The sequence below is a fragment of the Sphingomonas sp. 2R-10 genome (assembly GCF_030062225.1).
Taxonomy (GTDB): domain Bacteria; phylum Pseudomonadota; class Alphaproteobacteria; order Sphingomonadales; family Sphingomonadaceae; genus Sphingomonas.
Map to the genome: position 1 here is coordinate 1 of NZ_JASCXF010000029.1, position 57338 is coordinate 57338.

A 57338-nucleotide genomic window follows, 5' to 3' on the forward strand; every position below is an offset into this window, starting at 1 on the left:
GGGTAGGGGTTGGGGTTATGCGTTGAGGGCGCCGGGGGGTACCCCTTGAGGGTGCGTTGCGCGATGAGTGCCGGTCATGCGGTTCCGTACGACGGTGTCGGGCACCGTGAAGGCGTGCGCCGCGCAGATGGCGCATGACCTGTATCTGGCTCGCGATCGGCGCTAGGAGGCGAGGATGATGCCCGTGAACCCAGTTGCCCGGCGGATCGACCGGTTGCCGGCGTGCGGCGCGGCGGAGGCGGTGGCGTTGGTCGATCGGGCCGGCGTCATGACCTATGCTGCACTGGAAGCGGCCGTTGCGGCGATGGCCGGCGGACTGCGCGCGATGGGCGTGGCGGCGGGGGACCGGGTGGCGACGTGGTTGCCCAAGACGCGGGCCGCGTGCGTGATGCCGCTGGCGGCGGCGCGGATCGGGGCGGTGCACGTGCCGGTCAATCCGGCGCTGAAACGGGCGCAGGTCGCGCATATCTTTGCCGATAGCGGTGCGACCATGCTGGTCACGGCGGAATCGCGGGTGGCGTCGCTGGAAACCGGCGACGTACCGGCGGACTGTCGCGTGGTGACCGATACGCCCGAAGGTCCGCCGGTCGTCGCCCTCGACGTCGATACCGATGCGCTGGCGGCGATCCTCTATACCTCCGGATCGACCGGACGGCCCAAGGGGGTGATGCTGAGCCATGCCAATCTGTGGCTGGGGGCGGTGTCGGTCGCGCATTATTTGAAATTGACGCCGGTCGACCGGGTGCTGGCGGTGCTGCCGCTCAGTTTCGATTACGGGCAGAACCAGCTGTTTTCGAGCTGGGTGGCGGGCGCGGCGGTGGTGCCGCTCGACTATCTGACCGCGCGCGACGTGGTGAAGGCGGTCGAACGGTTCGACGCGACGACGCTGGCCGGGGTGCCGCCGCTGTGGACGCAGTTGCTGGAGGCGGCTTGGCCCGATGCGGTTGCAGCGCGGCTGCGGCGGCTGACCAATTCGGGCGGGGCGCTGACGCCGCGGATGGTTCGGGCGTTGCGCGCGCGGTTCGGCGGGGCGGACCTGTACGCGATGTACGGGCTGACCGAGGCGTTCCGGTCGACCTATCTCGACCCCGCGCTGGTCGACGCCCATCCCGAGGCGATCGGGTCGGCGATCCCTCTTGCCGAGGTGGCGGTGGTGCGTGCCGATGGCAGCCGCGCGGACATCGGCGAGGCGGGCGAACTGGTCCATGCCGGGGCGCTGGTGGCGCAGGGCTATTGGCGGGATGCCGAACGGACGGCGGCGCGGTTTCGTGCCGCCCCGGACTGGATGGAAAGCGGGGGGATGGCGGTGTGGTCGGGCGATACCGTCGCGCTGGGCGTGGACGGGCTGCTGCGCTTCGTCGGGCGCGATGACGAGATGATGAAGGTCGCGGGCAACCGGATTAGTCCGACCGAGGTCGAGGAGGCGGTGCTGGCCGGCGGCGAGGTGGCCGAGGCGGTGGCGGTTGGCCTGCCCGACGAACGGCAGGGGCAGGCGATCACCGTCGTCGCGCGGGCGGCGGTGGCGGACGCGGAAGGTGCGGTGCGTGCGCGGCTGCGGCGGGAACTGCCGAATTTCCAGCAGCCGTCGCATTATGTCTGGGTCGAGGCGCTGCCGCGCAACGCCAATGGCAAGCTGGACCGGGTGGCGATTCGCGCGCTGGCGCAGGCGGCGGTCGCATGAAGCCGATCGGTCCCATTCCGCCTGCCTTTTCCGGCCAGTCACGTCTGATCGTCGGCGGCGAGGATTTCGCGGCGTTGCTGGCGCAGGCTGGGGATACGCCAGCGTTCCTGTACGATGGCGGCGCGATCGCGGCGCGGGTGGCGCGGCTGCGCGCGGCGCTGCCGGGCGGGGTCGGGGTGCATTATGCGATCAAGGCGAACCCGCACGGCGACCTGCTGAACGCGATCGGCCCGCTGGTCGACGGGCTGGACGTGGCGTCGGGGGGCGAGCTGGCCATGGCGCTGGCGGTGAAACCGGCGGCGGCGATCAGCTTTGCCGGGCCGGGCAAGCGCGACGACGAACTGGCGCAGGCGATCGGCGCAGGCGCGACGCTGCATGTCGAATCCGAGGGCGAGGCCGACCGGGCGCTGGCGATCGGCGAACGGCTGGGGCTGACCCCGCGCATCGCGGTGCGGGTGAACCCCGATTTCGAGCTGCGCGGGTCGGGGATGCGGATGGGCGGGCGGGCGTCGCCGTTCGGGATCGACGCGGTGCGGCTGCCCGCGCTGGTGCGGCGGCTGGTGGCGGCCGGTGCCGACTGGCATGGCTTCCACATATTCGCCGGATCGCAGACGCTGGATACCGCGGCGATCATCGAGGCGCAGGCGGCGACGCTGGCGCTGGCCGGGCGGCTGGCGGACGAGGCGGGGGCGGCGCCGGCGTTCGTCAATCTGGGCGGCGGGTTCGGCATCCCCTATTTCGCGGGCGATCGGCCGGTGGATGTCGAAGCGGTCGGCGCGGCGCTGGGCGAAGCGCTGGCCACGCGCGGCGCGGTGCTGGCGGAGACGGGGTTCGCGGTCGAGCTGGGGCGGTGGCTGGTCGGCGAGGCGGGGGTGTATTGCACCCGGGTGGTCGATGTGAAGGAGAGCGGCGGCGAATGGTTCGTCGTGGTCGATGGCGGGCTGCACCATCAGCTCGCGGCCAGCGGCAATTTCGGTACGGTGGTGCGACGCAACTATCCGGTGGCGGTGGCGGAGCGGATGGATGCCGGGCCGACGATTACCGCGTCGGTGGTGGGGTGCCTGTGCACGCCGCTCGACCGGCTGGCCGACCGGGTGTTGCTGCCGCAGGTCGCGGTGGGCGATACCATCGTCCTGTTCCAGGCGGGGGCGTATGGCGCAACCGCAAGCCCATCGGCGTTCCTGGGTCATGCGCCGGCGCGCGAGTGGTTCATTCCGGGAAAGTGCTGAGACGAACGGTATGCGGCGGTGGTGCGTTGGGTGCGAAAGCGGGCTATACTCAACCCTATCTTTACCCCTTTGGCAGCATAGCAGGTGAAGTCCTGCGCAGTACCCCAGCGGCTGCGCTTGTTGGTTACGAGGTATTCGAATGCGTCGCAGGCATGGTTTTGGCACGGGTGTAGCACTTTGCGCGGTGCTGGGCGGGTGCGCCGGGGGGGCGACGCGCCCCGAACTGCCGCCCGCCGCGTTCGTGCAGGCGAAGGAAGCGCCGGGCGAGGCCTATGTCATCGGCCCGCTCGACCAGCTGAGCATCTTCGTATGGCGCAACCCCGAACTGTCGACCAAGGTACAGGTGCGCCCCGACGGGCGGATCACCACGCCGCTCATCAACGACATGCCCGCCACCGGCAAGACGCCGGCGATGCTGGCCGACGACCTGAAGCTGGCGCTGGGCGAATATGTGACGAACCCGTTGGTTTCGGTGATCGTCGAGAATTTCTCCGGCACGTTCAGCCAGCAGGTGCGGGTGGTCGGCGCGACCGAGAAGCCGGCGTCGATCCCGTATCGCGCCAACATGACGCTGCTCGACGCGATGATTACCGTCGGCGGGCTGAACCAGTATGCGGCGGGCAATCGCGCGCGGCTGGTCCGGTACGACCGGGCGACGGGCAAGCAGTCGGAGTTCGGGCTGCGTATCTCCAGCCTGCTCAAGAACGGCGATTCGTCGGCCAATGTGAAGCTGCAGCCGGGCGACGTCATCATCATTCCCGAAAGCATGTTCTGAGATGGACGGGCTGTACGACGAACTGAAGCTGACGCTGCACGCGATCTGGCAGCGGCGCTGGATCGCGCTGGCGATCGCATGGGTGGTGTGCCTGGGCGGGTGGCTGGCGGTCAGCCAGATTCCCAACAGCTATCAATCGACCGCGCGGATCATGGTGCAGATGCGCCAGGTGCTGCCTGGGGCGGAAGCCGCCGTCGCGCAGAACGATCAGGCGAAGAATATCGACCGCATCCGCCAGACGCTGACGTCGGCCGTGAACCTAGAAAAGGTGGTGCGGGGCACGTCGCTGAACGACACCGTCGCCAGCGACCGCGACGTGGCGGACCGGGTGGCGTCGCTCCAGAACGCGATCAAGCTGACCGCGCAGCAGGACAATCTGTTCGAGATTTCGGCGACGTCGGGCAATCCGAAGGTCGCGCGCGAGGTCGTGCAGAAGATGATCGACATCTTCGTCGAATCCAATCTGGCCAGCGACCGCGACGCGACGGTGCAGTCGCTGCGCTTCCTCGACCAGCAATTGTCGCAGCGGCAGAAGCAGCTGGCCGATGCGGAAGCGCGGCGGCAGGCGTTCCAGGCGCAATATATGGCGATGCTGCCGGGTACCGGGTCGCTCGACGACCGCATGTCGAACGCGCGTAGCGAGCTGGCACAGATCGACGGCGATCTGGCGGCGGCGCAGTCGAGCCTGAACGCGGCCAATGCGCAGATGGCGGGGACCGCGGCGACGCTGCCGGGAGCGGCGGGAACGGCGATGGTCGGGCCGGCACGCGCGCGGCTGAACGCGATCGAGGGGCAGATCGCCGAGGGGCGCAGCCGCGGCTGGACCGACGCGCATCCCGACATGGTGGCGCTCAACCGGCAGCTGGCGTCCGCACGGGCGGCGGCGCGCGGCGAAGGGGGTGGCGTGAGCGGCGGGACCGCGGCATCGCCCAATCCGTTCTACCTGCAGCTGCGCGCGACGCAGGGCGACCGGCAGGCGCGCGTCGCGGAACTGCAGCAGCGCAAGCAGCAGATCGAAGGGCAACTGAACGGCTTGCAGGCCAAGATTTCGGCCGATCCGCAGGCGGCGGCGCAGCAGTCGCAGCTGGACCGCGATATCGCATCGCTCAAGTCGAACTATGACGAGCTGTTCCAGGACCGCGAACAGGTGCGGCTGCGCAGCAGCGTGCAGACCGATACCGATGCGGTGAAGTTCAGCGTGATCGACCCGCCGACCCAGCCGCGCGCGCCGGCAGCGCCGAACCGGCCGCTGCTGCTGCTGGGCGTGCTGGTCGTCGGCATCGGGGCCGGCGTCGGCGTGGCGTTCGCGCTCAGCCGGCTGCGGACCAGCTTCGCTACCGCACAGAAGCTGGAAAAGATCAGCGGCATGCCGGTATTGGGCGCGATCGGCGAAGTGGTGACCGATGCGGTCAAGTCCGAACGCAAGCGGCGGCTGAAGCTGTTCGCGGGCGGGGCGGGGGCGCTGATGGCGGCGTTCGTGCTGTTGCTGGGGCTGGAATTCGCCCAACGCGGGCTGGTGGCGTGAGTGGGGAAACGCAAGTGAACGACCAATCGCACCGGGCCATGCGCGCCTCGTTGCTGGAACGCGCGGCGGACCGCTGGCAGCTGGGGCCCAAGGCCGGCCTGCCGCCCGTCGCCATGCCCGACCTGCCGCCGGCGCCGCCGGCCCCCGTGCCGGTGGCGAAGGCACCCGCGCGCAAGATGCCGCCCGCGCGCATCCGCCCGGTCGAACCGGCGCGGATCGATCGCGAGATGCTGGCCGAGGCCGGGATGCTGGTACCCGGCGGCCCGGTCACCGCGCTGGCGGAGGAGTTCCGGCTGGTGAAGCGCCAGCTGCTGACGACCGCAGCGGATGTCGAGAAGCGCGACCCGGAGGCGGCGCGGATGGTGCTGGTGTGTTCGGCGCAGCCGGGCGACGGCAAGACGTTCTGCGCGATCAACCTTGCGCTGTCACTGGCGGCAGAGCGCGACCTCCACATCCTGCTGGTCGATGCGGATTTCGCCAAGCCCGACATTCTCGCCCGGCTGGGACTGCCCGCCGGACCGGGATTGCTCGACGCGCTGGGCGATCCGGCGATCGATATCGAACAGCTGGTCATTCCGACCGACGTGCCGCAGCTGTCGCTGTTGCCGGCGGGCAAGCGGACCCATGCTGATACCGAATTGCTGCGCAGCGACCATGCGCACGACGTGCTTACGCGGCTGCTGACCGCCGATCCCGACCGTATCGTCATCTTCGATTCGCCGCCGGCGCTGGCGGCATCCCCCGCCGCCGTGCTGGCATCACTGGTCGGGCAGACGGTGCTGGTGGTCCGCGCCGATCGCAGCAGCGAATCCGACCTGCGCGAGGCGGTGGCGCTGCTCGATGGATGCGAGGAAATCCAGCTGCTGCTGAATGCCACGACGTACCGCGCGGAGGGTGCGCGCTTCGGCTATTACGGACAGGACGCCGAATGATGCGCTGGCTGGCATTTCCCGTCGCGGTCGCCGCCACGGCGACGCCGGCCTTAGCGCAGCGGGTCGAGATATCGCCCTATGTCGAGGCGGGGCAGGTGCTGCTCGCCGACCTGAAGGATGGCGACGTCGTCACCTATACCCAGCTGACCGCGGGCGTCGATGCGACGGTCACGACGCAGCGGGTGCAGGTACAGGCCAATTACCAGTATCAGCGCCTGGTCGACTGGGGCGACAGTTTCGGCAGCGGCAGCATCCATTCGGGTCTGGCGCGCGCCAACGTCGCGATCACGCGCTGGCTGAATCTCGAGGGCGGCGCGATCGCGACGCGGGCGCAGGGCGACACGCGTGGCGGTGGCTTCGGTCCGCTGGTCAATGCCAGCAACGTCAACACCGCGCAGGTCTATGGCCTGTATGCCGGTCCCAGCATCAACACGCGCGTCGGGCCGTTCGCGGTCAACGGCACCTATCAGTTCGGCTATGTGAAGGCGGAGACGCCGGGTGTCGTCGATCTGGCGCCGGGTCAGCGACGGCTGGACTATTACGACGAAGCGACCAGCCACCTGGTGATGGGCAGCGCCGGCACGCGCGCGGGCACGCTGCTGCCGATCGGGTTCACCGTGTCGGGCGCGTGGCTGCGCGAGGATGCGGGGCAGCTCGACCAGAAGTTCGAGGGCACGTACGGCCGGGTCGATACCGTCGTGCCGATCACCCGCACGCTGGCCGCGGTCGGCGGGGTCGGGTACGAGAAGATCGAGGTGACGCAGCGCGACCCGCTGCGCGATGCGCAGAACAACCCGGTGCTGGACGGGGCGGGGCGGTTCGTGACCGATCCGGCGTCGGCGCCGCGCATCGCGTACGACACCGACGGCATCATCTGGGACGCGGGCGTGCTGTGGCGGCCGAGCCCGCGCACCGCGCTGGAGGCGCGGCTGGGCCGGCGCTATGGGTCGATGAGCTATACGGGGTCGCTGCAATGGCAGGCGGGGCCGACATCGGCGTTGCAGGTCGGCGTCTATGACAGCGTTACGACGTTCGGGCGCCAGCTGACCGGTTCGCTGTCGCAGCTGCCGGTCAACTATATCGGCGGCGAGGACCCGTTCGGGGCACGCTATGGCGGCTGCGTGTTCGGCGGCGGGGTGACGCCGGAGGGTTCGCCCAATGCTGGCGGGTGCCTGACCCCGGTATTCCAGTCGGTCAGCGCGGCGACGTTCCGCGCGCAGGGAATCGATGCGGTCTATTCGATCACGCGGGGACCGACGCGGCTGGGGCTGGGCGCGGGCTATGCCAGCCGGCGCTTCTATATCCCGCCGGTGCCCGGTGCGGTCATCTATCGCACGCGCGACCAGAGCTATTACGTCCAGGGCTTCGGCCAATGGGCGCTGGACGGCCGGTCGTCGATCACCGCCGACGTCTATACCAATTATTTCGCCAGCGGAATCGAGGGCGGGCTGGACGCATGGGGCGGCGGGGCGCAGGGCGGCTATTATCGCAGCTTCGGCCGCGCCTATGGCAGCCTGACCGCCGGGGTGTACGGTTTCGACGTCGAACGCAGCGAATCCGATCTGATCGCGCAAGCTCTGTTGGCGGTAGGGTTCCGTTTCTAAACGAACATTCAACCGATCGGGGGTTAGATACTCCCAACGGAGATGAAGATGTACGATGACCATTATGGCCTGACCGGTCGCCCGTTCCAGCTTACGCCCGATCCGGCGTTCTGGTTCGACACCGCCACGCATCGCAAGGCCATGGCGTATCTCGGCTATGGATTGAGCCAGGGCGAAGGGTTCATCGTCATCACCGGCGATCCGGGGACGGGCAAGACGACGCTGCTCGGCCACCTGATGCAGACGATCGATGCCGAGCGGCTGAACGTGATCCGCATCGTCACGACGCAGATCGAGGCCGACGACCTGCTGCGGCTGGTCGCGGCGGGCCTCGACGTCGATCATCACGGGCTGACCAAGGCGCAGTTGCTGGGCGAGATTGAGCGCGGCCTGCACAATGTCGCGCGCGCAGGGCGGCGCACGCTGCTGGTGATCGACGAGGCGCAGTCGCTGCCGGTCGGGTCGATCGAAGAATTGCGTATGCTGTCGAATTTCCAGGCGGGCGGCTATGCGCTGTTGCAGATATTCCTGCTCGGCCAGCCCGAGTTCCGCCAGCGACTATACGGGTCGGACCGGCTGGAACAGCTGCGCCAGCGGGTGATCGCGATGCACCACCTCGACCCGATGGGGCTGGAAGAGGTCGGGCCGTATCTGGAACACCGGCTGGGCGTGGTCGGGTGGACCGGCAGCCCGAGCTTCGGCCACGAATCGCTGGCGGCGCTGCACCACTGGTCCGGGGGAATCCCGCGCCGGCTGAACCAGCTGGCCAGCCGCGTGCTGCTGTACGGTGCGATCGAGGGGATCGATCGGTTCGGGGCGCTGGACGTGGAGCAGGTGATCGCCGACCTCGACGGCGACGGGCTGGGCACGACCGCGCCGGAAGCGGCCCCGGTGATGCGCGCCGTGGCGCCGGTCGCCGAGGCGACCCCGGTGGTCGATGCCGATCCGCTGCCGATGACCCCGCCGCCGCCGCCGATGCCGCCGCGTCCGATCCACCTGTCGGTGGTCGAGCCCGACAACTGGTCGGTGCCGGCCGGGACGGAGCCTGTGGTCGCGCCGGTCGGCGATGGCGATACCGCGGCGCTGACCGCGCGGATCGCCGCGCTGGAGGAACGGCTGGAGGAGCAGGATGCGGCGTTGCGCCGGGTGCTGACGCTGCTGGTCGATTGGGTGGAAGGCGATCAGCGCCGCCCCGACCTGACGTCGATGCGCCACGCCGGCTGACCGCGCCATGTCCCCTCCCTTGCGCAACGCGATGTCGGTCGACGTCGAGGACTGGTTCCAGGTCGGCGCGTTCGAAAAGGTCATCGACCGACGCGACTGGGACGGGCTCGAATGCCGGGTCGAGGCGAATACCGACGCGGTGCTCGACCTGTTCGCCGCGGGCGGGGTCAAGGCGACGTTCTTCACGCTCGGCTGGGTCGCGCACCGGTTTCCGGCGCTGATGCAGCGGATCGTCGCGGGCGGGCACGAGCTGGCGAGCCACGGGTGGGACCACCAGCGGGTGTTTACCTTCACGGCGGATGAATTTCGCGCCGATCTGGCCCGGGCGAAGGCCGCGCTGGAGGATGCCGGGGGCCAGGCGGTGACCGGCTATCGCGCGCCCAGTTTCTCGATCGACAAGCGCACGCCATGGGCGCACGCCGTGCTGGCGGACGAAGGCTATGCCTATTCCTCGTCGGTCGCGCCGCTGCGCCACGATCATTATGGCTGGACCGATTCGCCCCGCGCGCTGCACCGGCCGGTGGCCGGCAGCGACCTGATCGAATGGCCGATCACGCTGGCCAGGGTGCTGGGGCGCGAGGTGTCGGCCGGCGGCGGGTTCTTCCGCCTGCTGCCCAACCGGGTAGTCGAGGATGCGGTGGTGCGCAGCAACCGCGTCGAGGCACATCCGGCGATGTTCTATTTCCATCCGTGGGAGATCGATCCGGGCCAGCCACGCGTGAAGACCGCGCCGCTGAAGTCGAAGGTGCGGCATTATTCGCGGCTGGGGGCGATGGCGGGCAAGCTCGAACGGCTGATGGCGAACCATGAATGGGGCCGGGCCGACGCGATCGTCGCGGACCGCGCGGGCGCGTTGTGACCCCTGTCGTGCGGCAGGCGCGACTGGACGATCCGGGCGAACGCGCGCGGATCGCGGCGTTCGTGGCGGCACAGCCCGGGGGCACGCCGTTCCACCTGCCCGTTTGGGGCGAGGCGACGGCCGCGGGATGCGGGCAGCGGTTCCGGATGTTGCTGGCCGAGGCGGAGGGCGAACTCGTCGGGCTGGTGCCGCTGACCCGGATACGGTCGCCGTTGTTCGGGGCGGCGCTGGTATCGACCGGGTTCGGGGTGGGTGGCGGTATCCTGACCACCGATCCGGGCGCGGCGCAGGTGCTGGCGGCGGCTGCGGTCGCGACGGCGCGGGAGCTTGGCTGTCCGACGATCGAGATGCGCGGGGGCGCGCCGGTCGAAGGCGCAGGCTGGACGTGGGACGATACGCGCTATGTCGGGTTCGTCCGGCCGCTGGCAGTCGACGACGACGCCGAATTGCTGGCGATCCCGCGCAAGCAGCGGGCCGATGTGCGCAAGGCGCTGGCCGAGCCGTTCGAGATCGCGGTCGGGCGGGACGAGGCGGCGCTGGCGGAGCATTTCCACGTCTATGGGACTTCGGTGCGCAACCTCGGCACGCCGGTGTTTCCGCGACGGTTGTTCGCCGAGGTGATCGAGCGGTTCGGCGCGGATGCCGATGTGCTGACCGTGCGGCATGACGGCGTCGCGGTGGCGAGCGTGCTGTCGGTCTATTGGCGGGGCACGGTCTATCCCTATTGGGGCGGCGGCACGGCGGCGGCGCGGGGATTGCGCGCCAACGAGCGGATGTATTTCGAACTGATGCGCCATGCCCGGCAGCGCGGATGCACCGCGTTCGATTTCGGGCGGTCGAAGGCCGGGACCGGGCCGGCGGCGTACAAGAAGAACTGGGGCTTTGCCGGCGAGCCGCTGGGCTATCCGACGTGGACCGCCGATGGCGCAAGCCCCCGCGATGCGAGCCCGCTCAACCCCCGATACCGGCTGAAGATCGCGGCGTGGCAGAAGCTGCCGGTCGCGGTCGCCAACCGGGTCGGGCCGTTCATCGCGAAGGGGCTGGGGTGAGCGAGATCCTGCTCCTCGCCCACCGCGTTCCCTATCCCCCCGATCGTGGCGACAAGGTGCGCAGCCACCATGTGATGCGGCATCTGTCGACGCTGGGGCGGGTGCATCTGGCGAGCTTTGCCGACGATCCGCGCGACCTGGGTCATGACGATGCGCTGCGGCAATGGTGCGCCAGCGCGACGGTCCTGCCGCGGACCAAGGGCAATGCGCGGGCGGCGGTGGAAGCGCTGGCGCAGGGGCGGACGGTGTCGGAGGCGGCGTTCGACAGCCCCGCGATGCGCGCGGAGGTGACGCGGCTGCTGGGCGAGCGGCGCTATGACGCGGTCTATGTCTATTCGGGGCAGATGGCGCAGTATCTGCCGGCCGATGCGCGGTTCGTGATGGATTTCGTCGACGTGGATTCGGCGAAGTTTGCCGCCTATGCCGATGATGCGCGTGGGGCCATGCGCTGGATGATGCGGCGCGAGGGGCGGCTGCTCGGCCGGTTCGAGCGCGGGATCGCCGACCGTGCGGTCGCGACGCTGCTGGTCAGCGAGGCGGAGGCGGCGCTGTTTCGTGGACAGGCGGACGACGAGGCGGTGTTCGCGATCGAGAACGGGATCGATACCGCGTTCTTCGATCCGGCCGGGGTGACGCCGGTCGAGGCGGCCGGACCGCTGATCGTGTTTACCGGGCAGATGGATTACCGGCCGAACATCGATGCGGTGCGCTGGTTCGTGGGCGAGGTGCTCCCGCTGCTACCCGGCGCACGCTTCGCGATCGTCGGGCGGGGGCCGAGCGCGGCGGTGCGGGCGCTGGCGGGCGAGCGGGTGATCGTGACCGGCGAGGTCGCCGATGTGCGCGGCTGGATCGCCGCCGCCGCGGTGGTCGTCGCGCCGCTGCTGCTGGCGCGCGGTATTCAGAACAAGGTGCTGGAGGCGATGGCGATGGCCCGCCCGGTCGTGGCGTCGAGCGCGGCGGCGGAGGGGATCGATCATCGGGGCACGATCCGCGTCGCCGGCGATGCGGCCGGGTTCGCGCGCGAGATCGCGGCGGTGCTGGACGATCCGGCGGGGGCGGCGGCACTGGGTGTGGCGGCACGGGCGCGGACGATCGAGCGCTATGGCTGGGAAGCGCGACTGGCGCCGCTGGCCGGACTGCTGGGACTGGCATGACCGGTATCGCCCTCGATCAACCGACGGTCGCCGATCCGGCGTGGCGGCGGTCGTTGCCGGCGCTCGGGGGCATGTGGGCGGCGCTGCTGGCGATCTTTCACCGCGATGTCGCCGACATGGTCGATATCTGGTGGAATTCGACCACCTATGGCCATTGCCTGTTCGTGCCGCCTATCTTCGGCTGGCTGGTATGGCAGCGGCGGCGCGAGCTGGCGCAGCTGACCCCGCAGGCGTGGTGGCCGGGGCTGGCGATCGTCGCGGCGGGCGGGGCGACGTGGCTGGTCGGGGAGGCGGCGGCGGTCGCGCTGTTCCGCCATGCCGGGCTGGTAGCGATGCTGCAGGGCGCGGTCGTCACGCTGCTGGGCGCGCGGGTGGCGCGGGGGCTGGCGTTTCCGCTGGCCTATATCGCGTTTCTGGTGCCGTTCGGCGACTTCCTGGAGCCGTGGTTGCAGGGGGCGACGGTGTCGCTGACCATGCCGATCCTGCACGCGCTGGGCGTACCGGCGGCGGTCGACGGGGTACTCATCACCATCCCCAACGGCTATTTCGAAGTGGCGGAGGCGTGTTCGGGGTCGAAGTTCGTCATTGCCATGGTCGCGTACGGCGCGCTGGTCGCCAATGTCTGCTACGTCACATGGCGCCGGCGGGCGGCGTTCATGGCGCTGGCGCTGGTGGTCCCGGTGCTGGCGAACGGCCTCCGCGCGGCGGGGACGATCTATGCCGCGCATCTGACCTCGGTCGAGGCGGCGACCGGGTTCGACCATATCGTCTATGGCTGGGTGTTCTTCGCATTGACCATGGCGGCGGTGCTGGCGATCGGGTGGCGTTGGTTCGATCGCGATCCGGATGCGCCGTGGTTCGACGTGGCGAGCGTGCAGGCGATGCCGATGCGCGGCGCCGACGGCACACTGGCGGCGGCGGCGGTACTGGCGGTCGCGGTCGTGTTCGCCGGATGGGGCTGGATCGTAGACCGGCGGGTGCAGGCATTGCCGGCGCGGATCGAACTGCCGGCGGTGCCGGGGTGGCAGCGGATCGCGGTGGATGGCGAGCCGTGGGTGCCGAACTATCCGGGTGCTGACCATTTCCTGATCGGGCGCTATGGCGACGGGCGGGGGCGCAGCGTCGACATGGTCGTCGCCGTCTATGGATCGCAGGGCGAGGGGCATGAATTGGTAGGGTTCGGAACAGGCGCGATCCGCGAGAACGACCGCTGGGTACGGATCGCCGACACCGCGCCGATCGCCGGCAGCGCCACGCTGCGCATGGCCGCGCCCGGCCCGGTCGAACGCGAGGTCGCGACCTGGTATCGCATCGGGTCGACGACGACCGGCAGCGCCGACCGAGTCAAGCTGGAGACGCTGAAGGCCAAGTTGCTGGGCGGGCCGCAGCGCGGGGTCGCGATACTGCTGTCGGCGCGCAAGGACGGGCATGATCCGCGCGCGGCGATCGCCGACTTCGTGGTGGCCGCAGGCCCGATCGACCGGATCGCCGACCGCGCGGCGGGGATGCAGTAGCATGTGCGGCATCGCCGGGCTGTTCCACCCGACCAATCCCAAGCCGATCGATCCGGCGCGGATCGTCGCGATGACCGACGCGCAGGCGCATCGCGGCCCCGACGGATCGGGCGTGTGGACCGCGCTGGGCGTGGGGCTGGGCCATCGCCGGCTGTCGATCATCGATGTCGGCGGCAGTCCGCAGCCAATGGCGTTGCCGGGCGAACAGGCGATCATCACCTTCAACGGCGAAATCTACAACTTCGCCGAGCTGCGCGCCGAGCTGCGCGCGAAGGGCGCGGTGTTCCGGACGCAGGGCGATACCGAGGTGCTGCTCCATGCCTGGACGGCATGGGGGCCGGACATGCTGGCGCGGCTGAATGGGATGTTCGCCTTCGCCATCTATGATGCGGGGCGGCAGGCGCTGTTCGTCGCGCGCGATCGGATGGGAGTGAAGCCGTTCCATTATGTCGAGCTGTGCGACGGCGCGGTGGCGTTCGCGTCGGAACTGAAGGGACTGCTGGCGCATCCGATGGTGCGGCGGACGCCCGACTTGGCGGCGATCGAGGATTACATGGCGCTGGGCTATGTGCCCGACGATTCCTGCATCGTCGCCGGCGTGAAGAAGCTGCCGGCCGGGCATTTCCTGCTGATCGAGCGTGGGCGTTCGCTGCCGCAACCGGTGCGGTGGTGGGACATCGATTTCTCGAACCGGGCGCGCGGCAGCACGCGCGAGTTGCAGGCCGAACTGGTCGAGCGGATGCGCGAGGGGGTACGGTCGCGGATGGTCGCCGACGTGCCGCTGGGCGCGTTCCTGTCGGGTGGGGTCGATTCGTCGGCGGTCGTCGCGCTGATGGCGGAGGCCAGCCGCGCGCCGGTGCAGACCTGCACCATCGGGTTCGACGAAGCGGGACATGACGAGCGCGGGCCGGCCGGGCTCGTCGCCAGGCGCTTCGCCACCGACCATGCGGTGCGCACCGTCGCGTCGGACGACTTCGCGTTGATCGACACGCTGGTCGACGCGTTCGACGAACCCTTTGCCGATGCGTCGGCGCTGGCGACCTATCAGGTATGCGCACTGGCCCGCGAGCGGGTGACGGTGGCGCTGTCGGGCGATGGCGCGGACGAGGCGCTGGCCGGCTATCGCCGCTACAGATTTCATGCGGCGGAGGAGCGGGTGCGTTCGCTGTTGCCGCCGGGACTGCGCGAGCCGGTGTTCGGGGCACTGGGCGACGTGTATCCCAAGGCCGACTGGGCACCGCGCCCGTTCCGCGCCAAGACGACGCTGCTGGCGTTGGCGCAGGACGGCGACGAAGCCTATGCACAGGCGGTCGGGGTGACGACGCCGGCGGTGCGCCAGGGGCTGTACGGACAGGCGATGGCGCGGCAGCTTGGCGGCTATCGCGGCGAGGAGCGCTATGTCGCCACCATGCGGGCCGCCCCGGCGCGCGACGGGCTGGACCGCGCGCAATATGCCGATTTCCGGCACTGGTTGCCGGGCGACATCCTGACCAAGGTCGACCGGACCAGCATGGCGGTGGGGCTGGAGGCGCGCGAGCCGTTGCTGGACCACCGGCTGATCGAGTTCTGCGCCACGCTGCCGGCCAAGCTGCGGCTGCGCGGCGGTGAAGGCAAGTGGTTGATGAAGAAGGCGCTGGAGCCGTGGCTGCCGCGCGAGATCCTGTACCGGCCGAAGATGGGGTTCGTCACCCCGGTCAGCGCGTGGTTCCGCGCGAGCCTTGCCGACGAGGCGGCGGCGCTGGCGCGCTCACCGGTGCTGGCGACATGGTTCGACCCCCATGTGGTCGAGCGGATGGCGGCCGAGCATCGTGCCGGGCGGGCAGAACATGGCCGGACGCTGTGGCAGCTGGTGATGCTGGACCGCAGCGCGCGGCGGCTGTTCGGGTAGGCCAAAGGTCACGAAAGTCACACTCGTGCGCCGTTGGGGTGGGTGACGTTCCCTCCTCCAGCCATCATCGTCACCCCAGCTTGCGCCGGGGTGACGGTTAGGCCAGGTGAGCTGTTGTAGGACAGCCCTATTTGCGCTCCCCGATCCACCGCGTGAACAGGTCGGTCCAGACGCGCTGCGGGCTGTCCATCGGTGCATGCAGCGCGCCCCAGCCATGGCCGCCGCGTTCGAACAGATGCGCCTCGACCGGCACCTTCGCGCGGCGGCAGGCGGCGAGCATCGCCAGCGACTGATCGACCGGGCAGACGGGGTCGTCGACCGAATGGGCGAGGAAGACCGGCGGGGCCTGCGCGGTCACCCGGGCGGGGATGTCGTAGCGCCGATATACCTGCATCGGGCCATCGGGCCGGCCGGCGCCGCCGCGGTCCATCGCGGCGATGGTGGTGACCGGATAGACCAGCCCGGTGAAGGCGGGGCGGGCCGATTGCCGGTCGGCAGCGTCGACGGGGGCATAGACGCGTTCGTCATGGGCGATGGTCAGCGATCCGGCGAGATGCCCGCCCGCCGAAAAGCCGCATGCGCCGAGCCTGGCCGGGTCGATGCCGTAGCGCGCCGCGTCGGCGCGGATCAGCCGCATCGCGCGCTGTGCGTCCTGCAACGGCACGTCCTGCGCCCCGTCCCAGCCTTCTCCGGGCAGGCGGTAGGCGAGGACGAAGACGGTGATGCCCGCGGGGTTCAGTGCCCTGGCGACGTCGATCCCCTCATTTTCGATAGAGACGAAGCCGTAGCCGCCGCCGGGGATTGAGAGGACGGCGGTGCCGTTGGGCTTTGCCGGGCGGAAGATGCCGACGACCGGATCGGCGACGCCACGCAACCACAGCTCGCGCATGTCGGGGCGGCCGTTCATCGACGGGGCGTAGGCCGGCAGGTTCGCCGGCGCGCCGGGCGGCTTGCCCGGCCAGAGGCGGAAATGTTCGCGCGGGGGCCATGGGGTCAGGGGGGCCGTCCCCGGCCGGGGCGCAGGCTGCGCCGCCGCGGCCCGCCCCGCGACCGGCAGCGCGAGCGCGGCTGCCAGCATCGTCCGTCGATCGACCATCTCCGTTCCTCTCCCATCCATGTTGCGCGTGATCCTATCGGTGCAGGCGGTGTGGAGGAAGCATGACGTTCCGGTGCGGACGCGGTTTGCCCCTCGACAAGCCCCGCCGGGTCGATAGACCTTGGCCAACCACCGGCGGGGGCCGGTGCGACAGGGGGATGATCGTGACGCGTGTGGCGGTAGTGAAGGCTGCGATTCTGGCAGCGGTGTGTGTTCCGGCGCTGGCATGGGCGAGCGATACGCCGCTCTATCAACCCGCGCCGGCATGGGTGGCGGCCCCGCCCGCGATGCCGGCCGGGCCGGTCGACGAGCTGCCGCCGCTGGCGCTGCTGGATTTCCAGAAGCGGATCGATGGCGACCGGCTGACCTCCTATGTCCACCAGCGCACCCGGATCGCGACCGCCGAGATGCTGTCGCAGGCGGCGACGCTGACGCTGCCCTGGGCGCCGGACAAGGGCGACCTGATCGTCCACGGCCTGTCCATCCTGCGCGGCGAGCAGCGGATCGACCTGCTGGCCAAGGGGCAGAAGTTCACCGTACTGCGCCGCGAACAGTCGCTGGAGCAGCGCGAGCTGACCGGTATCCTGACCGCGACGATGGCGGTCGAGGGGCTGGAGGTTGGCGACCTGCTCGACTTGCGCTTCTCGGTCACGGCGCGCGACCCGGCGCTGGGCGGGCGGGTGCAGGACGTCGTGGCGCTGCCCGCGCTGCCGATCCGGATCGGCGCCGGACGGGTGAGGTATCTGTGGAACAGCGACAGCGCGCCGAAATGGAAGCTGCTGGCCGATGGCGTGGCAGCGACGCCGGTGCGCAAGGGCGACGTGACCGAGCTGAGCTTCGCCATGCCGCTGGCGAAGGCCAAGGAGATGCCGGAGGACGCGCCGTCACGCTTCCGCCATCCGCCGCTGCTGGAGGTCGCGAGCTTCGCCGACTGGGCCGACGTGTCGAAGACGTTCGAACCGCTGTACCGCACCGACGGACTGATCGCGGCCGGCAGCCCGCTGGCCGGCGAGGTCACGGCGATCGTGAAGGCGGAGCCGACGCCGATCGGCCGGGCGCAGCGCGCGCTGGAGGTGGTGCAGGACAAGATCCGCTATCTCGCGGTCGGGATGGATGGTGGTAACTATGTGCCACAAACCCCTGCAAGGACGTGGGAAGTCCGTTACGGCGACTGCAAGGCCAAGACGGTGATGCTGCTGGCGATGCTGCGAACGATGGGGATCGAGGCGGAGCCGGTGATCGCCAGCGTCGGTCTGGGCGATTTCGTGCCCGAACGCCTGCCGAGCGCGGCGGCGTTCAACCATGTGTTCGTGCGCGCGACGATCGGCGGCGAGACGCTGTGGCTGGACGGGACCGGCAGCAATGCGCGCATCGCCGATATCCGCGATACGCCCGGCGTCGGCTATGTCCTGCCGCTGCGAGCCGCCGGTGCCCAGCCGATGAAGATCGAGACGCACGCCGCCGCGCGGCCGATGGTGGAGCTGACGATCGATGCCGACGAGAGCGGTGCGGTCGACCTGCCCAGCGCGGTCAGCGTCACGATGGTGACGCATGGTGCGATGGCGGCACAGCTGCGCGCGGCGAAGAGCCAGGTCGGGCCGAAGGAGCAGCGCGAACTGATCTCCACGGTTCTGCAGGGCACGATCGGCGAGGGGCAGTTCGCCGATGGCAGCATCACGCCCGACGCCGCGACCGGCGACGTGACGATCCGGGCGCGGGGCGTGGTCAACACCAGCTGGTCGGTCGAGGACCGGCGGCGCAAGCGGTCGCTGGGCGGTGCGCTCGACGACATGGACTTCTCGCCCGACCGCAGCCGGCCCGACTGGAAGGACATTCCGGTCGCGGCACCGCCGCCGATGGCGATGGTGCGGCATGTCCGGGTGACGCTGCCCGATGGCGGGCGCGGCTTCACGCTCGACGGGACGCCCGATGCCGACCAGACCCTGGCGGGGATCAAGGTACGGCGGACGACGCGGCTGGTGGGCGGGCTGCTGACGATGGACGAGCGGTTCGACCTGACCGGGGTGGAGGTGCCGGCGGCACGCATTCCGGCGGAACGCGATGCGGTGGCCACCGCCAAGGCGAATATCCCGCGCGTCGTCGCCCCGGTCGATACGCCGCGGCGCTGGACGCTGGACCCGGCGACGTTGGCCAAATCGAGCCAGGTCGCGGCGATCCGCAGCGTCTATGGTAAGGCCATTGCCGCCGACCCCGACGAGATGAGCGGCTATCAGAGCCGGGCGACGTTCGAGGCCGGGATCGGCGATTATCGCGCGGCGGTGGCCGACCTGGACAAGATCATCGCCACCGAACCCACCGTCGATCTGTATCTCCAGCGGTCCTATGCCCAGTTCAACATGGGCGACATGGCCAGGGCACTGGCCGATGCAGAGCGCGCACGGGCGCTGGACCCGTCGGCCAACAATGCGATCGGACAGGTCGTACAAACTCGGGCGGAGACCGGCGACCTGAAGGGGGCGATCGCGCTGCTGGACGAACGCATCGCGCTGGGCGGCGAATCGCGCGCTTTCCTGCGCCAGATGAAGGCGAGCCTGCTGGGCGAGTTCGGCGATCCGAAGGAAGCGGTGGCGCTGTACGACAGCCTGATCGGCGAGAAGCCGGGGGCGCCGGTCCTGCTGAACGGGCGGTGCTGGGCGAAGGGAACGCGCGGCGTCATGCTCGACACCGCGCTGAAGGATTGCACCAGCGCGATCGAACTCAGCAACGACACGATGGCCGCGCTCGATAGCCGGGCGCTGGTCTGGTACCGGATGGGCCGCTATCCCGAGGCGCTGGCCGACCTCGACACGGTGCTGGCCGCCAATCCCGACATGGCGGGCAGCCGGTATCTGCGTGCGGCGGTGCTCAAGGCCAGCAAGCGCGATGCCGAGGCGGCAAGCGACCTTGCGCTGGCGCGGCGGATGCAGCCGATGATCGACCGGCAATATGCGCGCTACGGGTTCAAGCTGTAGGGGGCGGCCTTCAACTGGGCCGGGGTCTTCGCCGGGGTACGGGGCGGACGTGGCTTAGGTGTTTGATCCACCCTGTTCAAACCGGGCGTCATCCCAGCGAAGGCTGGGATCTCCCGGTGGTAGCACGCAGCAGGAGCCGCTTGAGGCCCCAGCCTTTGCTGGGGCGACGGTTCCTGACAGATGGATTAGGCTGTAGGGCCGAGGAAGCAGCGGGACCCCGGATCAGGTCCGGGGTGACGGGAGGTGGCTGTCCGGGAAGGATGGCGGGTCGCCGGGAAATGGCGAGCGTCGATCCGCTTCCGGCGACGGAACGCTTCGGGAACTGCCCAAACAAAAACGGCGGGGGATCGCTCCCCCGCCGTTCCCGTTTCGCTGTCGGATGATCAGTCGAACATCTTGCCGAAGGCGCGCTTGGCGCGGTTCTTCCACGCGCCGCGATGATATGCGTCCGAGGCGAGCAGCGGCATGACCGAACCCGCTTCGGCGAACACCATCTGTTCGAGCGCGGTGTCGACCTTGCCCCAGCTGGCCGCTTCCTTGAGCGTCGACGACGAGCAGGCGCCATCGCGCACGTCGGCGACGGTGATCTGCACTGCGTATTTGTGCATCTCGACATCGTCATGGCCGAGGATTTCGGCGCAGACGACGGTGTCCTGGATGAAGTTCTTCGGCACGCCACCGCCGATCATCAGCAGGCCGGTGGTGCCCGCCTTGATCTTGATATCGGTCAGTTCGCGGAAGTCGGCGATGGCGTCGAGCACCATGTACGGCTTGCCTTCCTTCGCACGGTCGACCTGATGCTTGACCAGACCGAAGCCGGCCGAGCTGTCGACGAACGCCGGGCAGAAGATCGGCACGTCATGCTCGTAGGCCAGCTTGACGAGGCTGTTTTCCTTCTTGCCGTGCTCCGACAGATATTTGCCCATCTCGCGGATGAAGGCGCGCGACGAATAGGCCTTGGGCTCGAGCGAATTGGCGATCTCACCGATGGTGTGGTCGCAATCCTGCAACTGCTCTTCGTCGATATAGGTGTCGTAGATGCGGTCGATGTAGAGCGAGCGCAGCACGTTGTCGTCGGGGATTTCCAGCGCCTGATAGTGCTTGTGGCCCAGACCTTCGAAGAAATCCATGTCGACGATCGACGCGCCGGTGGCGACGACGCCGTCGATCATGTTCGAGCGCAGCAGTTCGGCATACAGGTCCATGCAGCCGCCGGCCGAGGTCGATCCGGCGATCACGAGGAAGATCGAGCAGTCCTTGTCCTCCAGCATCTGGTTATAGATGCGGGTGGCGCGGGCGAGATCACGGCTGGTGAAGCTCATCTTGCCCATGGCGTCGATGATCGGGCGGGCGTCGAACGTGGTGATGTCGACATGCTCGACCGTGGTCGAAAGCAGTTCGGCCTTGCGGGTGTCGTTGATCGTCGTGTCGGTCATGATGGTCCCATCATCATCGATAAGCCGTCGTCGTTATGGGGACGCGGAAACCCGGTTTGGCCTCCTGCCACGCACGCGCGAGAGGAGCCGAAGGCGGTCGCATAGCGGCAATGCCATGCGTTGCCCACCCCCGGCCCCTCCCGCGACAAGCGGGAAGGGGGAGGGGAATGCTTAGGATCGAGTGGTTACAGCTTGACGACGTTGTTCGACGCGAACGCCGGTTCCGCTTCGAGTTCGACGTACATCGACTCCATCGGTTCGTCGTCGGTCACGACATTCTCGCCGTTGCCGAAGCCGTTGAACGCGGTGCGCATGGCCGAGCCATAGGCGCCGAGCATCCCGATCTCGAAATAATCGCCGCTGCGGGTATCGGCCGGCAGCGGGAACGGGCCCTGCATCTGGTCGATATCGTCGCAGGTCGGACCCCAGAAGCTGAAGTCCATGTCGCGCGCGTCCGATTCCGGCTGCCGCAGCAGCTGCACCGGATATTTCCAGCCGATATGCGCCGCATCGAACAGCGAGCCATAGGCACCGTCGTTGATGAACAGCTCCGACCCGCGGCGATGTTCGACGCGCACCACGACCGAGGCATATTCGGCGCACAGCGACCGGCCCGGTTCGGCCCACAGCTCGGCCGAATAGCTGATCGGCAGGCTTTCGAACGCGCGATGGATCGTTTCGAAATAGCGCTCCAGCGGCGGCGGGGTCATGCCCGGATAGCGCGACGGGAAGCCGCCGCCGACATCGATCACGTCGACGGTGACGCCCGCGTCGACGATGGCGGCGCGGACGCGCTCCATCGCCCCGGCATAGGCGTCGGGCGACATGGTCTGGCTGCCCACATGGAAGCAGATGCCGAGCGCATCGGCGACCTGGCGGGTCGCGATCAGCAGTTCCCTGGCCTCGGCATGGCCGACGCCGAACTTCGAGCCGAGCGACAGCTTGGCATATTCGGACGACACGCGCAGGCGGACGCACAGCGTCAGGTCGGTCGCACCGTCGGTGGCGCGCACGATCTTGTGCAGTTCGTCCATGCTGTCGAGCGAGAAGGTGCGCACGCCATGGTCGAAATAGGCCTCGGCAATCGCTTCCGGAGCCTTGATCGGGTGCATGAAGTGGCAGGTCGCGTCCGGCAGCGTCGCCTTCACGAGGCGCACTTCGCCGATCGACGCGGTGTCGTAATGGGCGATGCCGTTATCCCACAGGATATGCAGCAGGTCGGGCGACGGATTCGCCTTCACCGCATACATCGAGCGGCCCGGAAACTTCTCTGCGAAGAAGCGGGCGGCGCGCGCTGCGGCGTGCGGGCGAACGAGCGTTACCGGTTCGACCGGTCGGCGCTCTGCAATGTCGATCCCACGCTCGAAGGAGGAGCTACGGGCGATAAAGGGGGCAGCTAGCCCCAGCGCGCTATTGTGCTTGGCCAATTCAAGGGACCTCCAATTGCCTTTCGGCATACGGTGACAAAAGCTGCCTTGCGGTTGGAAGTCCCATGGGGCAGCGGAGGCGCGATCTATGACCCACAAACCTTGATGTAAAGTGCTTGTGCGGCAGAAAGTGCAATTTATGACGATTATGCGACAACCGACCCGCGCCGGGGTGCGCGATGCCGCCGCGAAGATCGCGGAAATCCTGCCGCCATCCCCACTTATGATAAGGGAACTCAACGGGTTGCCGGTCGCTTTGAAGATGGAGTCATTGCAACCGGTCGGCGCGTTCAAGTTGCGCGGGGCATGGCACCGATTGACGGCGTTATGCGACGAATCGCGGGCGCGCGGCATCGTGGCGTTTTCGTCCGGCAACCACGCGCAAGGAGTCGCGTGGGCCGCGAAGCGGCTGGGAATCGCCGCGACGATCGTGATGCCCGCCGATGCCCCGCCGACGAAGCTGGCGGCGACGATGGCGCTGGGCGCTGAGGTGGTTCGCTACGACCGGGCGACCGAGAGCCGCGAGAAGATCGCGGCGCATCTGGCCCATGCGCGCGGCGCGACGCTGGTGCCGAGCTTCGACGATCCGTGGGTCATCGAGGGGCAGGGATCGGCGGGTATCGAGGCGGCGGCGCAGATGGCCGCGGCCGGGTTGCCCGCGCCGGTCAGGGCGATCGTCCCGTGCGGCGGCGGTGGGCTGGCGGCCGGGATCGCACTGGCGCTGCCCGAGGCGGAGGTGGTGACGGTCGAGCCCGAGGGCTGGGACGACATGCGCCGCAGCCTTGAGGCGGGATGGATCGAGCCGGTCGGACCGGACGCGCCGCCGACCGCGTGCGACGCGCTGCGAACGACCCGGGTGGCGGAGCGGACGTTCGACGTGCTGTCGCGGCGTGGCGCAACCGGCGTGGCGGTCAGCGAGGGCGAGATCGCGGCGGCACAGCGCTGGGCGATGCAGCACCTGCGCGCCGTCGTCGAACCCGGCGGCGCAGTCGCGCTGGCAGCGCTACTGTCGAAACGGGTTACGGTCGTGCCGGGTACGCTGGTGCTGGTATCGGGCGGGAACGTCGATGCCACCGCCTATGCGAAGGTGCTGGCGGCATGAACCGGGGACCGGCGGGGACGCTGCTCGCGATCCTGATGGTGGTTGCGATCCTGCTGATCGTGTTCGGCATCCGCATGATCGCGCGTGGCGAACGGCGCAACGGCAGCCTGATGCTGGCGTGCGCCGTCGTCATGATCGGCAATGTCGCGATCTGGACGGTGTGATCAGTTCCCGTCGCGCGTGGAGGTCATCGACGTACCGGCGTTGGCGCGCTGGCGCAGTGCTTCGGCGGTGACGTCGGCGGCGGCACTATCGACCTGCGACCATTCGCTCTGCGTGCGGCAGGTGCGCATCGTCATGATCGATCCGGTCGCGGCATCGCGGCGGCAGATCTTCTTTTCGGCCTTGGGCTTTTCGGGCGTGGCGGGCGGCTGCGGGGCAGGTGCCTGAAGGGCGAGGGCGAGGAGGGCGGTCAGCATGATGAGGTCGTCCGATCGGATGGGATGGAAGCCATCCTATGCCGGTATTGCAATATGGCAAGCTGGATAAAGGGGGGGGGGATAAGCGTGGGCGCGACGCGGCGAAGCCGCGTCGTCGGTCGGCGCGGTTCGCGCCGCCGGCCGGCCCGGCGCGAAGGCGCGGGTCGGCGTAGCGACCCGCGGCGCCGGGCTCACTTGATCGGCGAGTTCGGGTCCAGCCGCATGTCCAGATACTTGTCCACGCTGCCCATCAGTTCGGGCATCTCGTTCTGGAAGAAGTGGTTGGCGCCCGGGATCGTGTCGTGATGGATCGTGATGTGGCGCTGGGTGCGCAGCTTGTCGACCAGCTTCTGCGTGGCGGCCGGCGTCACGACCTCGTCCGCATCGCCCTGGATGATGATGCCCGACGAGGGGCAGGGCGCGAGGAAGGTGAAGTCGTACATGTTGGCCGGCGGCGCGATCGAGATGAAGCCGCGGATTTCCGGGCGGCGCATCAGCAACTGCATGCCGATCCACGCGCCGAAGCTGACGCCCGCGATCCACGTCGTCTGCGCTTCGGGGTGGAAGCTCTGCACCCAGTCGAGCGCCGAGGCGGCGTCGGACAGTTCGCCGACGCCGTTGTCGAACGTGCCCTGGCTCTTGCCCACGCCGCGGAAGTTGAAGCGCAGCGTGGCGAAGCCGCGGCGCTGGAACGTCTTGTAGAGTTCCTGCACGATGCGGTTGTTCATCGTTCCGCCCGACGAGGGATGCGGATGCAGAATCATCGCGACCGGTGCGCGCGGACGCGGTGCGGGAGCGAACCGGCCCTCCAGCCGACCTTCGGGACCGGGGAAGATGACTTCGGGCATGGGACGTCCTGTTATGTTTCGGGCGCGGCGATGGCGCGAATAGGGATCGCGGCTATATAGGGTCAAGCAATCGGAACGGAAGTGTTTTGACGACCCGCATCTATCTGGACCATGCCGCGACGACCCCGATCCGCCCCGAAGCCGCTGCCGCCGTGGCGGAGGGCATGGCGCGCTGGGCCAACCCGTCCAGCCCCCATGCCGAGGGGCGTGCGGCGCGCCGGACGCTGGAGGATGCGCGCGCGCGGATCGCCGCGGCGCTGGGCTGGCATGGCGAGGTGATCCTGACCGGCGGGGCGAGCGAGGCGCTGGCGATCGCGCTGGGCGGTGCCGATGCGGTCGCGACGTGCGTCGAACATGACGCGGTGCTGCGCGTGGCCGGCGCGGACCGCCTGGAGGTCGGAGGCGACGGGCTGGTCGATGTGGCCGCGCTGCCCGGGGGGCGGCGGATCGCGGTGCAGGCGGCGAACAGTGAGACGGGCGTGGTGCAGCCGCTGGACGGCGTCGCGGTCCGTAACGGGGTGCTGGTGGTCGATGCGTCGCAGAGCGCGGGCAAGCTGCCCTTGCCGGACGCCGACCTGATCGTGGTGTCGGCGCACAAGCTGGGCGGGCCGCCGGGGATCGGCGCGTTGCTGGTGCGCGACTTCGCGTCGCTGACCCCGACCGGCGGGCAGGAACAGGGCTATCGCGGCGGGACCGAGAATGTGCCGGCGGCGCTGGGCTTCGCCGCCGCGCTGGAGGCGCCGCGCGACTGGTTCGAACGGGCGGCGGCGTTGCGCGCCGGGCTCGACGCGGCGATCCGGGCGGGCGGGGGCGAAATCGTCGCCGATGCGTCGCCCCGGATCCCGACCATCGCCGCCTATCGCCTGCCGGGACGATCGGCAGCGGCGCAGCTGATGCGGCTGGATTCCGCCGGGTTCGCGGTGTCGGCGGGAAGCGCGTGTTCGTCGGGAACGCTCAAGACCAGCCACGTCCTGTCGGCGATGGGCATGGAGGCGAAGGCGGCGAGCGAGGTGATCCGGGTCAGCTTCGGGTGGACGACGACGGCGCAGGACGTCGATGCCTTTGCCGCGGCATGGAGCGCGATGGCGTGACCTATCTCGACTATCAGGCGACGACCCCGCTGGCCCCCGAAGCATTCGCGGCGATGGTGCCGTGGCTGCGCGACCAGCACGCCAACCCGCATTCGCCGCATCGCGCGGGGCGGCGGGCGAAGGCGGCGGTCGAGGTGGCGCGGGGGCAGGTGCTGGCGGCGCTGGGCGCGCCGGGTGGGCGGCTGTTCTTCACCAGCGGCGCGACCGAGGCGGCGAACTGGGCGATCGCCGGCACGTTCGAACGGCTGTGCGCGTCGCGACCGAAGGTGGTGACGATCGCCACCGAACATGCCTGTGTCCTCGATACCGTACAGGCGCTGGCACGGCGCGGGGCGGAGGTCGTGGTGCTGCCGGTGGGGGCGGACGGGCTGGTCGATCGCGACGCCGCGCGGGCGGCGATCGACGGGCGGACGGCACTCGTCGCGGCGATGCTGGTCAACAACGAGATCGGGGTGGTGCAGCCGATCGCGTGGCTGGGCGAGCTGGCGCGGGCGGCGGGCGCGGTGATGGTCTGCGATGCGGTGCAGGGGTTCGGCCGGGTCGCGCTGCCGGCGGATGCCTGCGACCTGATCGCGGTGTCGGCGCACAAGGTCTATGGTCCCAAGGGCGTCGGTGCCTTGTGGGTCCGCGACGGGGCCGAGCCCGAGGCGATCCTGCATGGCGGGGGGCAGGAGGGCGGCCTGCGGTCGGGGACGCTCAGCCCGGCGCTGTGCGCGGGGTTCGGCGCGGCGGCGGCGTTGCTGGCGCAGGACGATCCCGCGCAGGTCGATCGGCTGTGGCGCGCCGCGTGGGCGGTGCTGGGGGACGATTGGGTGCTGAACGGGGCGGCGGACCCGCGCTGGTACGGCAACCTCAACGTGCGCAGGCCGGGGCTCGACGTCGCGCGGTTGATGAGCGAGTGCCGCGACATCGCCTTTTCGGCCGGCTCCGCCTGTTCGAGCGGGTCGGGGCGCAGCAGCCATGTGCTGCGCGCGATCGGGCTGGACGAGCGGGCGGCGCGGTCATCGATCCGGATCGGGTTCGGACGCTATACGCAGGAGGCGGAACTGGTGGCGGCATTGCAGGCGATCGATGGTGCGGCGCGGGGTCAGTGGTGATCGTTCGCTTCGTCCGTGCCGATGGCCGTATCGAGGAAGCGCGCGGGGCGGCGGGCGACCGGCTGCTCGATCTGGCGCAGGCATACGACCTGCCGCTGGAGGGGACGTGCGGCGGGCAGATGGCGTGTTCGACCTGTCACGTGATCGTCGATCCGGCCGATGCGCCGCGCCTGCCCCCCGCCAGCGAGGACGAGGAGGACATGCTCGATTTCGCCGAGGGTGCGGTGGCGACCAGCCGGCTGGCGTGTCAGATCGTACTGGATGATTCGCTCGACGGGCTGACGGTGCGGGTGCCGCCGGCGGCGCGCGACGCGCGGCGGTAACGCTCGACCAGCAGGACGAGGATCGCGCCGCCGGCATAGGCGACGAAGTCGACGAGGTCGAACCCGCTGCCAAGGATCATCCGCGCCCAGCGGTTCCCGCCGAGGCCGACATGGTCGAGCAGGCGGAGATACTGGCTGCATTCGATCACGACCGCGATACCGAAGGCGACCAGCACCGCCGGAACGACCCGCAGCGTCGTGACTGCCCGCAAGCCGGCATAGACCAGCACCACCGCCAGCGCGTCGCCGACATAGGGCCGGACGATCGCATCGCGTACGAACAACGCGATGGCGAGTTCGATCGCGAGCAGCGCGACCGTCAATAGCGCATAGCCGATGTGGAGCCGCATGATGTCCTCCCTTCGGCGTTGGCATGGCGTGCGACGGACGGTCCTGCAACCGCTTGCCCCGACGCCGCCCCACCGCCTAAAGACCCGCGATGACCGTGAACGTCGATATGGGGACGGACCCGGCGGGCAAGACCGTTCCCCTTGATCTCGAAGAATTGTTGGCGACCCGATTGCTGGTGCAGGGCAATTCGGGGTCGGGAAAATCGCACCTGCTGCGCCGGTTGCTGGAGCGCAGCGCGGGCCATGTCCAGCAGGTGGTGATCGATCCGGAAGGCGATTTCGTGACGCTGGCCGGCGCATACGGCCATGTCGTGATCGAGGCCGCCGACCATAGCGAACGCGAGGTCGCGAAATTCGCGACGCGGGCGCGGGAACACAGGGCATCGGTGGTGCTGAGCCTCGAAGGGCTGGAAGCGGAGGGGCAGATGAAATGCGCCGCCGCGTTCCTCAACGCGCTGTTCGATGCGCCGCGCGAGCACTGGTATCCGGCGCTGGTGGTGGTCGACGAGGCGCAGCTGTTCGCGCCCGCCGGGGGTGGCGAGGTCGTGGAGGAGGTCCGCCGGGCGTCGTTGTCGGCGATGACGAACCTGATGTGTCGTGGGCGCAAGCGCGGGCTTGCCGGGGTGATCGCGACGCAGCGGCTGGCGAAGCTGGCCAAGAACGTCGCGGCGGAAGCATCGAACTTCCTGATGGGGCGGACCTTCCTCGACATCGACATGGCGCGTGCCGCCGACCTGCTGGGGATGGAACGGCGACAGGCGGAGGCGATCCGCGACCTGCAGCGCGGGCATTTCCTTGCGCTCGGACCGGCGGTGTCGCGGCGGCCGCTGTCGATCAAGATCGGGCCGGTGCAGACCTCGGCACGCAGCGGCAGCCCCAAGCTGACCCCGCTGCCGACCGCGCCGGTGGCCGATATCAAGGACCTGTTGCTGGCCCCGGTCGAGGCGATGCTGCCGCTGGGGCCGCCGATCCGCCATGTCGCGCCGCCCGAGGCGGTGGAGGCCGCGATCGCCGCGCCGCCGCGGCCCAACGTCGCGCCCGACCTGCCCGAGCGCTCGGTCGACGAGACCGATACGATCGTCGCCGACGTGCTGCGTGCGCTGGTCGAGGACGAGGGCGAGCAGCAGCGCGCGGCGGCGGTGCTGTACCAGGATTTCGACGTGCGCTGCCGGATGGTCGGGCTGCCGCGCCCGCCGCTGGACCTGCCGGCGTTCACCCGGCGGCTGGCGTGCGCGCGGGCAGGCATCTACGACGCGCCGGACGCGGAATGGGCGCAGGCGCTGGCGATCGCCGACGTGTTGCCCGACGACATGCTGGGCGCGTTCATGCTGATCGCGCGGGCGGCGCGGGAGGGGAAGCCGTGCCCCAGCGACCATGCCATCGCGCGGACCTATGGCACCAGTTCGCTCGGGCGGGTGAAGCGGATGCTGGCCTATATCGAGGGGCGCGAGCTGCTGGTGTGCCGGACCGACCTGGCGGGGAAACGGTCGATCGCGTTGCCGCATCTCGGGTGGACGACCGAGGCGGCGTAATTTCCCGGTAACCGGCCTTTTTGGACCAATCGATCTGGATGGAAACGTCACCCCAGCGAAGGCTGGGGTCTCAAGCGGCTCTTGTCGCGTGCTGTCACCGGGAGATCCCGGCCTTCGCCGGGATGACGTCGGATCAATCGGGGTGAACCACGCTGTCAGGGGCGGCCGTACCGGTCCCGCAACAACCGCCACGCGGCGCGCAGGCCGTACGCTTCGCCGCCCTTCGCCCGGCCCGGCTTCGCGCTGGTCCGCCACGCGAAGGTATCGAGATGCGCCCACACCGTGCCGGGCGTCACGAAGCGGCGCAGGAACAGCGCGGCGGTGACTGCGCCGGCCATGCCGCCTTCGGGGGCGTTGACCATGTCGGCGATGTCGGATTTCAGCATGTCGTCGTAACCCTCCCACAGCGGCATCCGCCACAACGGGTCGCCCTCCGCCGCCCCGGCCGCCAGTAGGTCGGCGGCGAGGGCTTCGTCGTTAGCGAAGGTCGCGGGCAGGTCGGGACCCAGCGCCACGCGCGCGGCACCGGTCAGCGTCGCGAAGTCGATCAGCAGCTCGGGCGTCTCCTCGCACGCCCGGGTCAGGGCGTCGCCAAGGACGAGGCGTCCTTCGGCATCGGTATTGGTGTTCTCGACCGTCAGCCCCTTGCGGCTGTTCAGTACGTCGCCGGGGCGGAAGCTGTCGCCCGACACGCTGTTCTCGACCGCGGGGATCAGCAGGTGGAGACGGACGGGAAGGTGGGCCTCCATCACCAGCCCGGCGAGCGCGAGCGCGTGGGCCGCGCCGCCCATGTCCTTCTTCATCAGCCGCATGCCGGCCGACGGCTTGATGTCGAGCCCGCCGCTGTCGAAGCACACGCCCTTGCCGACCAGCGCGACCTTCGGATGCGCGGGGTTGCCCCAGACCAGTTCGATCAGGCGTGGTTCGCGACCCCTGGCCGCCGCCTTTCCGACCGCATGGATCATCGGATAGCCGGTTTCGAGCTCGCGGCCCTGCGTGACGGTGACGGTCGCGCCATGGGCGTCGGCGAGCGTGCGGACCTCGGCGGCGAGTTCGGCGGGGCCGAGATCGGCGGCGGCGGTGTTGACCAGATCGCGGACGCGGGCGGTCGCGGCGGCCTGACGCAGCGCTTCGTCGATCCGCGCGGGTTCGCTCGACAACAGGATGCGGGCGCCGTCGTCCTCCTCCCTGCGGTAGCGGGTGAAGCGATATTGCGCGGTGGCCCAGCCGAGCTTCGCCGCGCCGGGGGTGCCGGTAGCGAGGCGATAGGTGCCGGGCGGGAGCTGGCCGGGCAGGTGGGCGAGGCACCATGGCGACAGGGTCGCGGTATCGGCGACGACGGTGACGACCGACCAGTCGTCAGGCTGTTCGCCGGGGAGGGTCGCGGTCTTGCCGGGCTTGGGACTCAGGCGTTGGGCGTTCGCGGCGGCGCGGTTGCGGGGCGGCTGGCTCGCGAGCCACGCGTCGAAGCCGGCGGGGTCGATCAGGTGGATGGTGCGGGCGGCCTGTCCGCGGTCTGCGGTGATCGTCGGGGTCATGGGGTGATGTAGGAGCGGGCGTCGGCCGAGCGCAACCCAATCCTCCCCGCGGAGCAGGGAGAATTTCTAGAGGGGCACGCCGTACAGGTCGTGTTCGTCGGCGTCTTCGACCTCGACCTTCACGATGTCGCCCTGCGCCAGATGGCCGGCGTCGCGCAGGAACACCTCACCGTCGATGCCCGGCGCGTCGGCCATGCTGCGGCCGGTCGCGCCGCCTTCGTCGCCGACCTCGTCGATGATGACGTCGATCGTCCGGCCGATCTTGGCAGCGAGCTTGGCGGCGGAGATCGCGGCGGTGCGCTCCATGATCCGGGCGTAGCGTTCTTCCTTCACCGCCTCCGGCACCGGGTCGGGCAGCGCGTTGGCGGCGGCGCCCTCGACGGGCTCGAACCGGAACGCACCGACGCGGTCGAGCTGCGCCTCGTCCAGCCAGTCGAGCAGATACTGGAAGTCGGCCTCGGTTTCGCCCGGAAACCCGACGACGAACGACGACCGGATCGCGATGTCCGGGCAGATTTCACGCCAGCCGCGCAGGCGTTCGAGCACCTTGGCGTCGTTCGCAGGACGTTTCATCGCCCTGAGGACGCTCGGCGAGGCATGCTGGAACGGGATGTCGAGATAGGGCAGCACCAGCCCCTCCGCCATCAGCGGGATGACGCTGTCGACATGCGGGTAGGGATAGACATAGTGCAGCCGCACCCATGGCGCGATCCGGCCCAGTTCGCGGGCGAGATCGGTCATGTGCGGCACGACCTCGCGCCCCTTCCACGCACGGGGTTCGCGGCGGATGTCGATGCCATAGGCCGAGGTGTCCTGGCTGATGACCAGCAGTTCCCTGGTTCCCGCCGCGACCAGCTTCTCCGCCTCGCGCAGGATCGCGTCGGGGCGGCGGCTGGACAGGTCGCCGCGGATCGACGGGATGATGCAGAAGGAGCAGCGGTGGTTGCAGCCTTCCGAAATCTTCAGATAGCTGTAGTGGCGCGGCGTCAGCTTCAGCCCGCTTTCGGGGACCAAATCGACGAAGGGCGAGGGGATCGGCGGCGCGGCCTCGTGTACCGCCTCGACGACCTGTTCGTACTGGTGCGCTCCGGTGACGGCGAGGACCTGCGGGAAGCGGGCGCGGATCGTGTCCGCTTCCTGCCCCATGCAGCCGGTGACGATGACACGGCCATTCTCGGCGATCGCCTCGCCGATCGCTTCGAGCGATTCTTCCTTGGCGGAATCGAGGAAGCCGCAGGTGTTGACCAGCACGACGTCCGCCCCGGCATAGTCCGGCGACATCTGGTAGCCGTCGCTGCGCAGCTTCGTCAGGATGCGTTCGCTGTCGACCAGGTTCTTGGGACAGCCGAGCGAAACCATCCCGACACGGGGGGGCGAAGGAAGTCGAGTTGCCATGATCGCTGGCGACATAGCGATTCCGGCGAAAAATGATAGGGGCAGCGGAACCTATTGCCGGAACAGGAAGAACGCGCCGCCCGCGATCAGGGTGAAGCCGATCATGTGGTTCACCGTGATCTTCTGCCCCAGATACGCGACCGAGAAGATCGCGAAGACGGTCAGCGTGATGACCTCCTGCATCCCCTTCAACTGCGCCGCCGAATAGACCTGCGACCCGATCCGGTTGGCGGGCACCGCGAGGCAATATTCGAAGAAGGCGATGCCCCAGCTGACGAGGATCACGAAGAATAGGGGCGCGCCCTTGTGCTTCAGATGGCCGTACCATGCGAAGGTCATGAAGATGTTGGAGGCGATCAGCATCAGGATCGGCCACAGGCGGGCGGCATCGGGCATCAGCGGGTCACCACTTCGACGATCGTGTCGCCGGGTTGCAGGTTGCGGGCTTCGGGACTGTCGAAGGTGATCTTGCCGCCTTGGCGATAGACGCGCAGGCCAAGGCCGGTGGTGATCGCCGACAGGGGCTGGCCGACTTCGTGCGGCGCGACCGGGCGTTCGGCAAGCGCCACCGATCCGTCGATCGAGGCGAGGTCGAGGATATAGTCGGAAATATGCGGCCCGCGGCACGATCCGGCGAGCAGCAGTCCGGCGAAGCTGACCGGGTTGATGACCGTCGTCGCCCCGGCGGCGCGCGCGGGAAATTCATTGTCCTCCGCCTTCACGATCACGCTGATCGTCAGATCGGGGGCGAGGTGGCGGGCGGTGAGGGTCACCAGTATCGACGTGTCGTCGCGCCCGGTCGCGACAATCAGCGCGCGCGCTTTCGGGATGCACACGTCGTTCAGCGTCGCGTCGCGGGTGGCATCGGCCTGCAACACGATGCAGCCGAGCTTCTGCGCGGCCTCGACATTGGCTTGCGCGGGGTCGATCACGACGATGCGGCGGGGCTCCTCGCCACGCGCGATCAGTTCGTCGACCGCCTCAGACCCGGTCTTGCCGAAGCCGGCGACGACGATGTGCCCGCTCAGTTTGTCCTGCAACAGCGCCATGCGCCAACGCTCCCAGCTTCGCCTGAGCACGAACTGATAGGTCGTGCCGATGAACAGCAGCACGACGAACACCCGGATCGGCGTAACGATCAACGCATCGAAAAGTCGCGCGCGTTCGGTGACCGGGGCGATATCGCCATAGCCGGTCGTCGTGATCGAGATCATCGTGAAGTAGATGACGTCGGCAAAGCTGACCTTGCCGTCGTAATTGTCGCGCAGTCCTTCGCGGTCGAACCAGTGGACCGCCACCGCGATGCCGACCAATGTCAGCACCGCGACGACGCGCCACAGGATCGACGCCCAGACCGGCAGCGGCGACGATTGCCGCAGGATCGCGCGCCGGTCGGGCGGCCTCATCGCCGCGGCAACCGGGCGAGGGGATCGACCGGCGTGCGGCCCGAGCGCATCTCGAAATGCACCAGCGGACGGTCGGCAAAGCCCGATTCGCCCGATAGCGCGATCTTCTGCCCCTGCTTAACCGCCTGTCCGCGCTGGACCAGCAACTGGCTGGCATGGCCGTAGACGGTGGTGATGCCGCCGCCATGGCGCACGATCACGACGCCGCCCAGACCGGGGACGCCGGTGCCGACATAGGCGACGGTGCCGTCGGCGGCCGCGCCGATCGCCGTTCCGTCCGGCACGGCGATCTTGATGCCGTCGTTGCGTTCGCCGCTGGCGCCCGCGCCGAAGCGCTTGAACAGGCGGCCGTCGACCGGCCATGCGAAGGCTCCGGGCGTCATGGCCGGCGCGGCGATGGCGGCGGTGGACGGGAGGACGCGGCGCGGCGAGGCGACGGCGACCGCCGGGCGTTCGTTCGGCCTGATCGCCGGTTCGCCGCCGGTCAGGATGTCGTCGATGTCGAGCCGGAATGCCGCCGCCCGCTCGGCTGCCGACCGCGGTGCCGCGTCGCCGGGGATAAGGATACGCTGCCCGGTGCGCAGGATATAGGGTTCGGAGAGCGCATTGGCCGACACGATCCGCGACCAGTCGACACCGTAGGCGCGGGCGATGGCGATACCGGTCTCGCCCTCGCGCACGCCGTGATAGCGGCCGCCGGGAATGGTCAGCCGCTGCCCGGCGCGGATGGTGAAGGGGGCGGGCAGGTTGTTGGCGCGGGCGATCGCTTCCGATCCGGCACCGGTCGCGCTGGCGATGCCGCGCAGCGTGTCGCCGGCGCGGACGGTATAGACGCCCTGCGCCACCGTCCGCGCATCGGCGGTCGCGCGGCGTGCTTCCCAGGCCGGCGGTGCGGAGGGGAGGGCGGTGACGCCGTCACCCTGCGGCGTGGTCGCGGGCGGGGTGCCGGGCGCGGCGACCGGCGGCGCCTGTGGCACGGACGGGGCGGGGTCGTAGCCGGGCGACGACGGGATGCAGCCGCTGGCCGACCCCATGACGATCAGCGCCACCGCGCCCCGCTTTGCGAACCCCATCGCTGCCCCCCTTGCACCCTGTCCCCGAACACGACCTTAGGGTCCGGACCCATGACTGCCAATGGTCATGACCGTTGTCCGTCATGAGTGCGACCCCGACCCTGACCATCCCGGTCGTATCCGGAAAGCCGTCAGCCGGCGGGCGTCAGCACTTCCTGTCCGACATAGCGACGCAGCACCTCCGGCACGACGACCGAGCCGTCGGCCTGCTGGTAATTCTCCAGCACCGCGACCAGCGTGCGGCCGACCGCCAGCCCCGAACCGTTGAGGGTATGGACGAAGCGCGTCGCCTTCTCCCCCTCCGGCCGGTAGCGCGCGTTCATCCGGCGCGCCTGGAAATCGGTGCAGGTCGAACAGCTCGAAATCTCGCGATAGCGCTGCTGCCCCGGCAGCCAGACTTCGAGGTCGTAGGTGCGCGCCGCCGAAAAGCCCATGTCGCCGGTGCACAGCTTCATCCGGCGGAACGGCAGGACGAGGCGGTTGAGGATATCCTCCGCCGCCTGCGTCATGCGTTCATGCTCGGCATCCGACTGGTCGGGGGTGGTGATCGACACCATTTCCGCCTTTTCGAACTGGTGCTGGCGGATGAAGCCGCGCGTGTCGCGGCCGGCCGCGCCGGCTTCGGAGCGGAAGCACATGGTCAGCGCGGTGAAGCGCAGCGGCAGTTCGCGCTCGGCGAGGATTTCACCCGCCACGATGTTGGTCAGCGAGACCTCGGCGGTCGGGATCAGCCAGTGGTCGCCGGTGGTCCGGAACAGGTCCTCGGCGAATTTCGGCAGCTGGCCGGTGCCGTACAGCGCCTCGCCGCGCACCAGCACCGGGGGCACGACCTCTTCATAGCCGTGAATGCCGGTCAGCGTGTCGAGCATGAACTGGCCCAGCGCACGGTGCAGCCGGGCCGCGGCACCGCGCACCAGCGTGAAGCGCGCACCCGACAGCTTGACCCCGGTTTCGAAGTCGAGCCCGATCGCCGGGCCGATCGCGTCATGCTCGCGCACCTCGAAGCCGAAGGCGGTCGGATCGCCGACGGTCTTTTCGACGACGTTCTCGTCCTCACCCGCCCCTTGCGGCACGTCGGCGAGCGGCAGGTTGGGGATGGTCGACAGCGTGTCGGCCAGTTCGGTGCCGAGCGCCGCTTCGTGCACCTCGACTTCGGGCATCCGTTCCTTGAGCGCGGCGACCTCTGCCATCAAGGCGGCGGCGGTTTCCTCGTCGCGCTTCGCCTTGGCCGCGCCGATCGCCTTCGACGCTTCGTTGCGGCGCGCCTGTCCGGTCTGGATCTCGGTCTGCAGCGCGCGGCGGCGTTCGTCGAGGGCGGCGATCGCGGCGGCGCGCGGCTCCACGCCGCGGCGGGCAAGGGCGGCGTCGAAGGCGGCGGGATCGTCGCGGATCAGGCGGATATCGTGCATGGCCGGGCTATGGCGAGCCGTTCGGAGCCATGCAAGCCGCAACCGCCCCGCCCGCCGATGCGTTGGTCCGTCCACATGCTTTGAGGAGAGTGAGATGCGGATACCCCATGACGCCTGCGTACTGGTAGCCGATGGTCGCAAGATGCTGTTCTTCCGCAACGAAGGCGACGCGAACACGCCGAACCTGATCGTCGAGGACCAGCACCAGCAGGCCAACCCGGCCGACCGCCATCAAAAGACCGATGCGGCGGGACAGGCGTCGTCGACCACCGGCGGCACGATGGGCGAGACCGATTACCACCAGCAGGCCGAGGACCGGTTCGCCGCCGAAGCCGCCGAGCTGCTGCGCAAGCGGGCATTGGCCAACGACTTCGAATCGCTGATCGTCGTCGCCCCGCCCAAGACGCTGGGCGAGATGCGCAAACATTACCACAAGGCGGTCAGCGACAAGCTGACGGGCGAACTGGACAAGGACCTGACCGGTCATCCGGTCGATCAGATCGAGAAGCTGATCTCCGCAGCCTGACGCGCGACGGGCCGCGCGGTTGCCCGCGCGGCCCGGTGTGGTTCGGTTCGGAGCGGGTCGGCAAACGAGCGCCGACAACCGGGCCTGCTATCCTGCCGCATACGTCATCCCGGCGAAGGCTGGGATCTCACGGTGAAAGCACGGGATGGGAGCCGCTCGAGGCCCCAGCCTTCGCCGGGGCGACGTGCGTGGCGTTGGGTCACGCTGCTGCCGCCGCTTTCCGCGAGAAACGCTTGCGCAGCACCAGCGCCGCCGCGGCGCCACCGAACAGCAGCAGCATCGGCGGGGCCGGCACCGGCGTCGGAGGGCCGGGCGGATGGGGCGGATGGGGTGGATCGGGCGGCGGGTAGCCGTTCGACGACGAGGAGGTCGACGTCGACGAGGCCGACGAGGTCGATGCGCTGGTCGAGGCCGACGACGCCGACGAGGTGCTGGTCGACACGTTGCCGCTCGACGAGGTAGACGTCGACACGTTGCCACTGGACGACGTGGAGACGTTGCCACTGGACGAGGTCGAGACGTTGCCGCTGCTCCCGCCCGATGCGGACGAGGTGCTGCTGGTGCTCGACACACCGCCGGTGCTGGTCGACGACCCGCCGGCCGAGGTCGAGGTCGAACCGCTGGTGCTCGACGTCGACGAGACGACGATGCCACTCGACCCGCCCGATCCGCTGCCGCCGCCGAAGAACCCGCCGGCGAAGAACCCGCCGCCGATGCCGCCGCCGCCGGTCCCGCCGACCAGCACCGGGCCGGGGCCGAAGCCGCCACCCGACAATACCGGCATTTCCGCACCGGCAAAGGCCGGGGGCAGGGGAACGGGGGCCGCCTGGCTGGCGACGGTCACCACGGTCGGCGCGCACACCGTCTTGGTCCGGGTCACGATCCGCTTCACGACACGGCGCGGCGCCGGACGGGCGGCCACGCGCTTGGTGATGACGCGCTTGGTGATCGCGCGCTTCGTGATCTCACGGTTCTGCGACGATTCGGCGACGTGCACCGCACCCCCGCCGATCACCGCACCCCCGCAGGCACATGCGCACAGTTTCGCCAATGCCATCTTCACCGACATGCAGCACCACTCTTCCCAAAAGAACCCTGTACCCCCGGCTGGATGCCGCGTTCGGGTTCGTTATGCCGCACCAAGGCGAAAGAAACCGTAAAGTTCAAGCCGTGGCACGCCAATATCGCGGTCATATCGGTGAAATATGCGGGGCGCTACAAGGTCGGCACGGTTAACGTACCGTAAAGGGACGAAATCGGATACTGTCCAAATCCTGCCGAACCACCCTGTCCTCCGGGTACTTCGTCCTTTGTTCCGCGGCGCTTGTGAAGCTGCCCCCTGCCCGATATAGGCGCGCGGACAAAAGAGAGGGCGATTCTGCGCCGAAGAGGTGCGGGGACGTTCCGGGGTGGAGAATGGGGATGGCTACGGTTTTGAGCGACACGACACAACCTCTCGACATGCCACCGCCGCCGGCGAACGACGATGGCACCGGATATCGTCCCCAAGCGGACGAACCGTTCATGAACCCCCGCCAGCAGGCCTATTTCCGGGCCAAGCTGCTGGCATGGAAGGAAGCGATCCATCGCGAGGCGCAGGATACGCTGACGCATCTGCAGAACGAATCGCTGCGCGAGGCGGACCTGACCGATCGCGCGTCGAGCGAGACCGACTTCTCGATCGAACTGCGCACCCGCGATCGCCAGCGCAAGCTGATCTCCAAGATCGAGGCGGCGATCCGCCGGATCGATGAAGGCGAATATGGCTATTGCGAAGTGACCGGGGAGCCGATCGCACTGGGTCGCCTGGAAGCGCGACCGATCGCGACGATGACCGTCGAGGCGCAGAGCCGGCACGAGCGGCAGGAAAAGGTGTCGCGCGAGGATTGATCCTCGCCGCGCGACCGGTGCGCGGGGCCGATCGACCCCGCGCGCTGGCGTTACAGGGCGGTCATTTCCTGTTTCACCATAAGCTTGCGTTTCTTGAGCGAGGACAGCAGCGAGTGGTCGGGCGAGGGCCGCTGCGTTTCGGCCGCGATCTGGCGGTCGAGCGTGGCATGTTTCGCTTCGAGGGCGTTGAGGTGGGCAGACTGCATCGTTGCATCCTCCTGCTTGGCTGTTGGGGGAATGAGTAGAACACAGCAGTCGCGAATTGTCGCCATGGCTGGCGGGTTTTTCGATACGACGTGCGAAAATCGCCGACGGGCCGTTGCCAGCGCTCCGTCCCCAAGCGAGAGTGCCCGCCCATGGACGAATCGGATCTCGAACAGCGGCTGGGCGTGCTCAGGATCGAGCATCGCGACCTGGACGACGCCATCGCGGCGTTGACGTCGACGGCGCAGGCCGACCAGTTGCAGATCGCCCGGCTGAAGCGTCGCAAGCTGCGCCTGCGCGACGAGATCGCGGCGGTCGAGGATCAGTTGATCCCCGATATCATCGCCTGAGCACAGGCGGCGGTCCCAGATCGTCGCGTTGAGGGACGAATGAGAGAGGGGGGTGTTGAACGCCCTCTTTCGTCCCATCCGGTCGCGTGGCAACACAGCACCCATGGAAACACGCGGCACCGCAGCCGATGCCCGCCGCCGGCTGATCGATTCGCTTTATGTCGAGGCGATGGTGCTGGCGGACGAGGCGCGCGCCTATTTCAACGAGGACAGCGGGGGCGATCGCGCCGCGCTCGACCCGATGACGCGGGTCATATTGTCGTGCGAGTCGCTGAAGATCACGACCCGGCTGATGCACGTCATCGCATGGCTGCTGACGCAGAAGGCCGTCGACGCGGGCGAGATCGCGTCGACGCTGGCCGATGATCCGCTGCGGTCGCTGGCGACGGCGCCGGTGAGCGAGGACGCGGTGGTGGCGACGATGCCGCCGGGCACGCGCGCGCTGATCCGCGGCAGCATCGACCTGTATCGTCGGGCCGAGCGGATCGAACGATCGCGCTACGATCCTCCCGCCGCCAGCCCGGCGCGCGCGATGTTCGAACGCCTTGCGATGCAGCTATAGCGACAGGCGGTTGCGGGCGGCCTGATATTCCTGCGCCATCCGCGCGATGCGATCGGCGGCGGGCAGCACGGCATCGACCGCGCCGATGCCCTGGCCGGCGCCCCAGATGTCCTTCCACGCCTTGGCCCCCGCACCGAAATTCATGGCCGAGGCGTCGCTGTCGGGCAGCTTGTCGGGATCGAGCCCGGCGGCGACGATCGACCCGCGCAGGTAATTGCCGTGCACCCCGGTGAACAGGTTGCTGTAGACGATGTCGTCGGCGCGGCCATCGACCACCGCCTGCTTGTACGCGGCCACGGCGTTGGCTTCGGCCGTCGCGATGAAGGGGGAGCCGACATAGGCGAGGTCGGCCCCCGCCGCCTGCGCCGCCAGCACCGCGCCGCCATTGGCGATCGCCCCCGACAGCGCGAGCGGACCGTCGAACCACTGGCGCACCTCCTGCACGAAGGCGAAGGGGTTCAGCCGCCCGGCATGGCCGCCGGCGCCGGTGCAGACGAGGATCAGGCCATCAGCGCCCTTTTCCACCGCCTTGTGCGCGAAGCGATCGTCGATGACGTCGTGCAGCGTGATGCCGCCCCAGCCATGGACGGCGGTGTTCAGGTCCTCGCGCGCACCCAGCGACGTGATGACGATCGGCACCTTCCACCTCGCGCAGGTGGCGAGATCGGCCTCCAGCCGGTCGTTCGAGCGGTGGACGATCTGGTTGACCGCGAAGGGCGCGGCGGGGCGGTCGGGATGGGCGCGATCGTGCGCGGCCAGTTCCTCCGTAATGCGGTGCAGCCATTCGTCGAGCTCGGCCTGCGGCCGGGCGTTCAGCGCCGGAAACGAGCCGACGATCCCGGCCTTGCACTGGGCGATGACCAGGTCGGGGCCGGAGATGATGAACAGCGGCGATCCGATGACCGGAAGCGTCAGCGTGTCGAACAGGGGAGGAAGCGCCATATGAGTTTCATAGCGCAACCGTAATGGCTGTCCAGTGGCGAAAGTTGGCGAAGTTGGCGGTACGGTATGTTCGACGGCGGGTGGAGTGTATTGTTTTACAGGACATTGCAGGGAAATGTGCGCGCGGAAGTTGGCACGGTATGGATTTTTGTCTTCGGGTTCGCGTCGGTTCGATCGACCGGCCGAACATGCACGATCCGGCGAAGTAGGAAAGCGCCCTGTGCCCGATCAGCCGGTCGCGACCTGATACAGCAGCACCGAGTTGAGCACGATCACCGCAGCACAGATCGTCCACGCCGCCAGCGCCAGGACCGGCCGGTTGGCGAAGTCGCCCATCTTGCCCCGGTCACCGGTGAAGCGGACCAGCGGATAGACCGCGAAGGGCAGCTGGAGGCTCAGCACGACCTGGCTGCCGATCAGCAACTGTGCGGTGCCGCTTTCGCCGTAGATGCTGGCGACGACGACCGCGGGAATGATCGCCAGTAACCGCGTAACGATCCGCCGTAGCCACGCGGGCAGGCGGATGTTGAGGAACCCCTCCATCACGATCTGCCCGGCAAGCGTTCCGGTGATCGTCGAATTCTGTCCCGACGCCAGCAGCGCGACGGCGAACAGGATGCTGGCGGCCCCCGCGCCCAGCATCGGGGTCAGCAGCTGGTACGCGTCCTGTATCTCCGCGACGTCGGTGCGCCCGGCGGTATGGAAGGTCGCCGCCGCGAGGATCAGGATCGACCCGTTGATGAACAGCGCCAGCATCAGCGCGACCGAACTGTCGATAGTCGCCATCGTCACCGCCTCGCGCCGCCCCTCCGGCGTGCGGTCGAAGCTGCGGGTCTGCACGATCGAGGAGTGGAGGTAGAGATTGTGCGGCATGACCGTCGCACCGAGAATGCCGATCGCGATGTAGAGCATCGCCGGATTGGTCACGATCTCCGTCCGCGGGATCAGCCCGTTCGCAATGGCAGCGAGCGAGGGCTGCGCCAGGAACAGCTCGACCGCGAAGCAGCCCGCGATCACGATCAGCAGCGCGACGATGAACGCCTCGAGCTTGCGGAAGCCATATTGCTGGAGCAGCAGGATCAGCATCACGTCGACGGCGGTGATGCACACGCCCCAGACCAGCGGGATGCCGAACAGCAGTTGCAGCGCGATCGCAGTGCCGATCACCTCGGCCAGGTCGCAGGCGATGATCGCCAGCTCGCACAACACCCACAACACCCAGCGAACCGGCTTGGGGTAATATTCGCGGCACGCCTGTGCAAGGTCGAGCCCGGTGACGATGCCGAGCTTGGCCGACAGCGATTGCAGCACCATCGCCATGATGTTCGACAGCAGGATGACCGACAGCAGCGTATAGCCGAACGCCGACCCGCCGGCGATGTCGGTCGCCCAGTTGCCCGGGTCCATATAGCCGACCGCGACGAGATAACCCGGACCGGCGAATGCGCCCAGCTTGCGCCAGAACTGCCCCGCCCCGGCCGGGACCGGCACGGTGCGGAACGATCCCGGCAGGCTGGGCCGCCGGTCGGGAAGATCGGCGGCGCTGGGCGGCGGGGCCATGTTAGGCGGCGGTGCTCGTCTTCAACGGTCCGTTGACACCCGCGGGGAAGAACCCGCCGGCGCTGACCGAGGCGCGCGTCAGATAGTGCACGTTCAGCACCTGCGCCGGCGCGCGGTTGAAGGTCAGTCCGCTGCCGTCGGTCGGCACGATGTTCGACGCGTTGTTGACCGGCTTCACGCCCTGATCGATGTCGGTTGCCCCCTCCAGCGAGTCGCGCGCGGTCGACAGTGCCTCGGTCGCGTCGAGGATCGCCGGGGTGGCGATGCCCTTGCGGTACAGGACCGAACGGATGAGGCCGGCATGATAGGCCTTGGCCGCCTGCATCCCCGACAAGGCGTCGAGGAACGCCGCCCCGGTCAGCGACGCGGCGATCCCGCGATAGGCGGTGACCGCGACGTCGGCGAACACGAACGCGCCGAGCATCACCCGTTCGTCGCTCTCGTACACATCATAGGTAGCGGCGGCGGTGGTGATGAGCCCGGCGGCGCGCGCAAGGTTCGAAAATGCGCTGGTCGCCGTGACGCCGAGATCGATCGCCGGCTGGGCGATGACGGTCGAACCGATCACGCCGCGCAGGAACGCGACATGGGTGCGGGTGTCGGCGGCGAGTTCGCGGGCATATTGCGCGACGACCGGATCGGTGAAGACGCGCGCGCGCCCGCCGGTCGCGGCCCCCGGCGTGCCGGTCCCGGTCAGCAGGTCGGCGGACAGGCCGGCACCGGTGGTGACGACGCTGAAATACTGCGCCTCGAGATACGCCAGGTTCAGCGCGAAGTTCAGGATGTCGGCGTTGCTGACCGGCGAGGGCGTCGGCGTGGGGGTGGTCGACGCGGTCGGCGTCGGGGTGGGCGTCGGCGCGGGGTTGCTGTCGTTGCCGCCGCATGCGGCGAGCAACGACGCGCCGGCAACGGCGGCGGACACGCTGCCAGCGGTGCGCAGGAAATCGCGACGGTGGCTGCGACGGGTGTCGTCGGCCTCGGGCGCGGACAGGATCGGATCGTTGGTCATCTGGGTCGCTCCCGAAAGGCTCAGTTCGCCGCGCTGGTCTTGATGTTGCCGTTGACGCCCGACGGGAAGAACCCGCCCGAGGTCACGGCATTGCGGTTCAGATAGGCGATGTTGAGCACCTGTCCGGTGGTCCGGCCATAGGGCAGGCCGGTGGCGGGATCGAACGGCATGATGTTCGACTGGTCGCCGATCGGGCGGACGCCCTGGTCGATGTCGGTCGCGCCGTCCAGCGTGTCGCGCGCGTTCGAGATCGCTTCGGACGAATCGATCAGCGTCGGCGTGGACAGGCCGCGCGTGTAGAGCGCCGACCGGATCATCGCCGCATGATAGGATTCGGCGGCGAGGATGCCGGCTGCCGCCTGGCGGATGAGGGCGTTGGCGAAGCCGCCGAGCGCACCGCGATAGGCGGTGACGCCGACATCCTCGAACAGGAAGGCGGCGAGCAGGAAATTGTCGTCATTCTCATACGGATCGAACGTCGCGCCGGCACCGATCAGCCCGGCGGCCCGTGCCGCGTTGGAGAAGGCGCCGGTCGCGGTCGCGCCGATATCCAGTGCCGGCATGGCGATCGCGACGTTGCCGAGCGCGTTGCGCAGGAATTCGACGTGCGCGACCTCGTCCTGGGCGATCTCGCGGGCGTAGTTGGCGACGACCGGATCGGTCAGGTTCGCCTTGCGCCCGCCGGTGACGGCGCCGGGCGTCGTGCCGCTGGGACCGGTCAGCAGCGTGGCGGCAAGGCCGGTGCCGTTGGCGGCGAAGGCATAGAATTGCGCTTCGAGATATTCGAGGTTCAGCGCGAAGTTCAGCACGTCGATGTCGGTGAACCCGCTGGAGTTCGTCGGGGTGGGCGTCGGCGTGGGGCTGGCGGTGCTGGTGCCGGTGGGCGTCGGCGTGGGCGACGACGAGTCATTGCCCCCGCACGAGGTCAGCGCCAGTCCGCCGCCGACGGCGGCGACCGCCCCGAAGGCCCGGAAGAAATCGCGGCGGTCCTCGCGCCGGCGGGCCCGCGCGTCGAGGGCTGCAACCATCTGTGTCTCGTCGGTCATCTACCGGTTCCCTTAAACCTTGGGCGGTCCCGCCCCGCGCAACCGCGCGGGCACCCGGACCTGTCGTGCGGCACCCGGTCGTGGCCGACCGACATCCCGATACCGCGTGCTGTATTGTCTGTCGGGGCCGGACGCTACCCCCCTAGAAACGGATCGACATTCGCGTGCCATGTCGTCACCCCGGACGTGGTCCGGGTTCCACCTCGCCGCGGACGGGATCGATCGCGCCTTCCATCGATCCCGATCAACCGGGACATTCCGAACGTCGATCCGACCCGGAACGCTTGTCCGGGAAGTCGGGAAACCCCGCCCCCGGCCGTTATCGGGCAGGCCGATCCGGCCCGGCAACCGGGACCCGCGCGATGGATTCGCGCACGATCAGGCGATGTTCGTGGGCGATGCTCGCCGGAACGGGTATGCCGGCCAGCTGGTCGAGCAGCAGCGACGTCGCGCTGACCGCCATGTCGAACACCGGCTGGCGCATGGTGGTGATCCGCGGCCATGTGATGCGTGCGATCTCCGAATCGTCGAACCCGACGATCGACAGCGCGTCGGGCACGTCGATCCCGGCCTCGCGCGCGGCCATCAGCGCGCCGACCGCCATGTCGTCGTTCTGCGCGAGGATCGCGGTCGGCAGTTCGGGCCCCGACAGCAGCCGCCGGGCGGCGGCGAACCCCGAATCGAACGTGAACAGACCGTCGACGACCAGTGCCGGGTCGATCGTCGCGCCGGCCGCGGCAAAGGCGTCGGCATAGCCCTGCATCCGCGCGGTGCTGGCCGCATGGGTCGGATCGCCCTTGATGATGCCGATCCGCCGGTGTCCCTGCGCCAGCACCGCGGCGGCGACTTCCGCGGCGGCGGTGACGTCGTCCACCACGACGCCCGGCACGATATCCTCGAACCGCGTGGGCGAGATCCGGGCGAAGGGCATGCCGATCCCGACCAGTTCGTCGAGGATGCGGCGGCTGTCGGAGGCCGGCGGAGCGAGCACGACGCCGTCGATCGCCGCCGAGCGGAGCAGCCCGACGACCTCTTCGGCATGTTCGGTGACCGAGCGCACCGGCAGCACCACCAGCCGGTAGCGTTCGCCGCGCAGCCGGTCGAGCACGCCCATCTGCAGGTCGACGCCGTAGCTGGGCGACGGATTTTCGTACACCAGCCCGATCAGGTAGGATCGCTGGCGCGCCAGCCCCTGCGCCATGATGTTGGGGTGATAGTCCAGCACGCGCACCGCCTCGCGCACGCGGTCGCGCACCGCATCGGTCACATGCGGTTCGCCGTTCAGCACGCGCGAGACGGTCTTGGTCGATACGGCGGCATGGCGGGCGACGTCGACGATGGTTATGCGCCGCGACGGCCGCAATCGGGGGGACTTCATGGCGCGCATCTCCTCCACGCCGCCGCGGCCATGTCAACCGGGGGCCGTACCCATCGGCACCACTATTGCGACGGAGCGCCAGCCTGTCGACCGACATGACGATATCGTCATGAACTGCCCACCGGACGGGCGGGTGCATTGTGGCAGGAGGACGCCGAAAGGAATCGATCATGCGGATGCTCGACCGAATGACCCCACAGCGGCGGACGGCCCTGCTGCTGGCACTGGCCGTGGCAGGACTGACGGCAGGGACGCGCCGGGCGTGGCCGGATGCGGCACCGACCGGCGCGGCGACCATCGGCGCGACGCTGGCAGCCAGCGCCGGTCCCCCCGGTCTGGTCGTCACCAGCCTGCGCACCGACGGCGCGGCGGCGGGTGCCGGGCTGCGGGTCGGCGACGTCATCGACCGGGTTGATGGACGGCGTGCGCTGTCGGTCGACACGATGGCGATGCCGGAACCGGGCGGTGTCGAGCGGCTGCATGTCGCGCCAAGGGGTGACGCGGGCGCGCGGACGCTGATATTGCGACGGACGGAGGTGGGCCAACGTGAAGATCCTGATCGTCGAGGACGATGACGACACCGCCGGCTATGTCGGCAAGGGGCTGGACGAGGCGGGGTTCGTGGTCGATCGCGCGGGCAACGGCCGCGATGGCCTGTTCCACGCCATTGACGGCGGCTATGACTGCATCGTCATGGACCGGATGATGCCGCAGATGGACGGCATGGCGACGCTGGCCGCGATGCGCGCCGCCGGGGTGACGACGCCGGTCCTGATCCTGTCGGCGATGGGATCGCCCGACGACCGCGTGGCGGGGCTGACGCAGGGGGCGGACGATTACCTGACCAAGCCGTTCGTGTTCGCCGAACTGCTGGCGCGCGTGCGGCTGCTGACCCGGCGACAGGGGGCGGGCGGGCCGGCGGCGGAGACGAAGCTGGCGTGCGACGACCTCGAGATGGATCTGCTTGCGCGGCGGGTGCGGAGAGGTGCGCGCACCATCGATCTGCAACCGCGCGAGTTCCGGCTGCTCGAATATCTGCTGCGCCATGCCGGACAGGTGGTGACGCGCACCATGCTCCTTGAAGGGGTGTGGGACTATCATTTCGACCCCGGCAGCAACGTGACCGACGTGCATGTGAGCCGCCTGCGCCGCAAGATCGATGATGGTGCGGACCGCAAGCTGCTGCATACCGTGCGCGGATCGGGCTACAAGCTGGGGGTCGAGCCCTGACGCACTGGCACCGGTCGGCCACGCTGCGGTTCGCCGCGCTGGTCTTTGCGCTCCAATTGACCGGGGCGGCGACGACGTTGCTGGCGGTGCGCACGATCACCCAGACGCGGCTGACCGACAATGCCACCGACCAGGCGGCACGGCTGCGCGCGGCGTTGCTGGAGGCATGGGCGGCGGGCGGCATCGACGCCATGGCGCGTGCCGCCGACCTCCGGACCGAACATGGCGACCGGCCGCAGTCGGTGGCGCTGGTGATGCGCCGCGACGGCACCGTGCTGGCCGGCAACGTCGCCGCGTGGCCGCCCAACGTGACGCCGGGGCCGCCGGCGACGATCGAAATCTTCCGCGTGCGCCGCGACGTGCCCGAGGCGATGCGAGTGATCGGCACGACCCTCCCCGACGGGACGCGGCTGCTGACCGGCCATGTGATCGAGGGCGAGCGCGCGTTCGTCGGTGCGATGGAGGAGGCGATGGTCGCGGCGATGGTCGTCGCGCTGCTGCTCGCCGGCCTTGCCGGCTGGGTCGCGGCGCGGCTGATCGCGCAGCGGCTGGGCCGCACCGCGCAGACGGTCGCGGCGGTGACTGCCGGCGATCTCGACCGGCGGGTGCGCCTCGACGGGGGCAGCGACGCGTTCGAGGAACTGGGGCGATCGGTCAACGCGATGCTCGACCGGATCGCGGCGCTGGTCGGCGAACTGAAACTGGCGACCGACGGTCTCGCACACGACCTGCGCTCGCCGCTCACCCGGCTGCGCGCGACGCTGGAGCGCGCGCTGGCGGCGGCGGAGAGCGAAGACGGGCGCGTCGCGGTGCTGCGCGCGATGGACGAGGGCGACCGGCTGCTCGTGATGCTCGACACGGCGCTGCGCATCACCCGTGCGGAGGCCGGGATCGGACGCGAGGCGTTCGTCGCGGTCGAACTGTCAGCGCTGCTGGCGGACGTCGCCGAACTGTTCGAACCGCTGGCCGAGGACCGCGGACTGTCGATCGCGGTCGACGCGCCCGCGCCGGTAACGATCGCCGCGCACCGCGAAATGATCGGACAGGCGGTGGCAAATCTGATCGATAACGCATTGAAATACGGGCGCGGTACGATCCGCATATCGCTGACGCAAGGCGATCCGGTCGTGATCGCGGTCAGCGACGATGGGCCCGGCATCCCGCCCGGTCGGCGGGCGGACGCGCTGCAACGGTTCGGCCGGCTGGATTCGGCGCGGACCGGGAGTGGCGCTGGGCTGGGGCTGTCGCTGGTCGCGGCGGTCGCGCATCTGCATGGCGGCACGCTGGAACTGGACGACAACGCGCCCGGCCTGATCGCGCGGATGACGATCGGCCGGGACGCCGGCTTGGCGGGGTGAGGGCGATGCCGTACAGCGCACCATGGCAAAGGCAGATCGTCTCGCCCGGCTGGACGACCTCCGGCTGGAGCAGGAAAACGAATATCGCACCGCATTGATCGAGGCGCTGCGCCGTACTGCGGCGGGCAAATGGGGCCTGTTCGACCATCAGGCCGACCGGCGGACCCGCGCCGCGATGGCGCCGGTGATCGACCATCTGGAAGAGATCGGCGACGCGATCGATGCCGCGCGCGACCAGCTCGGCCTGCCGCCGTTCGACCTGCGTCAGGCGTTCCTCCGTTCGCGCGGGCCGGTCGGCCCGCAGGCGGTGGGCGAGCCGCGCCAAGCGCAGGCGTGGCTCGACCGGCTTGCGGCGGAGGACGAGGCGTAGATCACGCCGCCGCCACCCGCCCGGTCCGCTCCAGCTTGCCCCAGCCGACCACGAACCCGCCGATCGCCGACGCGATCGCGCGCAGCACCACCCAGTACATGATCTGGCGGTACACCAGCCGCTGTGCGACCAGCAGGTGCGCGGGATAGCGCGCCTTGTTCCCGTCGAGCCGGTACGCGACCCAGCCGCACGCCACGTCGATCGCGGTGAAGCACAGCCAGTAGAGCCCCATCTGCCCGACATCGCCGCTGGTCTGCGCCCAGCCATGCTGCGCCACCCGCACCGCCGTGCCCACGATCGACAGCAGCAGCGCGAGGTCGATCAGCGGTGAGATCGCGGCGAAGAAGATCTGGAACAGCCACGCCTGCGGCAGGCCGATCCGCGCGAGGCCGGCGGGCCGGCCGGTGCGCAGCACGCGGCGATGCTTCCACAGGCATTGCAGCGTACCGAACGCCCAGCGATAGCGCTGCTTCGCAAGCGCCCGGAACGTCTCTGGCGCTTCGGTCCATGCGACCGCATTCGGGTCGTAGGTGACGCGCCAGCCGGCCCGCTGGATCGCTATGGTCAAATCCTGATCCTCGGCCAGCGTATCCTCCGGATAACCGCCGACCGCGTCGAGCGCCGCGCGCCGCCACGCCCCGACCGCGCCCGGCACCACCGTCATCGCGTCGAACCCGGCCAGCGCGCGGCGTTCGAGATTCTGCGCGGTGATATACTCGACCGCCTGCCACCGCGTGACGAGATTCACCCGGTTGCCGACCCGCGCATCGCCCGCGACCGCGCCCAGCGCCGGGTCGGCGAACCAGCGCGCCAGCCGGGCGATCGTCGCCGGTTCGAACTGGGTATCGGCGTCGAGCGCGATGATGACCTCGCCCCGCGCCTGCAACAGCGCGCGGTTGAGCGCCGCCGCCTTGCCGCCATTGGCCAGCGTCAGCAGCGTGACGCGCGGATCGTCGACGAAGCGTTCGCGCACCACCGCGCTGGTCGCGTCCCTCGATCCGTCGTCGGCGACGATCACCTGCAACCCGGGATAGTCGCTGGCCAGTACCCGCGCGACCGAATCGGCGATCACCCGTTCCTCGTTATACGCCGGGATGATGACCGAGACGCCGGGATGATGGTCCGGCGGGGTCGGCCGCTCCCGCCGCGACTGGAACCATGCCAGCGCCGCCAGCAGCACGGCGCGCGCCATGCCGAGGCCGATGGCAAGGTAGAACAGCCACGCCAGCGCGACCGAGATCGCCGCCAGCACGATGAAGATCGCGACGTCGGTACGCACCGCCAGCAGGTCGCGCCCGGTCACCGCCGGCATCGCGACGGCACGCGGCACCCCGACCAGCTGCGACGCGGTGACGAAATGATATCCCTTCGCGCGCAGGATCGCGATCACGCGCGGCAATGCCTCGACCGTCTGCTGCCGGTTGCCGCCGCCATCGTGCAGCAGCACGACGTTGCGCGAGCTGTCGGCGCTGACATCCGCGATCTGCCGGACGACCTGCTGGACGATCGCGTCGGTGCCGGGGCGCTGCCAGTCGTTGGGATCGACGTGCAGCCCGACGACGGTATAGCCCAGATCCTGCGCCAGCAATGCCGGAGCGATCTCGTCCATCGTCGTCGGTTCGGCGTCGCCGAAATAGGGTGCGCGGAACAGCGTGGTCGACCGTCCGGTATAGGCCTCGATCAGCCGCTGGGTCGCGTTCAGCTCCAGCTTCGTCGTCCGCTCGCCGGTGGTGGCAAGGTTGGGATGGGTATAGCTGTGGTTGCCGATCTCGTCGCCGTCGCGCACCATCCGCTGCAACAGCCCGGGATGTTCGAGCGCATTCTCACCCACGACGAAGAAGGTACCGGGAACCTTGGACTTTTCCAGCACGTCGAGGATCGCCGGCGTCCAGGTCGCGTCGGGGCCGTCGTCGAAGGTCAGCGCGATCGCCCTCGGATCGGCCGCCCCGGCGCGCTGCACGACATAGGGGGTGGGAAGCGCGGCATAGCGTTCGTCGGCGATCATGCCGTCGGTATCGAAACGCAGCGCGCGGCGGCCGTCGGTCGGCCGGCTGGTGATGCGCAATATCTCGCCCGATCCTTCGACGTCGACATTGACCGCGCTTTGCAGCCGGTCGATGCGCGGCACGCGATCCGGGGTGCGGAACGCGGCGAGGTCGTTCCAGATGCCGGCGTCCTCGCTGCCCAGCCGCCACAGCGCGACGTCATCGATGCCGAGGCGACGCAGCGCGGCAAGTTCGTTCCAGCTGGTCGCGGCGTCGAGCATCCACACCTGATGGCGGCTGCCGCGTTCGTCGTCATAGGCGAAACCGGCATTGCCGCTGCCGCGATCGAACCCGATCTGTGCCGACGAATCATGCGCTGCCAGCCACGCTTCCTCAATCGACTGCGCATCGGCGCCGCCGTCGTGCCAGTCATAGGCATAGCCGCCCAGCGCCACGACCAGCTTGTCGCGGCCGACCTGTCGCATCGCCTGTTCGACCTGGGTCACGAACCACGGCTGCGACGCGATCGGCCCGGCAGCGCCGCTTTCCCAATGCTCGTCATAGGCCATCAGGATCACCCGGTCGGCGGCGCGTGCGACATCGCCCAGCCGCCAGTCGGAATCGCCCGCCGGCGCGGTCACCGCCAGCACCGCACCGCTGGGCAGTGCCGCGTGCAGTTGCGCAAGAAATGCGGGATACCGCGCCGCGGCGGCGGCAGGCAGGCTTTCATAATCCATCACCAGCCCGCCGGCGCGGTGCGCCCGGACATAGCCGGCGAGCTGCGCGACGACGGCCGCGCGCGCCTGCGGGTCGGCCAGCATCCGTGCCGCGCCTGCGCCGTCCCAGTTCCTGTCGGTCAGGTTCTGCACCATCGGCAGCAGCTTCGGCGGATGCCCGGTCGTTGCGAGCAGCTGCGTCAGCCGGGGATCGTCCACCGCGTGCATTTGTTGCCCGACGACGGTCACATAGGCCGGAACGACCCAGTCGAGCCCGCCCATATGCCGCTGCAACGCCGACAGCCCGCCTTCGGCATCGGGCACGTAGAAACCGATCGTCAGCGGCGATCCGGGCGACGGCGCGCTGTTGCGCGGCAGCCAGCGGCCATGCTTCGCCAGCCCGTCGCCACGGGGGGCGAAGGTTTCGCCATGCCGCCGGGTGAAGGGCAACGGCATGCCGAGCGTGCGCGGGGTCAGCACCAGCGTCGTCGCGAACGCGATCGCCGCCAGCACCACCGCGACGATCAGAAACGCGACCCCGCGCCGCGCCCGGACGCCGCGGCGGCCGGTGGGATCGAAGAAGATGGGTTTGCTCACGGGCGACCTTCGGGCTGGAACGGCCGCACGACGCGACCCTGCATCGCCGGTTAGGGGCGCGGCGCGGGCGGGACGGTGAGCGCGGCATGAATTTTCGGTCACCTGCCCGCGACCGATCGACCGGCACTCCTGTGTCGTCACCCCGGACTTGATCGAGACCTCTGCGAAAGTCTCGAACGGAGCCAACGCCTCGCCGTACCCCGGCGAAGGCCGGGATTTAGTCGGAAAGGCCTTTCCGTATCTTGCCAATGCCCCCCAACTGGGCACCGGCCTTCGCCGGGGTACGGATCGAGGCCGTTTGCAGAGCTTTCGACATGTTCCGGGGTCCGTCTTGCCGCGACCGGAGCCGATCGAGCCGTAGATCGCATCGATCGCAGTCGTGCCCAGCAGCAAGTCCGCCGTGACGAAGGGGGCGGCTGTTCCGGCGGGGGAAAGCGAGAATCCGTCATGCGATGCCGATCGGCGTGTCTGCGCGAGTGATGCCGGATTACAACAACTTCGCCTTTCAGCCTTTATTGAGGATCGATATTCGACCGGCGAATTGACACCGTTCGGGTGCGACATAGAATACCATCTTCGCCGCAATCGCGGCCAACCGTCGATACAGGGGATTTGCATGTTGGATGGTCGTTCGCGGGGATTCCGCCGACTGGTACGTTGCGCGTTGCTGACGTCGGTGATGCCGTTCGCCGCGCATGCGCAGGACCGCCCGGTCGAATCGATCGATGCCCCCCATGCCGGTCCGGTATCGGCGGCGCCGGTCAGCACCGCCCCGGTCAGCGTCAGCCCGTTCGGCGTTGCGCCCGGCGGCGTGCTTCCCGGCGGTTCGTCGATCCATGAACCGCAGGTCGTCATCAATCCGCCGGGCACGCCGACCACCGCGCGCGACACCAACGACATCACCGGCGTCGGACAGATGTTCATCAGCCAGGGCGGTGGCTCGCTCGGCCTGTGCACCGGCACGCTGGTCAATCCGCGCATGGTGATCCTCGCCGCGCACTGCATGAACACCCGCGCCGCCAGTGCCTATGGCACCGAAGCCGGCAACACGCCGATGGCGTTCGGGTTCAAGGCGGACAACCTGCCCGGGGTGCGCGACTGGCTGTTCGGCAATGCGACCACCGGCGTCACCGCGTTCCGTTCGACGCCCGCCAACGCCTTCTACAACGTCAACCAGGTCTCGTACCTCACCGAATCGCTGACGCCCGAGAATCGCGGCTTCCTGCAGGCCGATGTCGCGATCGCGACGCTCGACGCGCCCGCGGTGGGAATCCCGGCATGGGCGCTGCTGTTCTCGGCGTTGCCCGCTCCCGCGTCGATCAACGGCACGACCGGCACCGGCTATCACGTCACGATCACCGGCTATGGCCGCAACGGCATCGGGCTGACCGGCGATACCGGCGGCATCGACTATCGTCGGCGCGTGGCGGAAAATTATCTGGGTGGGCTGACGTCGCTCAGCGAGGTCGACCTGTTCCTGTTCGGTAACACGTCGCGTCCGCTGAACCAGAACCTGTACATGACCGACCTCGACGATCCCCGTCGCGGCACGGCATCGGCCAGCCCGTTCGATTTCAACCTGTTCAAGGACACCGCGCTTCCCAAGGAAGGCATCACCGCCGGCGGTGATTCGGGCGGTCCGCTGATCCTCGACCGGACGTTCAGCAAGCCGGTGGTGCTGGGCGTGCTGTCGGGCGGCACGCGCTATTACAATGCGCAGCCGTCGTCGTCCTACGGCACGACGTCCTTCTATCAGCCGCTCTATCTCTACTGGGACTATATCGTCGCATCGAACCCCTATCGCTATGTCAGCGCGAAGGCGGGCGATGCGAAGTGGACCGACGCGACGCACTGGCAGACCGAGCTCGATCCCAGCTATCAGGTGATCCAGGGCGGCCAGCTGGTGAACGGCGTGCCGACCACCGCCGGACAGCGTGAGGCCGGGTCGGGCGGCGATTTCGGGCAGCTGTGCTTCGATACGTCGACCAGCTCGATCTGCAAGGATCTGGCGACCGGCATCTATTACCGGAACGGCGTGGCGGTGGATCGCGATCCGGTCGACACCGGCCCTGCGGCCGTCGCGCGCGCGGCAGCGACGCTTGCCAACGGCTTGCCGGGGGCAACCAACTTCGTCCCCAACAACACCGACCCGGTAAAGGCATCCGGCATCGTCGGTCGTTATTTCGACGTGACGCTGGGCGCGGCGGGGACGACCACGCTCGACACCAGCGCCACGATCGACCGCCTGTCGATCGCCAACAGCGCGGCTCGGCTGAACGTGACCAGCGCCGGATCGCTGACCAGCCTGATCGAGATCAACCAGCTGAACGGCCAGGCGATCGTTGACGGGCGCGTGCGGACCGGTGGCGACTATTTCCTGCTGGGCGGGCTGCTCACCGGGGCGGGCCGGGTCGATTCGCGCTTCCTGACCAGCGTCAGCGGCACGATCGCGCCGGGGACGATCGGTACGATCGGCACGCTGACCATCGGCGGCAACCTGATCCTCGCGTCGGGCACGCAGCTGGCGATCGATATCGGCAGCGGCGGCGCGTCGGACCGGATCGCGGTCGTCCGCAACGGCACGACCGACGGTCTGGCCAGCATCGGCGGATCGGTGCTGTTCAATCCGGTCGCGGGCAGCACCATCCGCTACAACGACAGCTACACGATCCTGACGACCGCCGGCGAACTCCGCGGCCGGTTCGCGGCGCCGGGTGCGCTCAGCGCCATCCTGCGGCCGGTGCTGAGCTATACCGCCAACAGCGTCACCGCACGGATCGACGCGGGCAGCTATGCCGGGGTCGTGGCCAACACGCCGGTGCAGCGTGCCTATGCGCAGCTGCTCGACCAGAACCGCGGCAATTATGCCGCCGTTTCGGAAGCGTATGGCATCCTCGACCTGCAGACGCAGGCCGGGATCCAGTCGTCGCTGGAAGGGCTGGCCCCGCGCAGCGAGACGACGAAGCGCGCGATCGGCATCGCGGCGATGGATAACGTCGCCCGCTTCTATCGCGAGCGGCTGGCAGCGATCGATCCGGCGCAGCCGCTCGGCGGTACGCTGGCGGTGATGGGGCGGCCCAACGATGTGGTGATGGGCGCGGTCCTGGCTCCGTCGATGGGCGTCGCACCGCAGGCCGACGGCGCGGTTACCTCGGTCCGCGAAGGCGTGTTGCCCGACGATGCCAGCGCGTTCCTGGCGGGCGGCTATATCCGCGGCAGCGCACCGTCGATGCCGGGCGCGATGCCGATGGGCGGCCGCGACGAGTTCGATGGCTTCTACATCGCCGGCGGCCTCGAAAAGGCGCTGTCGGACAGCGCGGTGCTGGGCTTCGGCCTGTCGTACAGCGATGTCGATGGCCAGCAGCAGTTCGGCCAGACCGCGAAGGGCGAGCTGATCCAGGGCACGCTGTACGGCAAGGCGCAGGCGGCGATGGGGGCGACGATTGACGCACAGGTCGGCGCGGGCGTCTATCAGGCGCGCACGACGCGCAGCGTGGCGCTGGGGGCTACCCCGTTCACGCTGCGGGCCCGCGACAACGCATTGGCGCTGTCGGCCGAAGTCGGCGCGAGCTACCTGTTCGGGACCGACCGGCTGCACATCGGCCCGCGCGTCGCGGTGCGGGCGAGCCAGATCGGTTTCACTCCGACGGTCGAAACCGGCGGCGGTCCGGCGCTGCGCTACGACGCGGACAACTATACCAGCGTGCAGGGGCGCGCCGGGGCATTGCTGGACGGGGCGTTCGGTGGCTTCCGTCCGTTCGCTTCGGCCTATTATGTCCGCGAGTTCGAGGATCGCGCGGCATTCTTCACCGCCAACTTCGCCAACGGCATCGGCCCGAGCGTAGCGTTCGCGCTGCCCAGTCGCGACCGCGACTGGGGTGAGGTCGGTGGCGGTTTCGCCTTCGGCAGCGATACCGTAGAATTCTCGGTGGCGGCGGACACCACGATCGAACGCGACATCCGCAACCAGTCCTATCGCGGATCGGTGAAGGTCCGCTTCTGATCGGGCCGGGCCGGTGCGTTCGGCGCATCGGCCCATGGCGGAGAATGCGAAAAGGCGGTGGCCCAACGGGTCGCCGCCTTTTTTCGTGTGTTCGAGGAGATGACCGGACGTGGTTCCAGCGAAGGCCGGTAGTCTTTTGACCGTAGTGCGCGGCGGGGGCCGCGTGGGGGCGCAGTCTTCGCCAGAGTCTGATCCACCCTATGGCAAGGGGGCGTCATCCGGGCGATGGCACGCAGCAGGAGCCGATGGAGACCCCGGCCTTCGCCAGCGTGACGTTCCCATGCGGATGGATCAAACTCGAGGGTGCCGTTGCGACGCAAGGGGACGATCAACGCAACGACAGCCGCGGCGCCGGATCAAGGTAGTAAGACTGGAAGGCATGGTGGACGCACTTGGGCTCGAACCAAGGACCCGCTGATTAAGAGTCAGCTGCTCTACCAACTGAGCTATGCGTCCATACGCTGGACAGGTGGTGGACGCACTTGGGCTCGAACCAAGGACCCGCTGATTAAGAGTCAGCTGCTCTACCAACTGAGCTATGCGTCCGTCGCCTGGGCGATGGGGCGGGCCGGGCTGGGCCGATCCGCCGTTGGAGCGGGGCCTTTAGCGAACCTTTGCCGCTAAGCAAACCCTATTTTTCCCGATCGGCGGAAATAGCGCTCAGAACCGCACGCGATCGCGATTTTCGCGGTCGATCGCCATCAGGATGCCGATACAGCCGAGCACCGTCATCTGCGCCGATCCGCCATAGCTGACCAGCGGCAACGGGATGCCCACTACTGGCGCCAGCCCCATGACCATGGCGAGATTGATCGCGACGTAGAAGAAGATGGTCGTCGCGAGGCCCCCGGCGACAAGCTTGGAGAAGCGGCTTTCGGCCCGCACGCCGACGCCCACGCCCCAGCGGACCAGCAGGATGAACGCGGTGATGAGCAGGAGGCCGCCGGCCAGTCCCCATTCCTCCGCCATGGTCGCGAACACGAAGTCGGTATGTCCCTCCGGCAGATAGTCGAGATGGCTCTGCGTGCCGTTCAGGAACCCCTTGCCGAAGATGCCGCCGGATCCGATCGCGATCTTGGACTGGCTGATATGATAGCCGGTGCCCAGCGGGTCGCTTTCGGGGTTGAGGAATATCAGCACGCGGTTGCGCTGATATTCGTGCAGCAGGAAGTTGAAGGCGAGCGGCGCGGCGATGGCGAGGCCAAGCGCGCCGCCGAGGAACAGGCGGATCGGCAGGCCGGCGAGGAACATGACGGTCAGCCCGCCCGCGGTAATCATCAACGCGGTGCCGAGATCGGGCTGCAGCATGACCAGCACGACGGGTATGCCAAGCATCGCCGCCGCCGGCCAGACCGCGCCGAACCGGCGAATCTCCCCCGCCGGGAGCAGATCGTAGAAGCGGGCGAGCGCCAGCACGATCGCCGGTTTCATGAATTCGGAGGGCTGGACGCGGATAAAGCCGAGGTCGAGCCAGCGTTGCGATCCGCCGCGCACCGCGCCGGCCAGCTCGACCAGCACCAGCAACACGGCGATGACCGCGTAGGCGGGCAGGGCGACGCCCTGCCAGAAGCTCATCGGCACGCGCGAGATGCCGATGGCGGCGAGCAGGAAGATGGCGAAGGCGATACCCTGACGCGACGCCCAGGGCTGTACGCTGCCCCCGG

Annotated in this window: 49 protein-coding genes and 2 tRNA genes (1 of these 51 running past the window's edge); 28 read left to right on the forward strand and 23 right to left on the reverse strand. The window is 69.0% G+C overall.

Features of this window, described 5'->3' with window-relative positions; translation table 11 throughout:
* Positions 1–175: 175 nt before the first annotated feature.
* The 12 genes from QLH51_RS13820 (at position 176) to QLH51_RS13875 (ending at position 15434) form a co-directional block, all read left to right on the forward strand.
* The gene (locus tag QLH51_RS13820) at positions 176–1681 is read left to right on the forward strand and encodes an AMP-binding protein (RefSeq protein WP_125660345.1); all 1506 of its coding nucleotides are present in this window, start codon (positions 176–178) and stop codon (positions 1679–1681) included.
* Positions 1678–2910, forward strand: coding sequence for a pyridoxal-dependent decarboxylase, exosortase A system-associated (locus QLH51_RS13825; RefSeq protein ID WP_125660348.1), 1233 nt, complete (start codon positions 1678–1680; stop codon positions 2908–2910). The genes QLH51_RS13820 and QLH51_RS13825 overlap by 4 nt, the downstream gene beginning before the upstream one ends.
* 139 nt (positions 2911–3049) lie before the next feature.
* Entirely contained in the window at positions 3050–3685 is a 636-nt protein-coding gene (locus tag QLH51_RS13830) for an XrtA/PEP-CTERM system exopolysaccharide export protein (protein WP_125660351.1), read from the forward strand.
* Between the two features lies 1 nt (position 3686).
* Positions 3687–5210: an XrtA system polysaccharide chain length determinant gene (locus QLH51_RS13835; protein ID WP_125660354.1), complete on the forward strand. Its 1524-nt coding sequence runs from the start codon at positions 3687–3689 to the stop codon at positions 5208–5210.
* 14 nt (positions 5211–5224) lie between these two features.
* A complete protein-coding gene (locus QLH51_RS13840) occupies positions 5225–6142 on the forward strand; it encodes an AAA family ATPase (RefSeq protein WP_206429174.1) in 918 nt (305 codons plus the stop codon).
* Positions 6139–7746 (forward strand): hypothetical protein, encoded by a 1608-nt coding sequence (locus tag QLH51_RS13845; protein WP_125660356.1) that lies wholly within the window; start codon positions 6139–6141, stop codon positions 7744–7746. Before QLH51_RS13840 ends, QLH51_RS13845 begins: the two co-directional genes overlap by 4 nt.
* Before the next feature lie 48 nt (positions 7747–7794).
* A complete protein-coding gene (locus tag QLH51_RS13850; protein WP_125660359.1) occupies positions 7795–8970 on the forward strand; it encodes an ExeA family protein in 1176 nt (391 codons plus the stop codon).
* A gap of 7 nt (positions 8971–8977) precedes the next feature.
* Positions 8978–9829: an XrtA system polysaccharide deacetylase gene (locus tag QLH51_RS13855; protein ID WP_125660362.1), complete on the forward strand. Its 852-nt coding sequence runs from the start codon at positions 8978–8980 to the stop codon at positions 9827–9829.
* Complete coding sequence (locus QLH51_RS13860; RefSeq protein WP_125660365.1) at positions 9781–10878, forward strand: FemAB family XrtA/PEP-CTERM system-associated protein; 1098 nt, start codon at positions 9781–9783, stop codon at positions 10876–10878. The genes QLH51_RS13855 and QLH51_RS13860 overlap by 49 nt, the downstream gene beginning before the upstream one ends.
* Positions 10875–12032, forward strand: a complete 1158-nt coding sequence (locus tag QLH51_RS13865) for a TIGR03087 family PEP-CTERM/XrtA system glycosyltransferase (RefSeq protein WP_206429177.1) — start codon at positions 10875–10877, stop codon at positions 12030–12032. The genes QLH51_RS13860 and QLH51_RS13865 overlap by 4 nt, the downstream gene beginning before the upstream one ends.
* Positions 12029–13546, forward strand: coding sequence for an exosortase A (gene xrtA, locus QLH51_RS13870; RefSeq protein WP_125660370.1), 1518 nt, complete (start codon positions 12029–12031; stop codon positions 13544–13546). The genes QLH51_RS13865 and xrtA overlap by 4 nt, the downstream gene beginning before the upstream one ends.
* Before the next feature lies 1 nt (position 13547).
* Complete coding sequence (locus QLH51_RS13875) at positions 13548–15434, forward strand: XrtA/PEP-CTERM system amidotransferase (protein ID WP_125660371.1); 1887 nt, start codon at positions 13548–13550, stop codon at positions 15432–15434.
* Between the two features lie 127 nt (positions 15435–15561).
* Here the strand turns inward: QLH51_RS13875 and QLH51_RS13880 are convergent, their stop codons facing one another.
* Entirely contained in the window at positions 15562–16530 is a 969-nt protein-coding gene (locus tag QLH51_RS13880) for a prolyl oligopeptidase family serine peptidase (RefSeq protein ID WP_206429178.1), read from the reverse strand.
* Positions 16531–16688: 158 nt separating this feature from the next.
* On the opposite strand from QLH51_RS13880, the gene QLH51_RS13885 reads away from it, so the two are divergent.
* Positions 16689–19502, forward strand: a complete 2814-nt coding sequence (locus QLH51_RS13885; protein ID WP_206429179.1) for a DUF3857 domain-containing protein — start codon at positions 16689–16691, stop codon at positions 19500–19502.
* Positions 19503–19885: 383 nt separating this feature from the next.
* On the opposite strand, the gene QLH51_RS13890 is transcribed toward QLH51_RS13885, so the two are convergent.
* Both QLH51_RS13890 and QLH51_RS13895 read right to left on the reverse strand, forming a co-directional pair.
* Positions 19886–20938: a 1,9-bis(guanidino)-5-aza-nonane synthase gene (locus QLH51_RS13890; protein ID WP_125660373.1), complete on the reverse strand. Its 1053-nt coding sequence runs from the start codon at positions 20936–20938 to the stop codon at positions 19886–19888.
* Positions 20939–21123: 185 nt separating this feature from the next.
* Positions 21124–22365, reverse strand: a complete 1242-nt coding sequence (locus QLH51_RS13895) for a type III PLP-dependent enzyme (protein ID WP_206429180.1) — start codon at positions 22363–22365, stop codon at positions 21124–21126.
* A 139-nt stretch (positions 22366–22504) separates the two neighbouring features.
* Between QLH51_RS13895 and QLH51_RS13900 the strand changes: the two genes are divergently transcribed.
* Both QLH51_RS13900 and QLH51_RS13905 read left to right on the forward strand, forming a co-directional pair.
* Entirely contained in the window at positions 22505–23467 is a 963-nt protein-coding gene (locus QLH51_RS13900) for a threonine ammonia-lyase (RefSeq protein ID WP_283514623.1), read from the forward strand.
* Complete coding sequence (locus QLH51_RS13905; RefSeq protein ID WP_164516199.1) at positions 23464–23631, forward strand: hypothetical protein; 168 nt, start codon at positions 23464–23466, stop codon at positions 23629–23631. The genes QLH51_RS13900 and QLH51_RS13905 overlap by 4 nt, the downstream gene beginning before the upstream one ends.
* Here QLH51_RS13905 and QLH51_RS13910 read toward each other — a convergent pair whose 3' ends face one another.
* The gene (locus QLH51_RS13910) at positions 23632–23886 is read right to left on the reverse strand and encodes a hypothetical protein (RefSeq protein WP_125660375.1); all 255 of its coding nucleotides are present in this window, start codon (positions 23884–23886) and stop codon (positions 23632–23634) included. It lies immediately after the preceding gene.
* 191 nt (positions 23887–24077) lie between these two features.
* A complete protein-coding gene (locus tag QLH51_RS13915; protein WP_055784189.1) occupies positions 24078–24734 on the reverse strand; it encodes an alpha/beta hydrolase in 657 nt (218 codons plus the stop codon).
* A gap of 86 nt (positions 24735–24820) precedes the next feature.
* On the opposite strand from QLH51_RS13915, the gene QLH51_RS13920 reads away from it, so the two are divergent.
* The 3 genes from QLH51_RS13920 to QLH51_RS13930 are packed head-to-tail and all read left to right on the forward strand — an operon-like array spanning position 24821 to position 27245.
* Positions 24821–25825 (forward strand): cysteine desulfurase family protein, encoded by a 1005-nt coding sequence (locus tag QLH51_RS13920; protein ID WP_125660376.1) that lies wholly within the window; start codon positions 24821–24823, stop codon positions 25823–25825.
* On the forward strand, positions 25807–26922 hold the full coding sequence (locus tag QLH51_RS13925) for a cysteine desulfurase family protein (protein WP_206429182.1): 1116 nt from the start codon (positions 25807–25809) through the stop codon (positions 26920–26922). The genes QLH51_RS13920 and QLH51_RS13925 overlap by 19 nt, the downstream gene beginning before the upstream one ends.
* The gene (locus QLH51_RS13930) at positions 26916–27245 is read left to right on the forward strand and encodes a 2Fe-2S iron-sulfur cluster-binding protein (RefSeq protein ID WP_125660380.1); all 330 of its coding nucleotides are present in this window, start codon (positions 26916–26918) and stop codon (positions 27243–27245) included. The genes QLH51_RS13925 and QLH51_RS13930 overlap by 7 nt, the downstream gene beginning before the upstream one ends.
* On the opposite strand, the gene QLH51_RS13935 is transcribed toward QLH51_RS13930, so the two are convergent.
* A complete protein-coding gene (locus QLH51_RS13935; protein WP_125660382.1) occupies positions 27170–27595 on the reverse strand; it encodes a ribosomal maturation YjgA family protein in 426 nt (141 codons plus the stop codon). The two genes, QLH51_RS13930 and QLH51_RS13935, sit on opposite strands and share 76 nt — an antisense overlap.
* Positions 27596–27684: 89 nt before the next feature.
* On the opposite strand from QLH51_RS13935, the gene QLH51_RS13940 reads away from it, so the two are divergent.
* Complete coding sequence (locus tag QLH51_RS13940) at positions 27685–29127, forward strand: ATP-binding protein (protein ID WP_125660384.1); 1443 nt, start codon at positions 27685–27687, stop codon at positions 29125–29127.
* Between the two features lie 155 nt (positions 29128–29282).
* Here the strand turns inward: QLH51_RS13940 and QLH51_RS13945 are convergent, their stop codons facing one another.
* From QLH51_RS13945 to serS, 6 genes are all read right to left on the reverse strand, one after another.
* Complete coding sequence (locus QLH51_RS13945) at positions 29283–30665, reverse strand: leucyl aminopeptidase family protein (protein ID WP_125660386.1); 1383 nt, start codon at positions 30663–30665, stop codon at positions 29283–29285.
* A 66-nt stretch (positions 30666–30731) separates the two neighbouring features.
* The gene (gene rimO, locus QLH51_RS13950; RefSeq protein ID WP_125660388.1) at positions 30732–32060 is read right to left on the reverse strand and encodes a 30S ribosomal protein S12 methylthiotransferase RimO; all 1329 of its coding nucleotides are present in this window, start codon (positions 32058–32060) and stop codon (positions 30732–30734) included.
* Positions 32061–32111: 51 nt separating this feature from the next.
* Positions 32112–32456 (reverse strand): DMT family protein, encoded by a 345-nt coding sequence (locus QLH51_RS13955; protein ID WP_125660390.1) that lies wholly within the window; start codon positions 32454–32456, stop codon positions 32112–32114.
* Positions 32456–33466, reverse strand: a complete 1011-nt coding sequence (locus QLH51_RS13960) for a potassium channel family protein (RefSeq protein WP_125660393.1) — start codon at positions 33464–33466, stop codon at positions 32456–32458. The genes QLH51_RS13955 and QLH51_RS13960 overlap by 1 nt, the downstream gene beginning before the upstream one ends.
* A complete protein-coding gene (locus tag QLH51_RS13965; RefSeq protein ID WP_125660396.1) occupies positions 33463–34539 on the reverse strand; it encodes a M23 family metallopeptidase in 1077 nt (358 codons plus the stop codon). Before QLH51_RS13965 ends, QLH51_RS13960 begins: the two co-directional genes overlap by 4 nt.
* Positions 34540–34670: 131 nt before the next feature.
* Positions 34671–35948 carry a serine--tRNA ligase gene (gene serS, locus QLH51_RS13970; protein ID WP_125660422.1) on the reverse strand — a complete coding sequence of 426 codons (1278 nt, stop codon included), beginning with the start codon at positions 35946–35948 and terminating at the stop codon, positions 34671–34673.
* A 94-nt stretch (positions 35949–36042) separates the two neighbouring features.
* Between serS and QLH51_RS13975 the strand changes: the two genes are divergently transcribed.
* Positions 36043–36474 (forward strand): host attachment family protein, encoded by a 432-nt coding sequence (locus tag QLH51_RS13975; protein WP_125660425.1) that lies wholly within the window; start codon positions 36043–36045, stop codon positions 36472–36474.
* 199 nt (positions 36475–36673) lie between these two features.
* Here QLH51_RS13975 and QLH51_RS13980 read toward each other — a convergent pair whose 3' ends face one another.
* A complete protein-coding gene (locus QLH51_RS13980) occupies positions 36674–37531 on the reverse strand; it encodes a hypothetical protein (RefSeq protein ID WP_283514624.1) in 858 nt (285 codons plus the stop codon).
* Between the two features lie 365 nt (positions 37532–37896).
* Between QLH51_RS13980 and dksA the strand changes: the two genes are divergently transcribed.
* Positions 37897–38364 carry an RNA polymerase-binding protein DksA gene (gene dksA / locus QLH51_RS13985; protein ID WP_125660427.1) on the forward strand — a complete coding sequence of 156 codons (468 nt, stop codon included), beginning with the start codon at positions 37897–37899 and terminating at the stop codon, positions 38362–38364.
* A gap of 50 nt (positions 38365–38414) precedes the next feature.
* Here the strand turns inward: dksA and QLH51_RS13990 are convergent, their stop codons facing one another.
* The gene (locus QLH51_RS13990) at positions 38415–38636 is read right to left on the reverse strand and encodes a YdcH family protein (protein WP_336620703.1); all 222 of its coding nucleotides are present in this window, start codon (positions 38634–38636) and stop codon (positions 38415–38417) included.
* A gap of 84 nt (positions 38637–38720) precedes the next feature.
* Between QLH51_RS13990 and QLH51_RS13995 the strand changes: the two genes are divergently transcribed.
* Together QLH51_RS13995 and QLH51_RS14000 are read left to right on the forward strand one after the other, a co-directional pair.
* Complete coding sequence (locus QLH51_RS13995; protein WP_125660433.1) at positions 38721–38918, forward strand: YdcH family protein; 198 nt, start codon at positions 38721–38723, stop codon at positions 38916–38918.
* A 103-nt stretch (positions 38919–39021) separates the two neighbouring features.
* Entirely contained in the window at positions 39022–39480 is a 459-nt protein-coding gene (locus QLH51_RS14000) for a DUF1465 family protein (protein ID WP_125660436.1), read from the forward strand.
* Here the strand turns inward: QLH51_RS14000 and QLH51_RS14005 are convergent.
* From QLH51_RS14005 to QLH51_RS14025, 5 genes are all read right to left on the reverse strand, one after another.
* On the reverse strand, positions 39475–40422 hold the full coding sequence (locus QLH51_RS14005) for an NAD(P)H-dependent flavin oxidoreductase (protein WP_125660439.1): 948 nt from the start codon (positions 40420–40422) through the stop codon (positions 39475–39477). The genes QLH51_RS14000 and QLH51_RS14005 overlap by 6 nt on opposite strands.
* Before the next feature lie 228 nt (positions 40423–40650).
* Positions 40651–41982 carry an Nramp family divalent metal transporter gene (locus QLH51_RS14010; RefSeq protein ID WP_125660442.1) on the reverse strand — a complete coding sequence of 444 codons (1332 nt, stop codon included), beginning with the start codon at positions 41980–41982 and terminating at the stop codon, positions 40651–40653.
* Between the two features lies 1 nt (position 41983).
* Positions 41984–42991: a ferritin-like domain-containing protein gene (locus QLH51_RS14015; RefSeq protein ID WP_125660445.1), complete on the reverse strand. Its 1008-nt coding sequence runs from the start codon at positions 42989–42991 to the stop codon at positions 41984–41986.
* Between the two features lie 20 nt (positions 42992–43011).
* Positions 43012–44037 (reverse strand): ferritin-like domain-containing protein, encoded by a 1026-nt coding sequence (locus QLH51_RS14020; protein WP_125660448.1) that lies wholly within the window; start codon positions 44035–44037, stop codon positions 43012–43014.
* Positions 44038–44356: 319 nt separating this feature from the next.
* On the reverse strand, positions 44357–45415 hold the full coding sequence (locus tag QLH51_RS14025; protein WP_125660451.1) for a LacI family DNA-binding transcriptional regulator: 1059 nt from the start codon (positions 45413–45415) through the stop codon (positions 44357–44359).
* Between the two features lie 170 nt (positions 45416–45585).
* On the opposite strand from QLH51_RS14025, the gene QLH51_RS14030 reads away from it, so the two are divergent.
* The 4 genes from QLH51_RS14030 to QLH51_RS14045 are packed head-to-tail and all read left to right on the forward strand — an operon-like array spanning position 45586 to position 48373.
* Positions 45586–45990, forward strand: a complete 405-nt coding sequence (locus QLH51_RS14030; RefSeq protein WP_125660454.1) for a PDZ domain-containing protein — start codon at positions 45586–45588, stop codon at positions 45988–45990.
* The gene (locus QLH51_RS14035; RefSeq protein WP_125660457.1) at positions 45962–46645 is read left to right on the forward strand and encodes a winged helix-turn-helix domain-containing protein; all 684 of its coding nucleotides are present in this window, start codon (positions 45962–45964) and stop codon (positions 46643–46645) included. The genes QLH51_RS14030 and QLH51_RS14035 overlap by 29 nt, the downstream gene beginning before the upstream one ends.
* A 56-nt stretch (positions 46646–46701) precedes the next feature.
* On the forward strand, positions 46702–48003 hold the full coding sequence (locus tag QLH51_RS14040) for a sensor histidine kinase (RefSeq protein WP_206429185.1): 1302 nt from the start codon (positions 46702–46704) through the stop codon (positions 48001–48003).
* 22 nt (positions 48004–48025) lie between these two features.
* Positions 48026–48373: a hypothetical protein gene (locus tag QLH51_RS14045; protein WP_125660463.1), complete on the forward strand. Its 348-nt coding sequence runs from the start codon at positions 48026–48028 to the stop codon at positions 48371–48373.
* Position 48374: 1 nt separating this feature from the next.
* Here the strand turns inward: QLH51_RS14045 and QLH51_RS14050 are convergent, their stop codons facing one another.
* Positions 48375–51671, reverse strand: coding sequence for a glycosyltransferase (locus QLH51_RS14050; RefSeq protein ID WP_125660466.1), 3297 nt, complete (start codon positions 51669–51671; stop codon positions 48375–48377).
* Between the two features lie 616 nt (positions 51672–52287).
* On the opposite strand from QLH51_RS14050, the gene QLH51_RS14055 reads away from it, so the two are divergent.
* Complete coding sequence (locus QLH51_RS14055) at positions 52288–55674, forward strand: autotransporter domain-containing protein (RefSeq protein ID WP_206429186.1); 3387 nt, start codon at positions 52288–52290, stop codon at positions 55672–55674.
* Between the two features lie 380 nt (positions 55675–56054).
* On the opposite strand, the gene QLH51_RS14060 is transcribed toward QLH51_RS14055, so the two are convergent.
* The 3 genes from QLH51_RS14060 to rodA form a co-directional block, all read right to left on the reverse strand.
* Positions 56055–56130, reverse strand: a tRNA-Lys gene (locus QLH51_RS14060).
* A gap of 14 nt (positions 56131–56144) precedes the next feature.
* Positions 56145–56220: transfer RNA gene (locus tag QLH51_RS14065), tRNA-Lys, on the reverse strand.
* A gap of 114 nt (positions 56221–56334) precedes the next feature.
* On the reverse strand, positions 56335–57338 hold the 3' portion of the coding sequence (rodA, locus tag QLH51_RS14070) for a rod shape-determining protein RodA (protein ID WP_125660469.1). The gene runs 133 nt beyond the window's last position; the window shows 1004 of its 1137 coding nt (coding positions 134–1137); the start codon falls outside the window, past its right edge — the gene reads right to left on this strand; it ends in the stop codon at positions 56335–56337.

What these genes read in the sequence shown, in the direction of transcription:
- QLH51_RS13820 (WP_125660345.1), top strand. Translation starts at nt 176, where the DNA reads ATGATGCCCGTGAACCCAGTTGCCCGGCGGATCGACCGGTTGCCGGCG.
- QLH51_RS13825 (WP_125660348.1), top strand. Translation starts at nt 1,678, where the DNA reads ATGAAGCCGATCGGTCCCATTCCGCCTGCCTTTTCCGGCCAGTCACGT.
- QLH51_RS13830 (WP_125660351.1), top strand. Translation starts at nt 3,050, where the DNA reads ATGCGTCGCAGGCATGGTTTTGGCACGGGTGTAGCACTTTGCGCGGTG.
- QLH51_RS13835 (WP_125660354.1), top strand. Translation starts at nt 3,687, where the DNA reads ATGGACGGGCTGTACGACGAACTGAAGCTGACGCTGCACGCGATCTGG.
- QLH51_RS13845 (WP_125660356.1), top strand. Translation starts at nt 6,139, where the DNA reads ATGATGCGCTGGCTGGCATTTCCCGTCGCGGTCGCCGCCACGGCGACG.
- QLH51_RS13850 (WP_125660359.1), top strand. Translation starts at nt 7,795, where the DNA reads ATGTACGATGACCATTATGGCCTGACCGGTCGCCCGTTCCAGCTTACG.
- QLH51_RS13855 (WP_125660362.1), top strand. Translation starts at nt 8,978, where the DNA reads ATGTCCCCTCCCTTGCGCAACGCGATGTCGGTCGACGTCGAGGACTGG.
- QLH51_RS13860 (WP_125660365.1), top strand. Translation starts at nt 9,781, where the DNA reads ATGGGGCCGGGCCGACGCGATCGTCGCGGACCGCGCGGGCGCGTTGTG.
- xrtA (WP_125660370.1), top strand. Translation starts at nt 12,029, where the DNA reads ATGACCGGTATCGCCCTCGATCAACCGACGGTCGCCGATCCGGCGTGG.
- QLH51_RS13875 (WP_125660371.1), top strand. Translation starts at nt 13,548, where the DNA reads ATGTGCGGCATCGCCGGGCTGTTCCACCCGACCAATCCCAAGCCGATC.
- QLH51_RS13880 (WP_206429178.1), bottom strand. Translation starts at nt 16,530, where the DNA reads ATGGTCGATCGACGGACGATGCTGGCAGCCGCGCTCGCGCTGCCGGTC.
- QLH51_RS13885 (WP_206429179.1), top strand. Translation starts at nt 16,689, where the DNA reads ATGATCGTGACGCGTGTGGCGGTAGTGAAGGCTGCGATTCTGGCAGCG.
- QLH51_RS13890 (WP_125660373.1), bottom strand. Translation starts at nt 20,938, where the DNA reads ATGACCGACACGACGATCAACGACACCCGCAAGGCCGAACTGCTTTCG.
- QLH51_RS13900 (WP_283514623.1), top strand. Translation starts at nt 22,505, where the DNA reads ATGACGATTATGCGACAACCGACCCGCGCCGGGGTGCGCGATGCCGCC.
- QLH51_RS13905 (WP_164516199.1), top strand. Translation starts at nt 23,464, where the DNA reads ATGAACCGGGGACCGGCGGGGACGCTGCTCGCGATCCTGATGGTGGTT.
- QLH51_RS13910 (WP_125660375.1), bottom strand. Translation starts at nt 23,886, where the DNA reads ATGCTGACCGCCCTCCTCGCCCTCGCCCTTCAGGCACCTGCCCCGCAG.
- QLH51_RS13915 (WP_055784189.1), bottom strand. Translation starts at nt 24,734, where the DNA reads ATGCCCGAAGTCATCTTCCCCGGTCCCGAAGGTCGGCTGGAGGGCCGG.
- QLH51_RS13925 (WP_206429182.1), top strand. Translation starts at nt 25,807, where the DNA reads ATGGAGCGCGATGGCGTGACCTATCTCGACTATCAGGCGACGACCCCG.
- QLH51_RS13935 (WP_125660382.1), bottom strand. Translation starts at nt 27,595, where the DNA reads ATGCGGCTCCACATCGGCTATGCGCTATTGACGGTCGCGCTGCTCGCG.
- QLH51_RS13940 (WP_125660384.1), top strand. Translation starts at nt 27,685, where the DNA reads ATGACCGTGAACGTCGATATGGGGACGGACCCGGCGGGCAAGACCGTT.
- QLH51_RS13945 (WP_125660386.1), bottom strand. Translation starts at nt 30,665, where the DNA reads ATGACCCCGACGATCACCGCAGACCGCGGACAGGCCGCCCGCACCATC.
- rimO (WP_125660388.1), bottom strand. Translation starts at nt 32,060, where the DNA reads ATGGCAACTCGACTTCCTTCGCCCCCCCGTGTCGGGATGGTTTCGCTC.
- QLH51_RS13955 (WP_125660390.1), bottom strand. Translation starts at nt 32,456, where the DNA reads ATGCCCGATGCCGCCCGCCTGTGGCCGATCCTGATGCTGATCGCCTCC.
- QLH51_RS13960 (WP_125660393.1), bottom strand. Translation starts at nt 33,466, where the DNA reads ATGAGGCCGCCCGACCGGCGCGCGATCCTGCGGCAATCGTCGCCGCTG.
- QLH51_RS13965 (WP_125660396.1), bottom strand. Translation starts at nt 34,539, where the DNA reads ATGGGGTTCGCAAAGCGGGGCGCGGTGGCGCTGATCGTCATGGGGTCG.
- serS (WP_125660422.1), bottom strand. Translation starts at nt 35,948, where the DNA reads ATGCACGATATCCGCCTGATCCGCGACGATCCCGCCGCCTTCGACGCC.
- QLH51_RS13975 (WP_125660425.1), top strand. Translation starts at nt 36,043, where the DNA reads ATGCGGATACCCCATGACGCCTGCGTACTGGTAGCCGATGGTCGCAAG.
- QLH51_RS13980 (WP_283514624.1), bottom strand. Translation starts at nt 37,531, where the DNA reads ATGGCATTGGCGAAACTGTGCGCATGTGCCTGCGGGGGTGCGGTGATC.
- dksA (WP_125660427.1), top strand. Translation starts at nt 37,897, where the DNA reads ATGGCTACGGTTTTGAGCGACACGACACAACCTCTCGACATGCCACCG.
- QLH51_RS13990 (WP_336620703.1), bottom strand. Translation starts at nt 38,636, where the DNA reads ATGGCGACAATTCGCGACTGCTGTGTTCTACTCATTCCCCCAACAGCC.
- QLH51_RS13995 (WP_125660433.1), top strand. Translation starts at nt 38,721, where the DNA reads ATGGACGAATCGGATCTCGAACAGCGGCTGGGCGTGCTCAGGATCGAG.
- QLH51_RS14000 (WP_125660436.1), top strand. Translation starts at nt 39,022, where the DNA reads ATGGAAACACGCGGCACCGCAGCCGATGCCCGCCGCCGGCTGATCGAT.
- QLH51_RS14005 (WP_125660439.1), bottom strand. Translation starts at nt 40,422, where the DNA reads ATGGCGCTTCCTCCCCTGTTCGACACGCTGACGCTTCCGGTCATCGGA.
- QLH51_RS14010 (WP_125660442.1), bottom strand. Translation starts at nt 41,982, where the DNA reads ATGGCCCCGCCGCCCAGCGCCGCCGATCTTCCCGACCGGCGGCCCAGC.
- QLH51_RS14015 (WP_125660445.1), bottom strand. Translation starts at nt 42,991, where the DNA reads ATGACCAACGATCCGATCCTGTCCGCGCCCGAGGCCGACGACACCCGT.
- QLH51_RS14020 (WP_125660448.1), bottom strand. Translation starts at nt 44,037, where the DNA reads ATGACCGACGAGACACAGATGGTTGCAGCCCTCGACGCGCGGGCCCGC.
- QLH51_RS14025 (WP_125660451.1), bottom strand. Translation starts at nt 45,415, where the DNA reads ATGAAGTCCCCCCGATTGCGGCCGTCGCGGCGCATAACCATCGTCGAC.
- QLH51_RS14030 (WP_125660454.1), top strand. Translation starts at nt 45,586, where the DNA reads ATGCGGATGCTCGACCGAATGACCCCACAGCGGCGGACGGCCCTGCTG.
- QLH51_RS14045 (WP_125660463.1), top strand. Translation starts at nt 48,026, where the DNA reads ATGGCAAAGGCAGATCGTCTCGCCCGGCTGGACGACCTCCGGCTGGAG.
- QLH51_RS14055 (WP_206429186.1), top strand. Translation starts at nt 52,288, where the DNA reads ATGTTGGATGGTCGTTCGCGGGGATTCCGCCGACTGGTACGTTGCGCG.